At 71.4% G+C, this 56,502-nt stretch carries 49 protein-coding genes (1 of these 49 only partly in view); 21 read left to right on the plus strand and 28 right to left on the minus strand.

The window, feature by feature from the left end; all coding sequences use genetic code 11:
* A partial coding sequence (locus Q392_RS12495; protein ID WP_038207453.1) for a transposase occupies window positions 1-256 on the plus strand: 256 nt, incomplete at its 5' end.
* Between the two features lie 35 nt (window positions 257-291).
* On the opposite strand, the gene Q392_RS12500 is transcribed toward Q392_RS12495, so the two are convergent.
* The 13 genes from Q392_RS12500 to gspG all read right to left on the minus strand — a co-directional run bounded on the left by Q392_RS12500 (window position 292) and on the right by gspG (window position 11,995).
* On the minus strand, window positions 292-621 hold the full coding sequence (locus Q392_RS12500) for a hypothetical protein (protein ID WP_157007970.1): 330 nt from the start codon (window positions 619-621) through the stop codon (window positions 292-294).
* 100 nt (window positions 622-721) lie between these two features.
* Complete coding sequence (gspF, locus tag Q392_RS12505) at window positions 722-1,957, minus strand: type II secretion system inner membrane protein GspF (RefSeq protein WP_038207459.1); 1,236 nt, start codon at window positions 1,955-1,957, stop codon at window positions 722-724.
* Between the two features lie 27 nt (window positions 1,958-1,984).
* A complete protein-coding gene (locus Q392_RS12510; protein WP_157007972.1) occupies window positions 1,985-2,419 on the minus strand; it encodes a hypothetical protein in 435 nt (144 codons plus the stop codon).
* Between the two features lie 103 nt (window positions 2,420-2,522).
* Window positions 2,523-3,956 (minus strand): type II secretion system ATPase GspE, encoded by a 1,434-nt coding sequence (gene gspE, locus Q392_RS12515; RefSeq protein WP_038207465.1) that lies wholly within the window; start codon window positions 3,954-3,956, stop codon window positions 2,523-2,525.
* Window positions 3,957-4,017: 61 nt separating this feature from the next.
* Entirely contained in the window at window positions 4,018-6,357 is a 2,340-nt protein-coding gene (gspD, locus tag Q392_RS12520) for a type II secretion system secretin GspD (RefSeq protein WP_038207468.1), read from the minus strand.
* Window positions 6,358-6,360: 3 nt separating this feature from the next.
* Window positions 6,361-7,170 (minus strand): type II secretion system protein N, encoded by an 810-nt coding sequence (gene gspN, locus Q392_RS12525; RefSeq protein ID WP_038207471.1) that lies wholly within the window; start codon window positions 7,168-7,170, stop codon window positions 6,361-6,363.
* Between the two features lie 5 nt (window positions 7,171-7,175).
* Window positions 7,176-7,718 carry a type II secretion system protein GspM gene (gene gspM / locus Q392_RS12530; protein ID WP_038207473.1) on the minus strand — a complete coding sequence of 181 codons (543 nt, stop codon included), beginning with the start codon at window positions 7,716-7,718 and terminating at the stop codon, window positions 7,176-7,178.
* The gene (gene gspL, locus Q392_RS12535; protein ID WP_038207475.1) at window positions 7,715-8,923 is read right to left on the minus strand and encodes a type II secretion system protein GspL; all 1,209 of its coding nucleotides are present in this window, start codon (window positions 8,921-8,923) and stop codon (window positions 7,715-7,717) included. The genes gspM and gspL overlap by 4 nt, the downstream gene beginning before the upstream one ends.
* A 140-nt stretch (window positions 8,924-9,063) precedes the next feature.
* Entirely contained in the window at window positions 9,064-10,083 is a 1,020-nt protein-coding gene (gene gspK / locus Q392_RS12540) for a type II secretion system minor pseudopilin GspK (RefSeq protein ID WP_399683819.1), read from the minus strand.
* On the minus strand, window positions 10,080-10,748 hold the full coding sequence (locus Q392_RS12545) for a PulJ/GspJ family protein (protein ID WP_038207477.1): 669 nt from the start codon (window positions 10,746-10,748) through the stop codon (window positions 10,080-10,082). Before Q392_RS12545 ends, gspK begins: the two co-directional genes overlap by 4 nt.
* Window positions 10,748-11,104 carry a type II secretion system minor pseudopilin GspI gene (gene gspI / locus Q392_RS12550; protein ID WP_038207726.1) on the minus strand — a complete coding sequence of 119 codons (357 nt, stop codon included), beginning with the start codon at window positions 11,102-11,104 and terminating at the stop codon, window positions 10,748-10,750. The genes Q392_RS12545 and gspI overlap by 1 nt, the downstream gene beginning before the upstream one ends.
* Window positions 11,105-11,109: 5 nt before the next feature.
* On the minus strand, window positions 11,110-11,589 hold the full coding sequence (locus Q392_RS12555; RefSeq protein WP_038207483.1) for a prepilin-type N-terminal cleavage/methylation domain-containing protein: 480 nt from the start codon (window positions 11,587-11,589) through the stop codon (window positions 11,110-11,112).
* On the minus strand, window positions 11,564-11,995 hold the full coding sequence (gene gspG / locus Q392_RS12560; protein ID WP_038207485.1) for a type II secretion system major pseudopilin GspG: 432 nt from the start codon (window positions 11,993-11,995) through the stop codon (window positions 11,564-11,566). Before gspG ends, Q392_RS12555 begins: the two co-directional genes overlap by 26 nt.
* Window positions 11,996-12,046: 51 nt before the next feature.
* On the opposite strand from gspG, the gene Q392_RS12565 reads away from it, so the two are divergent.
* Window positions 12,047-12,544, plus strand: a complete 498-nt coding sequence (locus tag Q392_RS12565) for a type II secretion system protein N (protein WP_051953383.1) — start codon at window positions 12,047-12,049, stop codon at window positions 12,542-12,544.
* A 12-nt stretch (window positions 12,545-12,556) separates the two neighbouring features.
* Here Q392_RS12565 and ilvA read toward each other — a convergent pair whose 3' ends face one another.
* Entirely contained in the window at window positions 12,557-14,113 is a 1,557-nt protein-coding gene (gene ilvA / locus Q392_RS12570) for a threonine ammonia-lyase, biosynthetic (RefSeq protein WP_038207487.1), read from the minus strand.
* A gap of 72 nt (window positions 14,114-14,185) precedes the next feature.
* On the opposite strand from ilvA, the gene Q392_RS12575 reads away from it, so the two are divergent.
* Window positions 14,186-15,322 carry a site-specific integrase gene (locus tag Q392_RS12575; protein WP_038207732.1) on the plus strand — a complete coding sequence of 379 codons (1,137 nt, stop codon included), beginning with the start codon at window positions 14,186-14,188 and terminating at the stop codon, window positions 15,320-15,322.
* 71 nt (window positions 15,323-15,393) lie between these two features.
* Here Q392_RS12575 and Q392_RS12580 read toward each other — a convergent pair whose 3' ends face one another.
* Window positions 15,394-16,701 carry a porin gene (locus tag Q392_RS12580; protein WP_245610707.1) on the minus strand — a complete coding sequence of 436 codons (1,308 nt, stop codon included), beginning with the start codon at window positions 16,699-16,701 and terminating at the stop codon, window positions 15,394-15,396.
* Window positions 16,702-16,929: 228 nt separating this feature from the next.
* Between Q392_RS12580 and Q392_RS12585 the strand changes: the two genes are divergently transcribed.
* Entirely contained in the window at window positions 16,930-17,379 is a 450-nt protein-coding gene (locus tag Q392_RS12585) for an OsmC family protein (protein ID WP_038207489.1), read from the plus strand.
* 11 nt (window positions 17,380-17,390) lie between these two features.
* On the opposite strand, the gene coq7 is transcribed toward Q392_RS12585, so the two are convergent.
* Window positions 17,391-18,020 carry a 2-polyprenyl-3-methyl-6-methoxy-1,4-benzoquinone monooxygenase gene (gene coq7, locus Q392_RS12590; RefSeq protein WP_038207490.1) on the minus strand — a complete coding sequence of 210 codons (630 nt, stop codon included), beginning with the start codon at window positions 18,018-18,020 and terminating at the stop codon, window positions 17,391-17,393.
* Between the two features lie 273 nt (window positions 18,021-18,293).
* Here coq7 and Q392_RS12595 point away from each other — a divergent pair, with 273 nt between their 5' ends.
* From Q392_RS12595 to Q392_RS12625, 7 genes are all read left to right on the plus strand, one after another.
* Complete coding sequence (locus tag Q392_RS12595) at window positions 18,294-19,544, plus strand: porin (protein ID WP_038207491.1); 1,251 nt, start codon at window positions 18,294-18,296, stop codon at window positions 19,542-19,544.
* Window positions 19,545-19,739: 195 nt separating this feature from the next.
* Entirely contained in the window at window positions 19,740-20,720 is a 981-nt protein-coding gene (locus tag Q392_RS12600; protein ID WP_038207493.1) for an ABC transporter permease, read from the plus strand.
* A gap of 2 nt (window positions 20,721-20,722) precedes the next feature.
* Window positions 20,723-22,009 (plus strand): M20 aminoacylase family protein, encoded by a 1,287-nt coding sequence (locus tag Q392_RS12605; protein WP_038207497.1) that lies wholly within the window; start codon window positions 20,723-20,725, stop codon window positions 22,007-22,009.
* A gap of 39 nt (window positions 22,010-22,048) precedes the next feature.
* A complete protein-coding gene (locus Q392_RS12610) occupies window positions 22,049-23,635 on the plus strand; it encodes an ABC transporter substrate-binding protein (RefSeq protein ID WP_038207502.1) in 1,587 nt (528 codons plus the stop codon).
* A gap of 152 nt (window positions 23,636-23,787) precedes the next feature.
* Window positions 23,788-24,699 carry an ABC transporter permease gene (locus Q392_RS12615; RefSeq protein ID WP_038207504.1) on the plus strand — a complete coding sequence of 304 codons (912 nt, stop codon included), beginning with the start codon at window positions 23,788-23,790 and terminating at the stop codon, window positions 24,697-24,699.
* 16 nt (window positions 24,700-24,715) lie between these two features.
* The gene (locus Q392_RS12620; RefSeq protein ID WP_038207507.1) at window positions 24,716-25,687 is read left to right on the plus strand and encodes an ABC transporter ATP-binding protein; all 972 of its coding nucleotides are present in this window, start codon (window positions 24,716-24,718) and stop codon (window positions 25,685-25,687) included.
* A complete protein-coding gene (locus Q392_RS12625) occupies window positions 25,684-26,703 on the plus strand; it encodes an ABC transporter ATP-binding protein (protein WP_038207509.1) in 1,020 nt (339 codons plus the stop codon). Before Q392_RS12620 ends, Q392_RS12625 begins: the two co-directional genes overlap by 4 nt.
* 12 nt (window positions 26,704-26,715) lie before the next feature.
* Here Q392_RS12625 and Q392_RS12630 read toward each other — a convergent pair whose 3' ends face one another.
* Window positions 26,716-27,882 (minus strand): ABC transporter substrate-binding protein, encoded by a 1,167-nt coding sequence (locus Q392_RS12630; RefSeq protein ID WP_051953386.1) that lies wholly within the window; start codon window positions 27,880-27,882, stop codon window positions 26,716-26,718.
* A 150-nt stretch (window positions 27,883-28,032) separates the two neighbouring features.
* Window positions 28,033-29,508: a glucose-6-phosphate dehydrogenase gene (gene zwf / locus Q392_RS12635; protein WP_038207510.1), complete on the minus strand. Its 1,476-nt coding sequence runs from the start codon at window positions 29,506-29,508 to the stop codon at window positions 28,033-28,035.
* 168 nt (window positions 29,509-29,676) lie between these two features.
* On the opposite strand from zwf, the gene Q392_RS12640 reads away from it, so the two are divergent.
* The 4 genes from Q392_RS12640 to Q392_RS12655 are packed head-to-tail and all read left to right on the plus strand — an operon-like array spanning window position 29,677 to window position 34,671.
* A complete protein-coding gene (locus tag Q392_RS12640; RefSeq protein WP_051953408.1) occupies window positions 29,677-30,699 on the plus strand; it encodes an ABC transporter substrate-binding protein in 1,023 nt (340 codons plus the stop codon).
* A gap of 6 nt (window positions 30,700-30,705) precedes the next feature.
* On the plus strand, window positions 30,706-32,919 hold the full coding sequence (locus tag Q392_RS12645; RefSeq protein ID WP_038207512.1) for an ABC transporter permease: 2,214 nt from the start codon (window positions 30,706-30,708) through the stop codon (window positions 32,917-32,919).
* A 23-nt stretch (window positions 32,920-32,942) separates the two neighbouring features.
* Entirely contained in the window at window positions 32,943-33,992 is a 1,050-nt protein-coding gene (locus Q392_RS12650) for an ABC transporter ATP-binding protein (protein WP_038207513.1), read from the plus strand.
* A gap of 34 nt (window positions 33,993-34,026) precedes the next feature.
* Window positions 34,027-34,671: an HAD family hydrolase gene (locus tag Q392_RS12655; protein ID WP_038207514.1), complete on the plus strand. Its 645-nt coding sequence runs from the start codon at window positions 34,027-34,029 to the stop codon at window positions 34,669-34,671.
* A gap of 16 nt (window positions 34,672-34,687) precedes the next feature.
* On the opposite strand, the gene Q392_RS12660 is transcribed toward Q392_RS12655, so the two are convergent.
* The 7 genes from Q392_RS12660 to Q392_RS12690 form a co-directional block, all read right to left on the minus strand.
* Complete coding sequence (locus tag Q392_RS12660; RefSeq protein ID WP_038207517.1) at window positions 34,688-35,359, minus strand: lipocalin family protein; 672 nt, start codon at window positions 35,357-35,359, stop codon at window positions 34,688-34,690.
* A 109-nt stretch (window positions 35,360-35,468) separates the two neighbouring features.
* A complete protein-coding gene (locus Q392_RS33415) occupies window positions 35,469-37,799 on the minus strand; it encodes a transglycosylase domain-containing protein (protein WP_051953388.1) in 2,331 nt (776 codons plus the stop codon).
* Window positions 37,800-37,841: 42 nt separating this feature from the next.
* On the minus strand, window positions 37,842-39,524 hold the full coding sequence (locus Q392_RS33420; protein WP_051953390.1) for a PepSY-associated TM helix domain-containing protein: 1,683 nt from the start codon (window positions 39,522-39,524) through the stop codon (window positions 37,842-37,844).
* Between the two features lie 23 nt (window positions 39,525-39,547).
* Window positions 39,548-39,841 (minus strand): hypothetical protein, encoded by a 294-nt coding sequence (locus Q392_RS12675; protein ID WP_038207520.1) that lies wholly within the window; start codon window positions 39,839-39,841, stop codon window positions 39,548-39,550.
* Complete coding sequence (locus Q392_RS12680; RefSeq protein WP_038207523.1) at window positions 39,838-40,113, minus strand: hypothetical protein; 276 nt, start codon at window positions 40,111-40,113, stop codon at window positions 39,838-39,840. The genes Q392_RS12675 and Q392_RS12680 overlap by 4 nt, the downstream gene beginning before the upstream one ends.
* Before the next feature lie 10 nt (window positions 40,114-40,123).
* Window positions 40,124-42,643, minus strand: a complete 2,520-nt coding sequence (locus tag Q392_RS12685) for a TonB-dependent receptor (protein WP_038207529.1) — start codon at window positions 42,641-42,643, stop codon at window positions 40,124-40,126.
* A 139-nt stretch (window positions 42,644-42,782) separates the two neighbouring features.
* Window positions 42,783-44,975, minus strand: a complete 2,193-nt coding sequence (locus tag Q392_RS12690) for a TonB-dependent receptor (protein ID WP_038207535.1) — start codon at window positions 44,973-44,975, stop codon at window positions 42,783-42,785.
* A gap of 265 nt (window positions 44,976-45,240) precedes the next feature.
* On the opposite strand from Q392_RS12690, the gene Q392_RS12695 reads away from it, so the two are divergent.
* Together Q392_RS12695 and Q392_RS12700 are read left to right on the plus strand one after the other, a co-directional pair.
* Window positions 45,241-46,275: an alpha/beta hydrolase gene (locus tag Q392_RS12695; protein ID WP_051953392.1), complete on the plus strand. Its 1,035-nt coding sequence runs from the start codon at window positions 45,241-45,243 to the stop codon at window positions 46,273-46,275.
* Between the two features lie 86 nt (window positions 46,276-46,361).
* Window positions 46,362-46,583, plus strand: a complete 222-nt coding sequence (locus tag Q392_RS12700; RefSeq protein ID WP_038207540.1) for a hypothetical protein — start codon at window positions 46,362-46,364, stop codon at window positions 46,581-46,583.
* A 15-nt stretch (window positions 46,584-46,598) separates the two neighbouring features.
* On the opposite strand, the gene Q392_RS12705 is transcribed toward Q392_RS12700, so the two are convergent.
* The gene (locus Q392_RS12705; RefSeq protein ID WP_038207545.1) at window positions 46,599-52,583 is read right to left on the minus strand and encodes an alpha-2-macroglobulin family protein; all 5,985 of its coding nucleotides are present in this window, start codon (window positions 52,581-52,583) and stop codon (window positions 46,599-46,601) included.
* Window positions 52,584-52,746: 163 nt separating this feature from the next.
* On the opposite strand from Q392_RS12705, the gene opgC reads away from it, so the two are divergent.
* From opgC to Q392_RS12720, 3 genes are all read left to right on the plus strand, one after another.
* The gene (opgC, locus tag Q392_RS12710; RefSeq protein WP_038207551.1) at window positions 52,747-53,895 is read left to right on the plus strand and encodes an OpgC domain-containing protein; all 1,149 of its coding nucleotides are present in this window, start codon (window positions 52,747-52,749) and stop codon (window positions 53,893-53,895) included.
* Window positions 53,896-53,968: 73 nt separating this feature from the next.
* The gene (locus Q392_RS12715; protein ID WP_038207557.1) at window positions 53,969-54,586 is read left to right on the plus strand and encodes a ParA family protein; all 618 of its coding nucleotides are present in this window, start codon (window positions 53,969-53,971) and stop codon (window positions 54,584-54,586) included.
* A 62-nt stretch (window positions 54,587-54,648) separates the two neighbouring features.
* The gene (locus Q392_RS12720; RefSeq protein WP_038207751.1) at window positions 54,649-55,119 is read left to right on the plus strand and encodes a MaoC family dehydratase; all 471 of its coding nucleotides are present in this window, start codon (window positions 54,649-54,651) and stop codon (window positions 55,117-55,119) included.
* Here the strand turns inward: Q392_RS12720 and Q392_RS12725 are convergent.
* Both Q392_RS12725 and Q392_RS12730 read right to left on the minus strand, forming a co-directional pair.
* A complete protein-coding gene (locus tag Q392_RS12725) occupies window positions 55,110-55,586 on the minus strand; it encodes a tRNA (cytidine(34)-2'-O)-methyltransferase (protein ID WP_038207562.1) in 477 nt (158 codons plus the stop codon). The two genes, Q392_RS12720 and Q392_RS12725, sit on opposite strands and share 10 nt — an antisense overlap.
* A 17-nt stretch (window positions 55,587-55,603) precedes the next feature.
* Window positions 55,604-56,323, minus strand: a complete 720-nt coding sequence (locus Q392_RS12730; RefSeq protein WP_038207566.1) for a ComF family protein — start codon at window positions 56,321-56,323, stop codon at window positions 55,604-55,606.
* A gap of 81 nt (window positions 56,324-56,404) precedes the next feature.
* On the opposite strand from Q392_RS12730, the gene Q392_RS12735 reads away from it, so the two are divergent.
* Window positions 56,405-56,502: the 5' end (the start) of a methyltransferase domain-containing protein gene (locus Q392_RS12735; protein WP_038207569.1), read on the plus strand. 811 nt of this gene lie beyond the right edge of the window; the window shows 98 of its 909 coding nt (coding positions 1-98); its start codon is at window positions 56,405-56,407; its stop codon lies beyond the right edge, outside the window.

Here is a 56,502-nt window from a genome sequence, read left to right on the forward strand (position 1 = left end):
CTTCATGACCTTCCCGCGAGCGCACTGGGCGCAGATCTACAGCACCAACCCGCTGGAGCGGCTGAACGCGGAGATCAAGCGACGCACCAACGTCGTGGGCATCTTCCCCAACGATGCGTCCATCGTGCGCCTGGTCGGCGCCATGATGCTGGAGCAGAACGACGAGTGGTCGCTCAACCGGCGCTACATGCAACTTGAAGGCCTGCAGACCCTGAGCGACACTGCGCCCACTCGGCTGTCCGCTGTGGCTCGCTGAGTACCGTGCATCTCAGCCTCGTCCGGGCTGTGGACTTACACCACGAATTGGGACACGACCTCGAACAAGGCATCGCGCGTTGTGAACGGGCCCAGTTGGAGGTCCGTTTTTACGTTCAAACCGCAAGAATGGAAGTCCCAGGCTGTGGGTTCTCTCTCAAGGTTGAACTCGAGGTAGCCCTTGCCCCAGTCTGCGAACGCGTTGTAGATCACTGGACCGGCCGCTAGGGGGGCCATCCTGTCGCCGCGAACCCACGACACGCACACCTGTTCGTCGCCCACCGCGGCGCCGTGCCAGGCGCCTGCGCAGATGACGGCCATTGCCGCGAGCGCGGCTCTCCGCCGCTGTCTTGGACGGTTCTTCATCGACTTCTCCCTGAATGCTTATGGTTCTACTTGCAACCATATCGCACGAAGAAATCGACTGGTAAGCGTCCGCGCTCCTCTCTCCTCCTTTGAGGAGGAGCTATTTCACGAACTGGTTGAGCTGGATGATCGGCAGCAGCACCGCCAGCACGATCATCATCACGATGGCGCCCATCGCCACGATCAGCAGCGGCTCCAGGATGGTCGCCAGGTGCATGGCGCGGCGCTGCACCTCGGCGCCGAGTTGCTGCGCGGCGCGCTGCAGCATCGCGGGCAACTGGCCGGTCTGCTCGCCCAGCCGCGCGAACATGGCGACGATGCCGGGGAAGCGCTTCTTCTGCGTCAGCGCCGAGGCCAGCGGCGCGCCCTCGCGCACCAGCACCAGCGCATCCATCGCGTCGGCGCGCATGGCGCGGTTGCCCAGCGTCTCGGCCGCCGCCTGCAGCGCGCGCAGGATGGGCACGCCGGCGCCCGTCAGCATGGCCAGCGTGCCGGCGAAGCGGGCCGCGTTGTAGCCGCGCGCCAGGCGGCCGACCAGCGGCAGCCTGAGCCAGGCGGCATCGAACTTCTCGCGCACGGCGGGCCGCAGCAGCATCACCCGCACGGCCACCACCACGGTGGCCAGCGCGCCCAGCATCAGCCAGCCGTGGTGGCGCACCACGTCGCTGATGGCGAGCATGATGGTGGTCAGCAGCGGCAGGGCGCGCTTGGTGCCGGCGAACACCGCGGCCACCTGCGGCACCACGTAGCTCACCAGGAAGATCACGATGACGATGGCGATCACGGTGACGATGGCCGGGTACATCGTCGCGCCGATCAGCTTCTGCCGCAGCGCCTGGCGCTGCTCCAGGTCGTCGGCCAGGCGTTCGAGCACCAGGCCGAGGTGGCCGCCCTGCTCGCCGGCGCCGATCACGGCGGTGTAGATGGGCGAGAACTCGCGCGGGTGCCGGCCCAGCGCGCGCGCGAAGCCGGAGCCGGCGTTGACCTCGGCGCGCAGTGCCGCCACCAGCCGGCGCTGCGGCTCGTTCTCGGCCTCGTCGGTCAGGGCCGTCAGGGCGCGCTCCAGCGGCAGGCCCGAGCCGACCAGGCCCGCGAGCTGGCGCGTCCAGACGGCGAGGGTGGTCGAATCGAACACGCGGCGCTGGCCCAGGCGGGCGAGCCAGCCGCCCTGCGGGACGCCGTCCTCGCCCTCGGCCTGCCCGACCAGGTCGACGGCGAGCGGGATCAGCGCCTGCGCGCGCAGCAGGCTGCGGGCGCTGCGGGCGGTGTCGGCCTCCAGCACGCCGGTGCGCGAGCGTCCTTCCTGGTCGATGGCTTCGAAGGCGTAGGCGGGCATGGTGTCGGGCGAAGGGGGATGCGGCGCTCAGCGCCGCAGGATGCCGCTGACCTCGACGTCCTCGCGCTCGAAGCTGCGGGTGCTGCGCATGCGCAGCGAGGCGTGGCCGAGGGCCAGGCTGGTGAGCAGCCGGCCTTCGTAGGGGCCGTCCAGCCGCGCGTCGCGGCAGGCCTGCAGGCTGAGCTGCACGGTGGCGTGCGCGCCGTTGCGGAAGTCGCTCGCGCTGCCGGCCAGCAGGCAGCGGGCGTCGGCCAGGCGGCCGGCCACGGCGCCGTCGGGGCCGATGGACAGCTCCACGCCCGAGGCGCTGCGGCGGGCGACATGGAAGCCGCTGGCGTCGAGCAGGAAGAACTCCAGCGTGCCCTGCCAGTGGCCGTGGTAGTCGGCGTAGCCCTGGGCATGCACGCCGCCGGCCAGGCACAGGGCGGCCATCGCGAGGGTGCTGCGGGTGCAGGCGGGCATGGCGGTGATTGTGGCCGGGCGGGCCTGCGGCGCGAAGCTCATTCGGCGACCCTCCGTCCTGCGGACGGCGGGGGCGGGCGCCTTCGCAGCGGCCGGGCGGCGCTCATTCGCGTGTCACGCGCAGCAACTCGGCGCGCGAGGTGACGCCGGCGGCCACCAGCCGCTCGCCGTCCTGCCGCATCGACTGCAGGCCGCCGCGCTCGGCGGCGGCGAGCAGCTCGCTCTCGGCCGCGCGGCCGTGCACCAGCGCGCGCACGGCGTCGTCGGCCACCAGCATCTCGAAGATGCCGGTGCGGCCCTGGTAGCCGGTGTGACCGCAGGCCTCGCAGCCGACCGGCTCGCGGCCGGAGGGGCCGTCCACCGCGCAGGCGGTGCACAGCCGGCGCACCAGCCGCTGGGCCAGCACGCCCAGCAGCGAACTGGACAGCAGGAAGGGCTCCACGCCCATGTCCGTGAGGCGGGTGACGGCGCTCACCGCGTCGTTGGTGTGCAGCGTGGCCAGCACCAGGTGGCCGGTGAGCGAGGCCTGGATGGCGATCTGCGCCGTCTCGTAGTCGCGGATCTCGCCGATCATGATGACGTCCGGGTCCTGCCGCAGGATCGCGCGCAGGGCCTTGGCGAAGGTCAGCTCGATGCGGGCGTTGACTTGCGTCTGGCCGATGCCGGGCAGCTCGTACTCGATCGGGTCCTCCACCGTCATGATGTTGCTGCGGCTGGCGTCGAGTTCGCCGAGCGCCGCGTAGAGGGTGGTGGTCTTGCCCGAGCCGGTCGGCCCCGTCACGAGGATGATGCCGTGCGGCTGCGTGATCAGCCCGCGGAAGCGCGCGAGCTGCGCGCCCTGCATGCCCACCGCCTCCAGCGTGAGCCGGCTCTCGGACTTGTCCAGGAGACGCAGCACCGCGCGCTCGCCGTGCGCCGAGGGCAGGGTGGACACGCGCACGTCCACCGCCCGCGTGCCGATGCGCAGCGAGATGCGGCCGTCCTGCGGCAGGCGCTTCTCGGCGATGTCCAGGTCGGCCATGATCTTCAGCCGCGAGATCAGCGCCGCGTGCAGCGCGCGGTTGGGCTGCACCACCTCGCGCAGCGTGCCGTCGATGCGGAAGCGCACCGAGGAGTGGCGCTCGTAGGGCTCGATGTGGATGTCGCTGGCGCCGTCGCGCGCGGCCTGCGTCAGCAGCGCGTTGAGCATGCGGATGATGGGCGCGTCGCCGGCCGACTCCAGCAGGTCCTCGACCGCCGGCAACTCCTGCATCATGCGCGTGAGGTCGGCGTCGCTCTGCACCTCGCTGACCACCGCGGCGGCGCTGGATTCGCCCTGCGCGTAGGCCGCGCTGATGCGCTGCGCGAGCTGGTCGGCCGGCAGCGTCTGGAAGCCGGCGACGGCGTGCTTGCGCAGCACCTCGCCCACGGCGCTGCGCGAGGCGCCCACCGGCATCCACAGCGTGCAGGCGCCGTCGTCGCCGCACTCCAGCAGCAGTTGCTGGCTGCGTGCGAAGGCGTAGGGCAGCGGGTAGCGGGCAGCAGCCGGCGAGGTCATTGGATGCCTCCGCGCTGGCGCGCTGCGGCGCGAGCCCCCTTCGGAACGGCCGGGCGGGGGCTCATGGCATGCGCTGTTGCGTGGCCGGATCGGCGGTGGGCGGCGGCGCGCCGCGCATCGGGTCCCAGTCGCTCGGCGGCGCCGGGCGCGCGGCCGGCGGCAGCGGCGGCGGGATCAGGCGCGTGCCCTCGACGCGGCGCGAGGGGTCGCCCTCCCGGGCGCCCAGCTCGGGCAGCGGCGGCAGGACCGCCGACGAACGCACGGCGTTGAGCATCGGGTTGTCGGTGGCCGGCTGGCTGGCCTGCTGCAGGGCGCGCAGCTGCTCGTAGCGGTCGGCGGTGACGGCGTCGCCCGAGAGCTGGTCGCGCACGATGGTGGGCCGCAGGAACACCATCAGGTTGGTCTTGCGGCGGCTGCGCACCTCGCTCTTGAACAGGTTGCCCAGCACCGGCACGTCGCCCAGGCCGGGCACCTTCTCCTGGTTGGCGGAATACTCGTCCGACAGCAGGCCGCCCAGCACGATGATGCTGCCGTCGTCCACCAGCACGCTGGACTCGATGGCGCGCTTGGTGGTGGTGGGTCCGTTGGGCGCGTTCTCGGTGCCCGCCAGCACGGCCGAGACCTCCTGGAAGATCGTCATCTTCACCGTGCCCGTCTCGCTGATCTGCGGGCGCACGCGCAGCGTCAGGCCGACGTCCTTGCGCTCGATGGTCTGGAAGGGATTGACCTGCGTGGTCGCGCTGCCGGTGTTGGTGAACTGGCCGGTGACGAAGGGCACGTTCTGGCCGACGACGATCTTGGCCTCCTCGTTGTCCAGCGTCAGCAGGTTGGGGGTCGAGAGCACGTTGCCCTCGCCGTTGGCCGAGAGGAAGCGCGCCACCAGCCCCAGCACGTACTGCCCGCCGATGCGGTGGCCGATGCCGAAGTTGAAGCCCGACGAGGGCCGCGTCGTCGGATTCCCGGTCGCCAGGCCCACCGCCAGGTCGATGATGTTGGCGCCGGCCAGGCTGGAGTTGGTGCCGATCACGCCGACGTTGCGGTCGCCGCTGTTGCCCAGCGCGCTTTGCCACTGCACGCCGAACTCGGCCGCCCGCTCGGCGTTGACCTCCACGATCAGGCTCTCGATCAGCACCTGCGCGCGGCGGCTGTCGAGCCGGTCGATGACGGCGCGGATCTGCCGGTACTGCGGCTCCGGCGCGGTGATGATCAGCGAGTTGGTCGACGGGTCGGCCTGGATCTGCCCGCCGGTGGAGGGCTGGTTGGCGTTGTTCACCGGCGCCGTGGCGGCGCTGCTGGCGCCCATGCCGTTGCTGCCTTGCGCGCCCAGTTGCGCCATCGTGTTGAGCATGGGCGCCGCCGGGTTGGCGGCGCCGCCGCCGCCCGCGGCCACGGGCTGGCCGGTGGCCGAGATCTGCCCGCTGGCGATGGCCGCGCGCAGCGTGGTCGCCAGCCGCACCGCGTCGGCGTTCTTCAGGTAGACCACGTAGATGTTGCCGGCGGCGCCGTTGCCGGTGTCCATCGGCGGGCGGTCCAGCTTGTCGACCAGCGTGCGGATGAGCTGCACCCGCGCCGGGTTGGCGGCGCGCACGATGATCGCGTTGCTGCGCGGGTCGGCCAGCAGCGCGGTGCGGAAGGACGTGTCGGCCCCGCCGCCCGCGGCGGCCGGCACGGCGCCCGCCGGGCCGGTGCCGCTGCCGCCGTCCACCAGCCGCTGCACCAGCGGCAGCATGTCGGTGGCGACGGAGTGGCGCAGCGGGATGACCTCGATGTCCGAGGCGTTGGGCACGTCCAGCGCGGCGACGATGCGCGCCAGCCGCCGCAGGTTGCCGGCGTAGTCGGTGATGACCAGCGAGTTGTTGCCGGGGTTGACGTTGATCGTGTTGTTGGGCGGGATCAGCGGACGCAGCACCGGCAGCAGGTTGGCCGCGGACTCGTGGTGCAGGCGGAACACCTGCGTGACGATCTGGTTGTCGCCCGCGCCGCCGGACGCGCCCACGGAGGTGGCGACGGTGCCCGTCTGCAGCTTGGCCTCGGCCTCCGGCACCACCTTGTAGAGGCCATCGGCCTGCACGATGGCGAAGCCCTGCAGCCGCAGCGCCGCCGAGAACTGGTCGAACGCGGCGGCCGGCGGCACCGGCCGCTCGGTGTGCAGGTTCATCGTGCCCTTCACTCGCGGGTCCACCACCACGTCGCGGCCGGTGATCACGGCCATGGTGCGGGCCACCGCCTCGATCTCGGCGTTGGTGAAGTTCAGCGTGATCGGTTCGCCGCGGCGCACCGGCTGTTCTGCTGCCTGGCCGGCCTGCGCCAGCGCGACGGCGGGGAAGGCCGCCAGCAGCGCCAGGTGGATCGATGCGGCCAGCACGGCCGGCCGCAGGCGGTCAAGGGAAGGAAGGGTCATGGGTCAGCCCAGGGAAATGATGGATCGGGCGCCTTCCCGGCGGCCGATGATGTTCAGCAGGTTCGACAGCGCGTCCTCGCTGCCGGGGGCGGCCGCGGCTTCGCCGCTGAAGCGCATGGCGCGGCCCGTCCAGCGGCCGCTGCCGGCCAGTTGCAGGCTGCCCTCGGTGGTGGTCAGCAGCAGGCTGGCGGCGGGGCCGCCCTCCAGCGCCACGCGGTAGCTGCCCATCGGGCGCAGCGTCGACAGGCTGGAGGAGATGTCCACCGCGTCGACCGTCGCCGCGCCGTCGAAGTCCAGCCGGCCGTCGCGCCAGCGCAGCGAGAAGCCGCGCGTGCGCAGGTCCAGCGTGCCTTCCGGGCGCAGCGTGTTCCAGGGCGCGCCCAGGCCGGACAGCATGGCGGCCGGCCAGCGCGACGGCGCGTCCTGCCAGGCCAGGCGCCAGCCGGCGCCGGCTGCGCCGGCCACCTGGGCGCGGAAGCCCAGGCCCTGCGGCGTGCAGCAGGGCAGGTCGAGCCGGCCGCGCACGCCGTCCAGCGCCGGGCGCAGCCGCCAGGCCAGCCGGCCCGGCAGCGAGACCGGGTCGGCACCGCCGGCGCCGCTGGCCAGCACCACCCCGGCGCTGCCGTTCCACACGGTGCCGCGCGCCTGCACCAGGCGCAGGTGCCCGCCGCTCCAGCCTTCCAGTGCGCCGGCCAGCCAGCGCGCCGGCGCCCAGACGGCCAGCGCCGCCAGCACGCCCAGCAGGCCGCCCAGCAGCGCCCAGCGCCAGCCGGCGGCGTGCGAGACGGGGAGCAGCGCGTCGCGGCGGGCCATGTGCTTCAGCGGTTGGGCAGGTTCATGACCAGCGTGCCGTCCCAGCGCACGGCGGCGGGCGTGCCGGGCGCCTTGGCGGCGGCAGCGTCGGCGCCGGTCGCCGCGCTGCGCGTGAGATGCACCTCGCGCGGCACGGCGCGGGCGTTGCTGCGCGCCTGCGCCAGCCAGTCGGCCAGCGCCTCGGCCGGCACGCCGCGCAGCACGATGCCCACCGCCTCGCCGCCGCCGGCCGCCTGCACCCGCGCGTCGGCGCCCAGGCTGTCGCGCACCGACGCTTCCAGGGCACGCAGGGCGTCGTCGCGGCCGGCCTTGGGCTGGGCCTGCAGGGCGCGGGCCTGGGCCTGCAGCGCCGCCATCTGCTGCCACTGGGCGTCCAGCCGCGCATGGGCCTGCGGTGCGGCCGCGAGCGTGCGCAGCGCCGGCGCCAGGGCGACCCACCACAGCAGGGCCAGCACGACCAGCGCGGCGGCGCCGGCCACCAGCCGCTGCTCGCGCGGCGCCAGGGCGGCCCACCAGGTCCGCCAGTGCCGGCTTGCCTGCGGCGTCATCGGGCGGCCTCCGCCTGCACCAGCAGCAGGCCCCCTTCGCTGCGCGCGTGGTAGCCGCGGCTGGCGAGGGCGCCGGCCAGGGTGTTCTGCGCGCTCGGGGGCAGGTCGAGGCCGCGCAGGCGCAACTGGCCGCCGGCATAGTCGATGGCGGTGGGCAGGCTGCCTGCCGGCAGGCTGGCGGCCAGAGCGGCCAGCATGGGTTCCAGGTCGCCCGCCGTCAGGCCGCCGGTGGCCTGCTGCAGGGCGGCGACCTCGCGCGCCATCTGCGCCGGCGCGTCGATCACCAGCTTCACCGAGGGGAAGGTCTGCACCAGCACCTGATCGACCGCGCGGCGCTTGGCTTCCAGGGCGTGGCGTTCCTTCCAGGCCCAGGCGTTGACGCCGACCAGTTGCGCTGCCACCAGCAGGCCCGCGCCCCAGCGGGCGGCACGCCAGCGTGGCGCGCGCCACAGCGCATCGGCCGTGGCGGCCAGTTGCTTGCCGGCCCGCGCGCGGCCCGTCATGGCGAACTCGAACTGCGCCAGATCCCAGGGCAGTTCCGTCGCTTCCAGCCAGCGCTGCGGCGCGGGCAGCAGGCGCACCGGGCGGCCCATCAGCGCCTCGGCCAGTTCCGCCACCGCCGGTTCGGCGCCGGCCTCGGCATCGGGCGGCAGCGGGCCGGCCAGCGCGACGGCGGCGCCGTCCAGCGGCAGGCTGAGCACGCCGTTGCCGTCGCACACCGTCAGGTGCGCATGGCCGGGCTCGCCGGTGGCGAAGAGCAGCGGCGGCGCGTCGGCGGGGCGCGGCGCGAACTCGGGCACCAGCCGGCCGATGCGGCGCCCGGCACCTTCCAGCGCCTGCACCACCGCGCGCAGCCAGGCGCGCTGGCAGATGGCGACCCAGGCCGGCTCGCCGGCGCGGGCGCCGGGCTCCAGGGCGAAGTGCAGTTGCTCGGGCTCGTCCAGCAAGCGGTCTTCCAGCAGGCCGGCCAGCACGCTGCGCAGCCGGGCGGCGCTGGCCAGGCTGCCCGGCGGCAGCGTCACGCGATGCCAGGACAGCGCCGCTGCCGGCACGATCACCGTCGCCTCGCCCTGGCCCGGCAGCAGGGCCGGCGGGGCGCTGCCCTGCTGGCGCAGCCGCTGGCGGTCTGCCGACCATTCCGCCCACGCGAAGTCGGCGCCGGGCAGTGCCGTGGGCGGCGGAGGCTGGACCAGGATCAAGGCCATCGGTGCGGGGCGGGGGATTGCAGTGGTCGGGGAAGGGCGGGCGGCACGGGTCGCTTTGCTCTGGATTTGATAGCTGGCCGCATCCGCCGGCTGGGCGGGGAGGCCATTTTTATTCAACTTTGCTACAAGCGCTTACAGGGTCAGGGGCCGGTGAGTTCGTCCGTGGTGCCTGCACCACGCTGGCGCCACACCACGCTCAGCGCCAGGCCGTTGCGCAGGAGCAGCGAGCGCTCCTCGACCCAGGTGCGGTCCAGCCGCAGCCGGCCCAGCACCTCGAAGTACTGCGTCGCCACGCCGTGCAGGCCCTCGGTGAACTGCGCGTCGCTGGACTGGATGAGTTCGTTCGCCTCGGCGAGCGTCCTGAAGAAGCGGCGCTGGCGCTGCTCCACCAGGCGGCGCGCGCCGGCCAGGTCCAGCTTCGGCACGCTGGCGAACAGCGCCTCGGCGCTGGCGGTGTTGATGTTCAGCTTCGCACCGGTGGTGGGCAGCACGGTGACGTGAGGCGCGATGGCCGCGACGCTGGCGGCCGGCAGGCCGAGCCAGACCAGTTCCTGCACGCGCTGGGGCATCAGCGGCGCGTCCTCGCCGCCGGCGGGGGGCTGGGCCTCCGCGCCCGCGGGCGTGGCGGTGCGCGGGCTGGCCCGCAGCAGCCCGGCCACCAGCGTATCGACCTGCGAGGGCGGCAGCCCCAGCAGCTCGAACAGCTTGCGGAAGGCCGCCACCGCCTGGGGCACGGCGCGGCCGCCGTCCACCAGGTTGCGCACGTTGAGCCTGGACTGCGCGTCCACGATGCGGCCCGACAGGAAGGCGTCCGGCAGGCCTTCCAGCGCGTCGCTGCCGATGTTCTTGTCGGCCGCGAGGAAGCTGGTGAGCTTGGCCTCGGCCAGCGGCACGGCCCAGGGCTCGGCCAGGTGGTCGGCGCCGCCGGTGCGGCCGTCCTCGCGCAGGATCAGGCGCGACCAGTCGAGCGCGCCCACCAGCACCCAGGCCGATTGCAGGCGCGCCCGCTCTGCGGCCTCGATCTCGGTGCTGCGCCACTGCTGCCACAGGGCGGCGGCGGAGAAGGTGGCGACCAGGGTCACGGTCAGCATCGCCAGCAGCAGGGCGGCGCCGCGCTGGTGCCGGGACAGGGCAGAAGAGGGCCGGTGCATGCGCTTCATCCCTGCTTCGGCGCAGCGTAGGTGGGCCGCACCCAGTCGCGCTGCACCGCGCTGCTCAGGCCGGCGCCGGGTGGCAGCGCCAGCAGCAGGCGCACGCCGTCGGGCAGCGGGTTGTTCAGGCCCAGGGACTCGGCAGGCACGGCCGCGCTCCAACTGCCGCCGCGGAAGTACGCCAACTGCCAGCCGGCCAGCGGCAGCAGCGGGGTGGCGGCCGCGTCGACCTCGCGCGCGCCGTCCTGCGCCCAGGCGGCGGCCCGTTGCCAGGCCTGCTGCCATTGGTCGCGCGCGGCCAGCGGCGGCGACTGCCAGCGCATCCAGCGCAGGCCCCCGGCGCCCGGGCGCGCGGTCCAGGCCACCACCAGCGCGGCCGGCCGCCCGGCGCCGTCGCTGCCGCGGCGGGTGAGGCGCAGCACCTGGCCGTTCCAGTCCATGGCGGGCAGGTCGCCGTACGGCGTGGCGGCGTCCAGGTCGGCGTTCCACTGCGCCAGGGAGGTCTGCAGCACCAGCACCGCGTCGTCGCGCTCGCGGTGGCCGGCCTGCGCACGGGCCATCGCCTCCAGCCCGCGCCAGCTCACCAGCGCCAGCAGCGCCATCACGGCCAGCGCGACCAGCAGCTCGACCAGGGTGAAGCCGGCGGCGCGCGCGCGAAGGCCGGGGCGCGGCATCAGAACCGCCCCACCACGGTCGACAACCGCAGCACCGGCCACTGGTCGGCGTCGCGCACCTGCACGTCCACGCGGCGGAAGTTGGGGTTGAGCGTGGAGGTGGTGGTGACGGCCACCGTGAAGACCGTGCCGGCCTGCGTGCAGGCCAGCATGCTGTCGCCCACGGCCGGCATCTGCGACGCCAGCCGCACCTTCGCCAGTTCGTTCTCGGCGCACAGCTGCGCCAGCACCATGTCGGACTGCCGCTGCGCGTTGCGGCCGAGCGCATTGACGGCCTGCGTGCCGGCGGCCAGCGCGATCGCGACGATGGCCAGCGCCACCATCACCTCGATCAGCGTGAAGCCGTTGCGGCGCATCGTCGTCACGGCAGGTTCGTGACGGCGAAGGGCCGCAGGCCGTCGGTCGCCACCCGCAGGCGGCGCGCCGGCGGCCCCTCGGTGCTCAGCAGCACCTGCTGTGCGGCGATGATCGGCTCCGGACCCAGTTGCAGCACCGGCACCGCGACGCCGGCGGCATCGAGCGGCAGGGCGCCGACGCCGGCGTGCATCCAGTGGCTGGGCAGGGCCCCGGGGGGCAGGCCGTCGAAGGCGAAGCCTTCCTCGGTGACGCGCCAGCGCACCGTGGCGCCGCTGGCGCGCGACTGCGCGCGGGCCGCTTCCAGCAGCGCGGCCAGGCGCTCGGCTTCGCGGTCCAGGGCGGCCTGCCCGCTGTCGCGCAGCGACAGGCTCACGCCTGCGATGGCGAAGGCCATGATGGCCACCACCACCAGGAATTCGATGAGGGTGAAGCCCCGCGGGGGGCGCGTGGCGCTGTGGCTATTGCCAGCTACCGATGTCGGCATCGTTGCCTTCGCCGCCGGGCTGGCCGTCGGCGCCGAGGGAAAGCACGTCGATCTCGCCCTGCACGCCCGGATTCATGTACTGGTAGGGGCGGCCCCACGGGTCGTTGGGCAGCTTGTCGACGTACGGCTTCCAGTTCGGCGGAACGGGGTTGGCGGTCGGCCGCGCCACCAGCGCCTGCAGCCCCTGCTCGGCCGTGGGGTAGCGCTGGTTGTCCAGGCGGTACATCTTCAGCGCGTTCATCAGGTTGTGGACGTCGGTGCGCGCGGCGGTCACGCGGGCGTCGTCGGCGCGGCCGATGACGTTGGGCACGATCAGCGCCGCCAGCACGCCGATGATGACCAGCACCACCATCAGTTCGATCAGCGTGAAGCCGCGTTGCAGTGTGGGAACCGGACGTTGGCGCATCGCAGGAAGGGAGAGGGGGATCGGGGAAGCGGCGGATCATAATCCGCACCCATGACACAAGCGCACGCCCCGACCCGCTGGCCGGCTGCCGCCACCACCGTGCTGGTATGGGCGGCCGCTGCGGCGAGCCTCGTGTTCTGGGGCCTGCGGCTGGCATCGCCGGCCGATGGCGACCGCCCGCCTGCGGTGTCGGCTACGCCGGCGATGAGCATCGACACCCAGGCCGTGGCGCGGGCCCTCGGCGCGCAGCCGGCGGTGGCGCAGGCCGTCCGCGTGCCCGATGCCGCCAGCCGCTTCGCGCTGCTGGGCGTGGTGGCCGATGCCAACGGCCGCGGCGCCGCGCTGATCGCCGTCGATGGCAAGCCGCCGCGCCCCTTCCGGGCGGGCGCCGCGCTGGCGCAGGGCTACGTGCTGCAGGGTGTGGATGCGCACGGCGTGCGCGTCGGCGCCGGCGTGGATGCGCCCGCGGCCTTCACGCTGCAGGTGCCGGCGCGGCCCGGCGCCGTCAATGGCCCGCCGCGCCCGGCGCCGGCCATGCCGGCGGGCTGAGCCGGTTCTCTCTCAGGCCTGCAGGAACAGCCGGTACGCCGGGTTGCCCGTCTCGTCCACGTAGGGGTAGCCGAGCGCCTCCAGGAAGGCCGTGAAGGCGTCGTTGTCCGCCTCGGGCACCTGCAGCCCGACCAGGATGCGCCCGTAGTCGGCGCCCTGGTTGCGGTAGTGGAACAGGCTGATGTTCCAGCTCGGCCGCATCAGGCTCAGGAACTTCAGCAGCGCGCCCGGCCGCTCCGGGAACACGAACTGCAGCAGCCGCTCGTCGTGCGCCAGGCCCGAGCGGCCGCCGACCATGTAGCGCACGTGCTCCTTGGCCAGTTCGTCGTGCGTGAGGTCCAGCGCACCGAAGCCGTGGGCGCGGAAGGTGTCGGCGATGGCCGCCGACTCGCCGCGGGCGGCGGTGGTCAGGCCGACGAACACGTGCGCCACCTTGGCATCGCTGATGCGGTAGTTGAACTCCGTCACGTTGCGCGAGGCGCCGGGCAGCTCGCCCACCAGTTCGCAGAAGCGCCGGAAGCTGCCGCGCTCCTCCGGGATGGTGACGGCGAAGAGGGCCTCGCGCTCCTCGCCCACCTCGGCCCGCTCGGCCACGAAGCGCAGGCGGTCGAAGTTCATGTTGGCGCCGCACAGGATCGCGGCATAGCGCTCGCCCCGTGCGCCGCGAGCCTCGGCGTACTGCTTGATCGCCGCCACCGCCATCGCGCCCGAGGGCTCGACGATGCTGCGCGTGTCGATGAAGATGTCCTTGATCGCGGCGCACACGGCGTCGGTGTCGACGACGACGAACTCGTCCACCAGTTCGCGCGCGATGCGGAAGGTCTCCTCACCCACCAGCTTCACGGCCGTGCCGTCGGCGAAGAGGCCGACGTCCGGCAGGTTCACCCGCTCGCCGCCGGCCACCGACTGCCTCATCGCGTCCGAGTCGTTCATCTGCACGCCGATGACGCGGATCTCCGGCCGCACCGCCTTGATGTAGTTGGCCACGCCCGAGATCAGCCCGCCGCCCCCGATGGCGACGAACACCGCGTCGAGCGGGCCCTGGTGCTGGCGCAGGATCTCCATCGCGATCGTGCCCTGGCCGGCGATGACCTCCGGATCGTCGAAGGGATGGACGAAGGTCAGGCCCTCCGTGCGCTGCAGCTCGAGGGCGTGCTGGTAGGCGTCGGAATAGCTGTCGCCGTGCAGGTGCACCTCGCCGCCGAGCGCGCGCACGGCGTCGATCTTGACCTGCGGCGTGGTCACCGGCATCACGATCACGGCGCGCGTGTCGAGCCGGCGCGCACCCAGCGCCACGCCCTGCGCGTGGTTGCCGGCCGAGGCGCAGATCACCCCGCGCTGCAGCTGCTCGGGCGACAGGTGCGCCATCTTGTTGTAGGCCCCGCGCAGCTTGAAGCTGAACACCGGCTGCTGGTCCTCGCGCTTGAGCAGGACGGTGTTGCCGATGCGCGCGCTGAGCGCACGCGCCGGTTCGAGCGCTGACTCGACCGCCACGTCGTAGACGCGGGCGGTGAGGATTTTCTTGAGATAGTCGGCGGGCGTCAGAGCCGGCTCCTGGCGGGAGGGCATGGCGGAGGGGGAAGCGTCTTGAGAGGAGCCAGTGATGATAAATCGGCACACGATTTGCTGTCGGCATGCGGCGTGGACACTTTTGTCATCGCCATGCTGACGAGAGTGACCGCAGCCAACGATCCGGCTTTTTCCGAGCGAGCACATCCAGGGAGCGTCGGGCTCCCGGGCGAGCTGACAAGCAGCGAAGCGTCGTCAGACCTTTGTGTCAGAGACCTCGCTTTCCAGTTGCTCGATGCCGAGCGTGCGCGAGTGGCTCGCGGCGAAATCGCCCGGGGCAGTTGGCAGGTGATGGACAACCGGCTGAGAGCGCACATCCTGCCTTTGCTGGGCGATCTGCCGGCGCACCGCGTCGACGCCGCGGCGGGGCAGCGCCTGATCGACCGGCTGGGTGATCAGGGCCTGTCGAGCACGACCCTCTCGCAATACGTGGTGCTGCTGCGCAAGGTTCTCATGCACGGCGTGCTCACCGGCGTGTTGCACGAGTTGCCGCGCTTGCCCAAGGTCAAGGTCCGCAGCCGGCCGCGCGGCAGCTTCAGCGTAGCGGAATATCGGCAGCTCGCTTCCGCGGCGCGGGCGTTGCGCGGACAAGCGCATCCGATACTGGGCACTCTGGACGCCGGCGACAGGTTCTGGATCGCCCGCGACCTGTTGTACATGCCGGACGAGATGTCGTGGCTGATCCGCTGGATGGTCAACACCTTCGTGCGGCCCAGCGACGTCAAGCTCGTCCGACACAAGCATGTCGACGTCGTGCGCGGGCGTCAGCTTTACCTGCGCCTGCGGCTGCCGGAAACGAAGCGGCACGGCCAGCCCGTGGTGAGCCTGCGGCCGGCCGTGCACGTCTATGAGGCGTTGCTCCGGCAGCGGCGCAGCGAAGGCCTGGCTGCGCCCGATGACTACCTGTTCCTGCCGCGCGTCAAGGACCGCAATCAGGCGCTGGCGGTGCTGAACTTCTTTTTCAAATGGGTGCCGCAGCAAACCGGTCTGGAGACGGGGCCGCTGGGGCAGACGCGCACCCTCTACTGCCTGCGCCACACCGCCATCACGCTGCGCCTGCTGTACGGCCAGGGCATCGACATGCTCACCCTGGCGCGCAACGCGCGCACCAGCGTCAACATGATCGAGCGCTTCTACGCCTCGACCCTGAGCGGTGAGATGAACGTGGATCTGCTGCAAAGCCGGCGCGGGAGGAAGAGTGGTCCTTGAATGAAAAAGCCACCCCGCTGTCGCGAGGTGGCCTTGGCCTCCGATCCTGATCTGGCATCAGCCAGCGGGAATCAGAAAGCGTGGCGGATGCCCAGGTCGTAGCCGATGGAGGTCTTCGGGCGATAGTCGCCGCTGATCCAGTTGCCGCGCGCGATGCCGCCCACGGAATAGTCAGCCCCATTCTTGTTCTTGATGTAGGCCACGGTGCCGTACAGAGCCGTGCGCTTGGACAGGTTGTGCACGTAGCCCACGGCGATCTGATCAGCCTTGGGGTTGCCCTGGTTGCCGAAGGCCTGTGCCCAGTAGTCTTTCAGGCTCGGCAGCGGCGCCAGACCGTAGTAATGCACCGAAGGCTTGAGCGTCACGCGGCCGTAGGACGCCTTGATGACGCCAGCGCCCACCGGTGCGGTCAGGCCGATGTGATAGCCGTTCAGACGGCCGTTGGTGACAGCCAGCGATTCGAACGGCGACACGTTCGTGTACTCGCCGTCGGATTTGACGCGGGCGTATTCGCCGACCAGCTTGAGCACGCCGAAGTCGTAGGATGCGCCGACGTTGAAGGTCTTTACGGTGCGGTCGAAACCATCGTAGTAGTCGGACTCGACGTTCTGTTCACCATAGGCCACGGCCACATCCAGCGGGCCGTTGGCGTAGCCGAAGCGGCCTCCCCAATAGCGGCCCGAGCGCGTGTCGCCGTTGGCGGGCGTGAACGTGCCGTCGCTGTACTTGGCCTTCTCGTGGAAGGCATACATCACGTTGCCGTAGAAGCCGCCCAAGTTCCGGGGCAGGAAGTAGCCGACCGAGTTGGAAGCGCGGACGTTGTCGGACTCAAAAGCCCAATCGGAACCGACCAAGTTGCTTGCCGTCAGTGGAGCGGCGCCGGCGGCCTTCTGGATGAGGTTGGTGCCCACGCCCACGGTGCCGAACGGATCGAAAACGGAGTTGTTGGAGAACGTCGGCTTGTAGTCGCGGCCCAGGCGGATTTCACCGAAGGCGCCCGACAGGCTGACGGTGGCGCGGCGGTTGAAGTTCAGTGCGTACGACGCGTCATCGTTGCGGATCGACGATTCCAGCCAGAAGCTGGCCGCCAGACCCCCACCCAGGTCTTCCACGCCACGAAAGCCGAGACGGGCGGACGATTCGTTGCCGACGGTCATGCCGGTCCAGCTCTTCTTGGCGGAATCCGCCTGGAAGATGTAGGCAAGGGGATCGGTCGCCAGGACGAAGGGGTCGGTGACCAGTTGGCTCTTGTTCGAGTAGCTGCTGATGCCGGCGTCCACCACGCCGAACAGCGTCACCGACGATTGCGCCGAGGCAACACCGGCAGCAGCCAGGGCAGCCAGAGCAGCTAGACCGGCCGTTGTGATCCACGGCGCCAAGAAAAAAGCCCCGAGTCTTGCGACTCGGGGCCAAATCCACCAATTGAGAGGGTGGAGGAGACAACCGGTGCGCACCTGGGTGCGCGTTGAAATAAAGTATAGCGAGGTCTTGCTGCGATGCAACAAGGCAATGGTGATTTACCCCACAACCTTTGCGCGAAGTCGACGGCTTTGTGATTTTTGACCGTCACCCGCGTATCTGAACTCGAGAAAGAAAGAGCGATTGCAATGGAGTGCACCGTCAGTTGGACCGGCGCCACAGGAACCCGATCGGCCATGGGTTTCGTCGCTGAAACGGGAAGTGGGCATGTGCTCACAATGGATGGCGCTCCCGACGCGGCCCGGCCCGAGAACGGAGGGCAGAACCTTGCTCCCCGCCCGATGGAGACCGTGCTCGCCGGCACGGGCGGCTGCACCGCCTACGACGTGGTCATGATCCTCAAGCGGGGGCGGCACCAGGTCGAGCGCTGCAGCGTCAAGCTCACCAGCGAGCGGGCCGACAAGGATCCCAAAGTCTTCACCAAGATCCATATGCACTTCACGGTGGCGGGCAAGGGCATTCCTGCGGCGGCGGTCGAGCGCGCGATCGCCCTGAGCCATGACACCTACTGCTCCGCCAGCATCATGCTGGGCAAGACGGCGGAGATCACCACGAGCTTCGACCTGATCGACCTCTGAGCGCCATGTGCTCAGATGCGGTGCGCCACCGTCGTCATGACACGGGCCGCCAGCCGCATCAGCGCCTTTGCCGGGCCGGGCAGCAGCGCGGCGCCTGATTGCTCGGCCCACTCGGCGTGCCGGGCCTCGTCCGCCTTCATCTGCTCCACCACGGCACGAGAGGCCGTATCGCCCTCGGGCAGGCGGCTCAGGTGGCCGTCCAGGTGGGCTTCGACCTGCCGCTCCGTTTCTGCCACGAAGCCCAGGCTCCAGGGATCGCCCAGACGACCGGCCAGCAACCCCAGGCCGAAGGCGCCGGCATACCAGAAGGGATTGAGCCGCGACCGGTGCGTGCCGAGCGCCTCGATGCGCGCCTGGGTCCAGGCGAGGTGATCCGTCTCTTCCTCGGCGGCTTGAAGCAGCTTTTTTTGCAATACGGGATCTCGCGTGGAGGCGGCCTGGGCGGTGTAGAGCGCCTGGGCGCAGATTTCTCCGACATGGTTGACCCGCATCAGCGCGCCGGCTTCGCGCCGCTGCGCATCGGTCAAGGGGCTGGCCGGTCCACCTTGAGGCATGGCGCGATGGGCATGAGGGGTGGCGAACAGAGTTCGCAATGCGGAATCGGCGGCAGCCAGCAGTGGATCGACGGGCGAGAGGGACATGCCCGCATTTGAGCGCAATCCAAGCGCCGGTTCTTTGGCGCAGGGAAAACAGGCCGGGCGAAGGGGCTGCGGTGCTGTTGCAGTGCTACAACGAAACGGACGGGCACTTCCGGATTTCTGCCAATTTGCTTTGCCCTTGTGCGGCGCCTCTGGTGCAATAGCAACAACTTCCCAAAAGGAGGTTGGCCCGGGGCCCGGTGGGAGCACAAGAAGTGCCAGCACGGTGAACCCTTCGCACCGGCGCCCTATGTCTTAACCTTGGAGAAACTTGCAATGAAAAAATCCCTCGTTGCTCTGGCTGCCCTGGCTGCTGCCGGTGTTGCCTCGGCGCAATCGTCGGTGACGCTGTTCGGTATCGTGGACGCCTCGATCAGCAGCGTGTCGAACAAGAGCGAGCTGGTGACCGATCCGTTCACCCTGCTGACCAACCCGTACGCCTACCTGTACCTGCCGGGCTCGCTGAAGACCAGCCGGACCGGCCTGAACAACAGCGCCTACAACTCCAGCCGCCTGGGCTTCCGTGGCGTCGAAGATCTGGGCGGCGGTCTGTCGGCCAGCTTCTGGCTGGAAGCGCCCATCACCAACGATGATGGCGCCACCGGTGTCACCACCTTCGCTCGTCGCTCCACCGTGAGCCTGTCGGGTGGCTTCGGTGAAATCCGCCTGGGCGTCGACTACAAGCCGACGTTCTGGAACTACACGGTCTTCGATCCGTTCGGCACCGTGGGCGCCGGCACCGCTCTGATCCAGCGTGCCACGCCTGCGCTCGAGAACTCCAACGTTCGCGCCAGCAACTCCATCGGCTACTTCCTGCCCAAGAACCTGGGTGGCTTCTATGGCCAGGTGATGTACTCGTTCCACGAGCAACTGAAGGCTGACAACAACCTGCAAGACGCTCTGAACCCGAACAGCCGTGGTGGCCGTTACTGGGGTGGCCGCTTCGGCTATGCCAACGGTCCTCTGGACGTTGCTGTGGCCTACGGCGAGCAGAACAACGAGTCGGACTGGCTGACGGGCTACGACAACACGGCCAAGAACTTCAACGTCGGTGCCAGCTATGACTTCGGCGTCGTGAAGCTGTTCGGCCAGTACGCCCGCGTGAAGAACAAGGACGAGTACTCGGCGAACGAGCCCTGGTTCAATCCGTCGACCAAGATGGACGGCTACCTGCTGGGTGTGACGGTTCCCGTCGGCGCCGGTCAGATCCGCGCTTCCTACGGCCGCGTGAAGTTCAAGACCGATCGCGATCCGCTCGTGGCGCTGCTGGATCCGTACTACCAGTACGCCGATCCGAAGGCTGACCAGCTGGCTGTGGGCTATGTCCACAACCTGTCCAAGCGCACGGCTCTGTACGCGACGGTTGCCTACATCAAGAACAAGAACGGCGCGAACTTCAGCGCTGGTTCGGGCAACATCACCGCTCCGTTCGCGTCGACCTACACCGACACGGTGTTCGGCTCGTCGGGCGCCTATCGTCCGAAGACCTCCATCGGCTACGACCTGGGCATCCGCCACGCCTTCTGATCCCCCGCTGGCTCACGCCAGCAGGGATCGAAAGCCAAGGCCACTCCGCGAAAGCGGAGTGGCTTTTTCTTTTGGCGCATGCGATGGCCTTGTGTCCGAGTTTTTTCGTGCCCTCATTAGGTGCAAACCCCGTGCGCCGCCAGGCTCGGGCACGCGCCTTGCTCTGCTAGCATCCTTTGAAACTCGCTCCACTGAATGCTCGCTTTCGTATTGCGCCGCCTGATCCAGGCCGTGATCGTGATGGTCGCGGTGGCTTTCATCGCATTCCTGCTGTTCCAGTACGTTGGCGACCCGGTGGTGTTCCTGCTGGGGCAGGATGCCAAGCCCGAGCAGATCCGTGAATTGCGTGTGGCGCTGGGGCTGGACCAGCCCTTCTTCGTGCAGTTCTGGCATTTCCTGCTGAACGCGGCCCAGGGTGAGTTCGGCCTGAGCCTGCGCCAGGGCGCGAAGGTGTCGAGCCTTCTGGCTTCGCGTTTCCCCGCCACCTTCGAGCTGGCTCTGGTGGCAGCTGCGCTGGCGCTGCTGATCGGCATCCCGATGGGGGTCTACACGGCGCTGCGGCGCGGCAGCTTCATGAGCCAGGTGTTCATGACGCTGTCGCTGCTGGGCGTGTCGCTGCCGACCTTTCTCATCGGCATCCTGCTGATCCTGGTGTTCGCGGTGCAACTGGGCTGGTTTCCCAGCTTCGGCCGGGGCGATGTGGTGCAGGTCGGCTGGTGGCGCACCGGCCTGCTGAGCCTGAACGGCTGGCACCACCTCGTGCTGCCGGCGGTGACGCTGGCGATCTTCCAGCTCACGCTGATCATGCGCCTGGTGCGCGCCGAGATGCTGGAGGTGCTGCGCACCGACTACATCAAGTTCGCGCGGGCGCGCGGCCTGTCGAACCGGGCCATCCACTTCGGCCACGCGCTGAAGAACACGCTGGTGCCGGTGATGACCATCACCGGCCTGCAACTGGGCGGCCTGATCGCCTTCGCCATCATCACCGAGACGGTGTTCCAGTGGCCCGGCATGGGCCTGCTGTTCATCCAGGCCGTGACCTTCGCCGACATCCCCGTGATGGCCGCCTACCTGTGCCTGATCGCGCTGATCTTCGTGGTCATCAACCTGGTGGTCGATCTGCTCTATTTCGCGGTCGATCCGCGCCTGCGCGTGGGCAAGGCGGGAGGGCACTGAAGATGAGCGAGCTGCGCTACCAGGCCGGCGGCCGTGCGTTCGCGCACATCGCCCGCTTCCACCCCGAATTGACGGCGTTGCGGCGCGACCTGCACGCGCATCCGGAACTCGGTTTCGAGGAGGTGTACACCGCGGCGCGCGTGAAGGAATCGCTGCGCGCCTGCGGCGTGGACGAGATCCACACCGGCATCGGCAAGACGGGCGTTGTCGGCGTGATCCGCGGCCGCACCACCGCCAGCGGGCGCGTGATCGGCCTGCGCGCCGACATGGACGCGCTGCCGATGAAGGAGGACAACGCCGGGCTGCCCTGGTGCTCCGCCCGGCCGGGCCTCATGCACGGCTGCGGCCACGACGGCCACACGACCATGCTGGTCGGCGCCGCGCGTTACCTGGCCGAGACGCGCCGCTTCGACGGCACGGCGGTGCTGATCTTCCAGCCGGGGGAGGAGGGCTTCGCCGGCGCGCGCGTGATGATCGAGGACGGCCTGTTCGAGCGCTTTCCCGTCGACGCGGTCTATGCGATGCACAACTGGCCGGCGATGCCGGCCGGCACGGTGGGCATCAACCGCGGCGCGATGATGGCCGCGGCCGACCGCGTCACCATCGACATCGCGGGCAAGGGCGGCCACGGCGCCCATGCGTACCAGACGGTGGACCCGGTGCTCGTCGCAGCGCACATCATCACGGCGGCGCAGAGCATCGTCTCGCGCAATGTGCGGCCCATCGACGCGGCCGTCATCAGCCTGTGCGCCATGGAAGCCGGCGACCTGGACGCCTTCAGCGTCATCCCCGGCTCGGCGCGGCTGGTGGGCACCGTGCGCACCTTCAACGTGCGGGTGCAGAACCTGGTCGAGCAGCGCCTGCGCGACCTGTGCGCCTCGGTGGCCGCCGCCTTCGGCGCCACGGCCGAGCTGAAGTACGAGCGCATCTACCCGGCCACCATCAACACCGCGCCCGAGGCCATGTTCGCCGGCGACGTGGCGGCCTCGATCGTCGGCCCGCACAACGTGGACCGGCAACTGGAACCCAGCATGGGCGCGGAGGACTTCTCCTTCATGCTGCAGAAGAAGGCCGGCGCCTACCTGCGCATCGGCCAGGACGTGCGCGAGGGCGCCTACCTGCACAACGCGCGCTACGACTTCAACGACGAGATCCTGCCACTGGGCGCCGCCTTGCACGCGGGCCTGGTCGAGCAGGGCATGCCGCTGGCTGACGAGGGCAGCCAGCCACCCGATGCGGCCGCCACCCGCGGCCGGCAGCCCGAGCCCGCCGCGACCGCGGCCACCTGAGTCCGTGAACTGCACGGCAACCACCCGAGGAGTGCTTCCATGAGCTTCAAGAAAAAAGTGGCCGCAGCGGCCGTCCTGTCCGCCCTGGCGACGGCGAGCCTGCTCGCGAGCGCGCAGACCATCCGCATCGCCAACCAGGGCGACGCGCTGTCGATGGACCCGCATTCGCTCAACGAGTCGCTGCAGTTGTCCACCACCGCCAACGTCTACGAGACGCTGACCGGCCGCAACAAGGACCTGAGCCTGGCCCCGCTGTTGGCCACGAGCTGGAAGCAGGCCTCGCCCAGCGTGTGGCGCTTCGAGCTGCGCAAGGGCGTCAAATTCCACGACGGCACGCCCTTCACCGCCGACGACGTGCTCTTCAGCCTGGCGCGTGCCGCGGGCGACGGCTCCGACATGAAGAGCAACACCAACGACATCAAGGAAGTGCGCAAGGTCGACGACTTCACCGTCGACATCGAGACCAAGGCGCCCTTCCCGGTGCTGCCAGATGTGCTCTCGACTGTGATGATCATGAGCAAGAAGTGGTGCATCGAGAACAAGGCCGAGAAGCCGGTGGACCGCCGCAAGGGCATCGAGAACACCGCCTCCTTCAAGGCCAACGGCACCGGTCCCTTCAAGCTGCGCGAGCGCCAGCCCGACGTGCGCACCACCTTCGTGCGCAACAACGACTACTGGGGCAAGATCGAGGGCAACGTGCAGGAGGTGGTCTTCACCCCCATCGCCAACCCGGCCACGCGCGTCGCGGCGCTCATCTCCGGCCAGGTGGACGTGATGGAGCCGATCCCGGTGCAGGACATCCCGCGCGTCAACGCCAGCCCGAACGCGCGCGCCGTGGTCGGCCCCGAACTGCGCACCATCTTCCTGGGCATGGACCAGAAGCGCGACGAGCTGCTGTACTCCAGCGTCAAGGGCAAGAACCCCTTCAAGGACAAGCGCGTGCGCCAGGCCTTCTACCAGGCCATCGACATCAACGCGATCCAGAAGACGGTGATGCGCGGCGCCTCGCGGCCCACGGCCCTGATGGTCGGCCCCGGCATCAACGGCTGGACCGAGGCCCAGGACAAGCGCCTGCCCTTCGATCCCGACGGCGCCAAGAAGCTGCTGGCCGATGCCGGCTACCCGAGCGGCTTCGAGGTCACGATGAACTGCCCGAACGACCGCTACGTCAACGACGCGCAGGTCTGCCAGGCGGTGGCGGCCAACCTGGCGCGCATCGGCGTCAAGATCAACCTGCAGGCCGAGACCAAGGGCACCTACTTCCCGAAGATCCTGCGCCGTGACACCAGCTTCTACCTGCTCGGCTGGACGCCCTCGACCTATGACGCGCACAACGCGATGAATGCGCTGATGCGCTGCCCCGACGACAAGACGGGCGACGGCCAGTTCAACCTGGGCTCGTACTGCAACCCGAAGTTCGACGAGCTGACGGTGAAGGTGCAGTCCGAGACCGACAAGGCCAAGCGCGACGCGATGATCAAGGAGGCCTTCCAGATCCACACCGACGACGTGGGCCACCTGCCGCTGCACCAGCAGTCGCTGGCCTGGGGCGTGAGCAAGAAGGTCACGCTGGTGCAGATGGCCGACAACTACATGCCCTACAAGTGGATGAGCATCAAGCCATGAATTGAACCACCCCCAGTCTTCGCGGACTTCGTTCCGCTACGCCAACCCCCTGCGGGGGCACCGCCTGCGGTCTGGCCAAGCCAGTCCCGCGGCGGTTCCCGCATGGCCTGCTCCGCGGCCTTCAGTGTGTTGGCGGCTCTTGTCGCACCCCGATGAAAACAACCCTCGCCCGCTGGTACGACAGCGACGTTGGCTACAGTTTCCGCACGTCGCCGGTGGCGATCGTGGCGGCGGTGATTGCCTTCGTGTGCATCTTCTGCTCGGTGTTTGCCGGCTGGGTGGCGCCGCACAACCCGTTCGACCTGGCCTCGCTGGACCTGATGGACGCGCGGCTGCCGCCGGCGTGGATGGAAGGCGGCAGCGCCAAGTACCTGCTGGGCACCGACGACCAGGGCCGCGACATCCTCTCGGCGCTGATCTACGGCGCGCGCATCTCGCTGGTGGTGGGCGTGGTGTCGGTGCTGCTGTCGGTCTTCGTGGGCGTGCTGCTGGGGCTGATGGCCGGCTTCTGGGGCGGCTGGCTCGATGCCTTCCTGATGCGCCTGTGCGACGTGATGCTGTCCTTCCCGGCCATCCTGGTGGCGCTGCTGATCGCCGGCGTGGGGCGGGCGCTGTTCCCCGACGCGCACGAGTCGCTGGCCTTCGGCGTGCTGATCTTCGCCATCGCGCTCACGGGCTGGGTGCAGTACGCGCGCACCGTGCGCGGCTCCACGCTGGTGGAGCGCAACAAGGAGTACGTGCAGGCCGCCCGCGTGATGGGCGTGCCGCCGCTGCGCATCATGCTGCGCCACGTGCTGCCCAACGTGCTGGGCCCGGTGCTGGTGCTGGCCACCATCCAGGTGGCCACCGCCATCATCACCGAGGCCACGCTGTCCTTCCTGGGCGTGGGCGTGCCGCCCACCTCGCCCTCGCTGGGCACGCTGATCAACAACGGCAATGCGGTGCTGTTCTCCGGCGAATGGTGGGTGCTGGTGTTCCCCGGCGCGATGCTGGTGCTGCTGGCCCTGTCGGTGAACCTGCTGGGCGACTGGCTGCGCGATGCGCTCAACCCGCGCCTGCGCTGAGGAAGGACGCCCGCCCATGAGCCTTCTTCAAGTCAGGAACCTGATCGTCGAGTTCCCCACGCGCCGCGGCACGCTGCGCGCGCTGGACGACATCTCCTTCGACATCGCGCCGGGCGAGATCCTGGGCGTGGTGGGCGAGTCCGGCGCCGGCAAGTCGCTCACCGGCGCGGCCATCATCGGCCTGCTGGAGCCGCCCGGGCGCGTGGCCGGCGGCGAGATCGTGCTGGAGGGCCGGCGCATCGACACCCTGGGCTACGAGCAGATGCGCCACATCCGCGGGCGGCGCATCGGCGCGATCTTCCAGGACCCGCTGACCTCGCTGAACCCGCTGTACACCGTGGGCCGGCAACTGGTCGAGACCATCCGCACGCACCTGCCGGTGGGCGAGGCCGAGGCGCGCCGGCGCGCCGTCTCGCTGCTGCAGGACACCGGCATCCCCGCCGCCGAGCAGCGCATCGACCACTACCCGCACCAGTTCTCCGGCGGCATGCGCCAGCGCGTGGTGATCGCGCTGGCCCTGGCGGCCGAGCCCAAGCTGATCGTGGCCGACGAGCCGACCACCGCGCTGGACGTGTCGATCCAGGCGCAGATCATCCAGCTTCTCAAGCGCCTGTGCCGCGAACGCGGCGCGGCGGTGATGCTCATCACCCACGACATGGGCGTGATCGCCGAGACCTGCGATCGCGTGGCCGTGATGTACGCCGGGCGCGTCGCCGAGATCGGGCCGGTGCGCGAGGTCATCCACCAGCCGGCGCATCCCTACACCGCGGGGCTCATGGCCTCCATCCCCGACATGGACAGCGACCGCGAGCGGCTCAACCAGATCGACGGCGCCATGCCGCGGCTGAACGCCATCCCCCAGGGCTGCGCCTACAACCCGCGCTGCCCGCGCGTGTTCGAGCGCTGCCGGCAGGCCCGCCCCGAGCTGCTGGCCGCCGGCGCGACGATGGCCGCCTGCTGGCTGCACGACACGCAGGTGCGGCCATGAATGCAGCAGTGAACACCGTGAACACCGCCCCGCTGGTCGTCGCCCACGACCTGGCCAAGACCTTCGACGTCTCGGCGCCCTGGCTCAACCGCGTGCTCGAGCGCAAGCCGCGCACCCTGCTGCACGCGGTGGACGGCGTGAGCTTCGAGATCGAGCGCGGCAGGACGCTGGCGCTGGTGGGCGAGTCCGGCTGCGGCAAGAGCACCGTGGCGCGCCTGCTGGTGGGCCTGTACGAGCCCACGCGCGGCGGCATGCGCTTCGACGGGCAGGACGCGCAGGCCGCCTACGTCTCGCGCGAGGGCCGGCAGCTGCGCCGGCGCATCCAGATGATCTTCCAGGACCCCTACGCCAGCCTGAACCCGCGCTGGCTGGTCGAGCAGATCATCGCCGAGCCGCTGCGCGAGCACGCCATCCTGCAGGACAAGGATGCCATCCGTGAGCGCGTGGGCGAGCTGCTGCGCTCGGTGGGCCTGTCGGCGCTGGACATGGCCAAGTACCCGCACCAGTTCTCCGGCGGCCAGCGCCAGCGCATCTCCATCGCCCGCGCGCTGGCCACCGCGCCCGAGTTCCTGGTGTGCGACGAGCCCACCTCGGCGCTGGACGTGAGCGTGCAGGCGCAGGTGCTCAACATCATGAAGGACCTGCAGCGCGAGCGGGGCCTGACGTACCTGTTCATCTCGCACAACCTGGCGGTGGTGCGCCACGTGAGCGACCAGGTGGGGGTGATGTACCTGGGCCGGCTGGTCGAGCTGGCCGACAAGGCCGAGCTGTTCGCGCGGCCGCGCCACCCCTACACGCGCATGCTGCTGGACGCCATCCCGCAGATGCACGCGGTGGGCCGCGCGCGCACGCCGGTGCAGGGCGAGGTGCCCAATCCGCTGAACCCGCCCACCGGCTGCGCCTTCCATCCGCGCTGCCCGCATGCCAATGCGCGGTGCTCGGCCGAGCGGCCGGTGCTCACTTCCATCGGCGGCGTGCGCGTGGCGTGCCACGCGGTCGAGGAGGGGCGGATCTGAACCTGGAACGGTTCAGGTCAGCAGCCGTCCGCCCGCGCCGATCACCGCCACGTCGACAAACTGGCTGCCTTCGCGGTTGCCGCGGCCGAAGCTGATCTTCATGCCGCCCAGTTCGTAGCCCTCGATGCTCTCCAGCGCCGCCATCAGCTGCGCGCGGCTGGCGCCGGGCCCGGCGCGGCGCAGGCCCTCGGCCAGCACGCGGGCGTTGACGTAACCCTCCAGGCTCGGCAGCGAGAAGGTCTGCTGGCCCGCGGCCAGCATGTCGGCCTGGTAGCGGCGCACGATCTCGTGGCGGGTGGCGAAGGGCGAGGGCACCACGATCGAGAAGCCCAGCCCGTGCGCCAGGTCGCCCATGGCCGAGAGCGAACCGGCCGTGATCGACAGCCCGTAGGCCGAGCTCTTGCCGCCGGCCGCGCGCAGCGCCTTCACGAAGGCCGGCGCGGTGCCCGCGAGCCCCACGATGACCACGTGCGGCCGCGCCTCGGCGATGCGCTTGGCGGCGGGTTCGACCTCCATGCTGATGGTGTTGGGCGTGGTCGCGATGATCGCCGGCTCCAGCTTGGCCTTGGCCAGCGCGGCGTTGAAGCCTGCCAGCAGCGACTGGCCCAGCGGATCGTTGGAGTGCACCAGGCCGATGCGCGTCTGGCCCAGGGTCACGGCCTGCGCGACCAGGCGGTCGATCTCCTGGTCGTAGTTGGCGCGCACCCAGAAGGTGTTGGGCGTGTTCTTCCTGCGCAGCGCCACGGTGCCGGTGTTGGGCCCGACCACCGGCAGGCCGGGCACCGCATCGCTGACCTCCGAGGCCTGGCGCGTGCCCAGCGGATGCAGGATGGCCAGCACGGCCGGGTCGGCGGCGAAGGCCAGGGCGTTGGCCTTGGCCACGTCGGGCTTGAACTGGTCGTCGGCCAGTTGCAGCTCGACCCTGGCGCCGTGGATGCCGCCGGCCTTGTTGATCGCGGCGAAGCAGGCGCTGGAGCCCAGGAACAGGCCGGTGCCGTTGGCCTTTTCGACGCTGCTGTGGTCCAGCGTGACGCCGATGCGCACCGCGCGCGCCTGCGCCAGAGCCGGCAGGCCCAGGCCGGCCGATGCGCCGGCGGCGGCCAGCGTCAGGACGGTCCGGCGGCGCAGCGCGGGCGCAGCAGGGCGGGAAGGGGCGGACGACGACGAACGATCGGGCATGGCTGAACTCCGCAGACGGCGCCGTGGCGCGGCGCCTGGTTCACAAAGTTCAATGCTATGTCAAATCATACGAAAGTCACAATCGGACACATGTATGTGAAATAGTCCACCCGAAGGAGAGCCGCCGGCGCGGCCGTGCCCCTGCTGCCCTCACTGCTCCTCGCCCCAGGCGAAGCCGTCGCGGGCGATCATGGCGCTGGAGGCGCTCGGCCCCCAGGTGCCCGCGGCGTAGGGGCGCGGTCCGGCATCGGTCTGCCAGCTGTCCAGCAGCGGCTCGACCCAGCGCCAGGCTTCCTCCTGCTCGTCGCTGCGCACGAAGAGGTTCAGCCGTCCTTCGATCACGTCCAGCAGCAGCCGCTCGTAGGCGCCGACGCGCTCGGCGCCGAAGCGCTTGTCGAAATCCAGGTCGAGCTGCACCGGCGACAGCGGCAGCATGCCGCCGTGCACGCCGCGGTGCGTGCTCACGCGCTGGTTCTGCGCCTGCGCCAGCAGGTGCAGCTCCAGGCCGTCCTTGGGCTGCAGGTTGATCACCAGCTTGTTCGCGAAGCCCGCCGGTGCGTGGAAGATCGCGTGCGGCGCGGCGCGGAAGTTCACCTCGATGCGCGCGTCGCGCGAGGCCAGCCGCTTGCCGGTGCGGATGTAGAAGGGCACGCCGGCCCAGCGCCAGTTGGCGATCTCGGCGCGCAGCGCGACGAAGGTCTCGGTGCGGCTGACCGGGTCGATGCCGGGCTCGTGCAGGTAGCCCGGCACGCGCTCGCCATAGGCGGTGCCTGCCGTGTACTGCCCGCGCACGGCATGCAGGCCGATGCTCTCGGGCGTCCAGGCCTTGAGCGAGCGCAGCACCTTGAGCTTCTCGTCGCGCAGCGCGTCGGCATGGGCGTTGATGGGCGGCTCCATCGCCACCGCGCACAGCAGTTGCAGCGCATGGTTCTGCACCATGTCGCGCAGCGCGCCGGTCTGGTCGTAGAAGGCGCCGCGCTTCTCGACGCCCACCTCCTCGGCGATGGTGATCTGGATGTTGGCGATGTGCTCGCGCCGCCACAGCGGCTCGAACAGGGCATTGGCGAAGCGCAGCGCGAACAGGTTCTGCACCGAGGGCTTGCCCAGGTAGTGGTCGATGCGGAAGACCTGCTTCTCGGCCAGCACCTCGCGCACGGCCGCGTTGATCGCGTGGTTGGAGGCCAGGTCGTGGCCGAGCGGCTTTTCCAGCACCACGCGGGTGTTCGGCGTGTTCAGGCCGGCGGCCGCCAGTTGCTGCACGGCCTGCGTGAACAGCGAGGGCGCGGTGGCCAGGTACATCACCACGCTGTCGGCCTGGCGCGTGCGCAGCAGGGCGGCCAGGGCCGCGTAGTCGGCCGGCTGCGACAGGTCCATGCGCAGGTAGTGCAGCAACTCGGCGAACTTGCGGAACTCCTCCGGCGTCGGCCGCTTGGCGCCTTCCACCGCCTCGAAGCGGGACTGGATCAGTTCGCGGTACTGGTCGTCGGTGAGTTCGTCGCGCGCGACGCCGATGATGCGGCCGCCCGCGGGCAGGCTGCCGTGGCGGAAGGCCTGGAACAGGGCGGGCATGAGCTTGCGCCAGGCCAGATCGCCCGTACCGCCGAACAGAACGAGATCGAAACTCATCGAAACGCGACTTTCTTGAAGCTGTGCAGGCTGCCGCCCACGTTGCGAACGCCTTGAAACTTTAACGGTAGTTCCACCGATGCTCGATACGTGCTTGCGTGGCGTAAGCTCCCTGGCCGGCCTTGCGAGGCCGTTTTTTTGTTTTACCGTCAGGCAAGAGGCATGCCCATGAAGAACTCCACCAAGACCCTCCTGGCCGGCGCCGTGCTGGCCGCCGCATCGGCCAGCGCCAGCGCGCAGCAGGTCAACGTCATCTGCTCGGTCCAAGCCGACTGGTGCAACATGATCGCCACCGTCTATGCCCGCACGACGGGCGTGAAGATCAACCTGGCGCTCAAGGGCTCGGGCGAGGCGCTGGCCCAGCTCATCGCCGAGCGCGAGAACCCCAAGACGGACGTGTGGTTCGGCGGCACGGGCGACCCGCACCTGCAGGCGGCCGAGCAGGGCCTGACGCTGGAGTACAAGTCGCCCACGCTGTCGCAGCTCTACCCGTGGGCGCAGGACCAGGCGAAGCAGTCGGGCTACAAGACGGTGGGCATCTATTCCGGCCCGCTGGGCTTCGGCTACAACACCGAGCTGCTGGCCAAGAAGAAGCTGCCGGCGCCGAAGAGCTGGGCCGACCTGCTCAAGCCGGAGTACAAGGGCGACATCCAGGTGGCCAACCCGGCTTCCAGCGGCACCGCCTACACCATGATCGCCACGCTGGTGCAGCTCATGGGCGAGGACAAGGCCTTCGATTACCTCAAGGGCCTGCACAAGAACATCGCGGCCTACACCCGCTCCGGCACCGCGCCCATCAAGGCGGTGGCGCGCGGCGAGACGGCGGTGTCGATCAGCTTCATCCACGATGCACCGCAGGAGAAGATGCAGGGCTTCCCGGTCGAGACCGTCACGCCCTCCGAAGGCACCGGCGCCGAGATCGGCTCGATGAGCATCGTCAAGGGCGCGCGCAACATGGAGCAGGCCAAGAAGTTCTACGAGTGGGCGCTGACCCCGGCCGCGCAGGCCTTCGGCGCCGCCACCAAGCAGTACCAGCTGCCCTCGAACAAGAGCACGCCGGTGGACCCGAACGTGCCCGACTTCAAGAAGATCAAGCTGATCGACTACGACTACAAGAAGTACGGCGCCAGCGCCGAGCGCCGGCGCCTCATCGCGCGCTGGGAGAAGGAAGTCAACTCGCTGCCGAGATAAGCGGCGGTGAGGGCGCGCCGACCGAACGCCGCCGCCTGGCTGTGCATCGCCGCCGGGCTGCTGGGCTACCTGCTGCTGCCGTGGTACGCCATCCAGGACACGAGCTGGTGGCAGGCGCTGCCTGGCATCTTCTCCGAGGGTGAGGCGGCCAACGGGCTGCTGCAGGCCTCGCGCCAGGGGCGGCCCTGGCTCTACGCGGGCCTGGCGGGGCTGGGCCTTGCCGCCGTCGGCGCGCTGCTGCGGCCGGGCCGCGCGCAGGGCCGCTGGCTGCTGGCCGGCGGCGCGCTGGGCGCGCTGGGGCTGGCCGCCGCCGGCTTCACCATCGGCGCGCGCGGCTGGAGCATCGCCGCCTTCAACACGCTGTTCGGCGAGCTGTCGGTCAACCAGTTCGGCATCGGCGCCGGCGGCTTCGTCGCCGTCGCGGCGCTGATCCTGCTGGCGGCCTTCGGGCTGGCGCGGCTGGGCTTCTTCCGCGGCGACCTGTTCGTCTCCGGCGCGGTGGTGGGCTGCGCGGTGCTGCTGCTGCTGTTCATCGCCTGGCCGGTGGGCAAGGCGCTGGCCGGCGCCTTCTTCGACGAGGACGGCGGCTGGTCGCTGGCCGCCTTCGCCGAACGCATCTTCACCGCGCGCATCTGGGGGCTGGGCTGCATCGCCGGCGGCACGAGCTGCGGCGTGGCCTGGAACACGCTGCTGCTGGCGCTGCTCACCGCCGCCGGCACCACCTTCCTCGGCACGCTGATAGCGCTGATGGCCGAGCGCGGCAGCCGCCGTTGGCAGGGCCCGCTGAAGGTCATCGCGCTGCTGCCCATCATCACGCCGCCCTTCGTGGTCGGCCTGGGCCTGATCCTGCTGTTCGGCCGCGCCGGCGTGGTCAACCAGTTGCTGGAGGCCTGGTTCGGCATCCAGCCCACGCGCTGGTTCTACGGGCTGCCGGGCATCCTCACGGCGCAGCTCTTCGCCTTCACGCCCATCGCCTTCATGATCATGCGCGGCGTGGTGCAGGGCATCGCGCCGAGCCTGGAGGAGGCGGCGCTGATGCTGCGCGCCGACCGCTGGCGCACCTTCCGCACGGTGACGTTGCCGCTGATGAAGCCGGGGCTGGCCAACGCCTTCCTGGTCGGCTTCATCGAGAGCATTGCCGACTTCGGCAACCCGGTGGTGGTGGGCGGCCAGTATTCCGTGCTGTCCACCGACATCTTCTTCGCCATCGTCGGCGCGCAGTACGACCAGGGCCGCGCGGCCTCGCTGGCCTGGGTGCTGACGCTGTTCGCGCTGACGGTGTTCGCGCTGCAGCGCGGCCTGCTGGGCAAGCAGAACTACACCACCGTGAGCGGCAAGGGCGACGCCGGCATCCCGATGCCGCTGCCGGCGGGCGTGCGCAGCATGGTCTACGCGATCGCCTTTCCGTGGATCCTGTTCACGGTGGTGGTGTACCTCTTCGCCTTCACGGGCGGCTTCGTGCAGACCTGGGGGCGCGACTACACCCTCACGCTCAACCACTTCCGCACCGCCTTCTCGCTGGAGTGGGGGCAGTTCGGGCTGGTGTGGGCGGGCACGGCGTGGAACTCGCTGTGGACCACGCTCAAGCTGGCCGGCATCTCGGCGCCCATCACCGCGGCGCTGGGCCTGCTGATCGCCTGGCTGCTGGCGCGCAACGAGTTCAAGGGGCAGGGCGTCTTCGAGTTCGCGGCGCTGCTGGCCTTCGCCATCCCGGGCACGGTGCTGGGCGTGAGCTACATCCTGGCCTTCAACGTGCCGCCGCTGGAGCTGACGGGCACCGGGCTCATCATCGTGCTGTGCTTCATGTTCCGCAACCTGCCGGTGGGTGTGCGGGCGGGCACGGCGGCCTTCAAGCAGATCGACCGCTCGCTGGACGAGGCGTCGCTGATGCTGCGCGGCTCGACAGCGCAGACGCTGTTCAAGGTGGTGCTGCCGCTGCTCAAGCCGGCGCTGGTGGCGGCGCTGGTCTACAGCTTCGTGCGCGCGATGACGACGGTGAGCGCGGTGATCTTCCTCGTCACCGCCGAGAACGAGCTGGCCACCACCTACATCATCGGCCGCGTCGGCAACGGCGACTACGGCGTGGCGCTGGCCTACTGCACGGTGCTGATCGTGCTGATGTCGCTGGCCACCGCGCTGATCCAGGTGCTGGTGGGCGAGCGGCGGCTGGGGCGGCGCAAGGCCGGCACGGCGGCGGCCACCGTCGCCACGCCGGCGTGAGTCAAGAAAGAACGGGTCTGCACATGAGCAACGGCATCGAATTCCGCAACGTCACCAAGCGCTACGGCACCGACAGCAGCGCGCCGCTGGCCGTCAAGGGCATCAGCTTCGAGGTGCCTCAGGGCACGCTGGCCACCATCCTCGGCCCCTCGGGCTGCGGCAAGACCACCACGCTGCGCATGATCGCGGGCCTGGAGTCGCCCACCTCGGGCCAGATTCTCATGGGCGGGCGCGACGTGACCACGCTCGGCCCCGGCGAGCGCAACGTGTCGATGATGTTCCAGAGCTACGCGCTGTTCCCGCACATGGACGTGCGCGAGAACGTCGCCTACGGCCTGCGCATGAGCGGCATGAAGAAGGCCGACGCGCTGGCGCGCGCCACCGAGGCGCTGCGCGGCGTCGGCCTGGTCGGTTTCGACGAGCGACTGCCCAGCGAGCTGTCGGGCGGCCAGCAGCAGCGCGTGGCGCTGGCGCGCGCGCTGGTGCTGGAGCCGGCGGTGCTGCTGTTCGACGAGCCGCTGTCCAACCTCGACGCGCGGCTGCGCCGCGAGATGCGCGAGGAGATCCGCGCCATCCAGCAGCGCCTGAAGCTCACCGTGGCCTACGTCACGCACGACCAGAGTGAGGCGCTGGCGGTGAGCGACCAGATCATCGTGATGGACCACGGCGTGATCGCCCAGCGCGGCACGCCCGAGTCGCTCTACAACCGGCCCGAGAGCGAGTTCGTCGCCGGCTTCATGGGCGAGGCGCTGGTCTTCCCCGGCATGGCGCAGGCCGACGGCCACGTGACGCTGGGCCCGCTCACGCTGACGCCGCGCTATGCGGTGCCCACCGGCGTGGTCAAGGTCGCGGTGCGGCCCGAGGCGTGGCAGATCGGCGCGGCCATCGGCCTGCCGGCCACCTGCGCCAAGGCCTCGTACCTGGGCAACGGCTACGAGTACAGCTTCGACACTCCGCTCGGCCCGGTGTTCGTGGTCTCCGGCGACCTGATGCGCCCGCTGGCGCCCGGCGCGCAGACCGTGCTGGGCCTGGGGCAGCAGGGCGTATCGGTGGTGCCGCAGCCGGCCGGCTGAAGGGCCCCCGCGGGCCGGAGGACAATGCCGGCCCATGAATGTGGTGTTCGACCTGGGGGCGGTGCTCATCGGCTGGGAGCCCGCGCGGCTGGTGCAGGCGCACTTCCCGGAGCGCGCGGCGGACGAGGCTGCCGCCGCGGCGCTGGCCAAGGCGCTGTTCCATCACGAGGACTGGCTGGCCTTCGACAGCGGCCTGCGCAGCGCGGCGGAGGTCATCCAGCGCAGCGCGGCCCGGCTCGGCCTGCCGGTGGCGGCGCTGCGCGAGCTGATCGAGCCGCTGGGCGAGCGGCTGGCGCCCATCCCCGAGACGCTGGCGCTGCTGCGCGACCTGCGCGCGCGGCGCGAGGCGCAGGGCAGCCCCCGGCTGTTCTACCTCTCCAACATGCCGGCGCCGTACGCGCGGGCGCTGGAGCGGCGCTTCGACTTCTTCGGCTGGTTCGACGGCGGCGTGTTCTCGGGCGATGCCAAGCGGGCCAAGCCGCACGAGGAGATCTACCAGTTGCTGGCATGGCGCCACGGCCTGGCGCCGGCGCGCACGCTGTTCATCGACGATGCCGTCGCCAACGTGGAGATGGCGCGGGCGCTGGGCTGGCGCGCCATCCACTGCACCTCGCCGGCCGCGCTGCCGCGCGAGCTGATGCGGCAGCTCGAAGCGATGGAGGCCGGCGCGGCGCGCTGACCCCGGTGGCGCGGCCTCAGGCCGTCGCGGGCGAGGGCGCGGGGCGCACCACCCGGTCCACGTCGAAGCCCAGGGTGCGTGCGTACTCCAGTTCGGCGTCCAGCGCGGCCGCGTCCATCCGCGGGGCGCGCGAGAGCACCCACAGGCAGCGCCGGTCCGGCGTGCCGACCAGCGCCACTTCGTAGTCGCGGTCCAGCTTGAGGATCCAGTACTCGCCCCAGGCCAGTGGCAGCCAGCCCAGCCAGTCGGGCGCGAAGCACACCTGCAGCCGTCCGGCGCCCGGCAGTCCCGCCACCGGCACCGCGCGGGCCCGGCCCACGGCCTCGTCGACGCGGCCGTCCTCTCGCTCGCAGCGGTTGACGACCCGCAGCGAGCCGTCGGGCTGCGGCGTGTACTCGGCGGTGGCGCGGCCGGCGCAGTCGGCCTCGAAGCGGTTGGGCAGGCGCGCCTGCTCGTGCCACAGGCCCGCATAGCGCTTCAGGTCCACCGGCGCGACCACCTGCAGCGGTGCGCGCATCAGCGGCGCACCGTCCGCCGGGCCGGCCGGCCGGTGCTGCCTGCGCGCGGCGCGCAGCGCATACAGCGCCGCCACGCCGCCCGCGCAGAAGGCCGCCGCCAGCAGGCCGATGCGGTGGCTGGTGGCGTCGTCGTCATGGAAGGCGTCGGGGGGCAGGGTGCGGTCGGGCATGCGGGCTCCAGAGGGGAAGGGCGTGACGAAAAGCAGGCACCTTCACCCTATCGCGGCGGCCGGCGGCGCCGTGTCAGCCGCAGGCCACTGCGCGTGTGCGGCAGGCCCCTCAGCGCGCCGCCGGCGGCGGGCCGCCGCGCCCGGGCGCCACGCCGGCGCCGCGCACCTCCACTCGCACGCTGTCCAGCACGCGGCCCTGCGCGTCGGCCAGTTCGACGACGTGCCGCCCCGGCCAGGGCAGCCACTGCGCGCGCGGGCCGCGGGCGACGGTGCGGCCGCCGATGCGCCACTGCGCGCCGGCGCCGGCCGCATCGGCCTCGAAGCGCACGCGCTGGTGGCGCGGCGGGATGTCCGGGTCCAGCGCCAGCAGCGTGCCGTCCGCCGGCGCGGTGATGCGTGCGGGCGGCGGCTCGCCGGCCGGGCCGGCACCGGCGGCGATGCCCTCCAGCGCGAAGAGGGGCTGCTCGGTGCCGGCGATGAACCACTCGCCGCGCGCCGCCTCGATGGGCTGGCCGCTCCAGTCGCCGAAGCGCACCGCCGCCTGGCGCAGGCCCGGCGGCGGCGCCGGCGCCCGGCTGGGCTCGCGCGCGTGCAGGAAGCGCATCAGTTCGGCCCACACGGGCGCCGCGCCGCTGGTGCCGCTCACGTCCCACATCGGCGCGCCGCCGGCGTTGCCCACCCACACGCCGACCGTGTAGCGCTGGGACCAGCCCACGGCCCAGTTGTCGCGCATGTCCTTGCTGGTGCCGGTCTTCACCGCGCTCCAGAAGCGCGTGCCGAGCACGCTGTCGGGACCGAAGGTGCGCACGCGGGCGTTGGCGTCCGAGAGGATGTCGCCGACGATGAAGGCGGCGCGCGGGTCGAGCGCGGCGGCGAACGCCGGCGCCTCGCCGGCGGCCGGCGGCAGCACGCGCGTGGGGCTGAAGCGCCCCCCGTTGGCCAGCGTTCGGAAGGCGTTCGCCAGTTGCAGCAGCGTCACCTCGGCGCTGCCCAGCGCCAGGCTGTAGCCGTAGTAGTCGCCGCTTTGCGCCAGCGCGATGCCGGCCGCGCGCAACTGCCGCGCGAAGCCCTCGGGCGAGACCATCACCAGCGTGCGCACCGCAGGCACGTTGAGCGAGGCCGCCAGCGCGGTGCGCACCGACACCGGCCCCTTGAAACGACGGTCGTAGTTCTGCGGGATGTACAGGCCGCCGGGCGTGGCGATCTGGGCCGACGAGTCCTCCAGCAGCGAGGCGGCCGTGAGGCGCCGCTCGGCGATGGCCTGCGCGTACAGCAGCGGCTTGAGGGTGGAGCCGGGCTGGCGCGGCGCCAGCACCGCGTCGACCTCGCGGGCGGCGCTCAGCTCGCCCGAGGAGCCGACCCAGGCCAGCACCTCGCCGCTGGCGTTGTCGAGCACGACGAGCGCGCCGTCCTCCACGTTGCGGTCGCGCAGCTCGCGCAGGTGGCGCTGCAGCGTGGCCAGGGCGAAGCGCTGCAGCGGGGCGCGCAGGGTGGTGTGCAGTTCGGTCGGCACGGGGGCGCCGCCGGCGTTCGTCTCGCGGGCCGCGCGCAGCGCCTGCCGCGCCAGGTGCGGCGCGATGCCCTCGCTGGCCTCGAAGGCGCGGCGCTGCAGCGCCGCGGCGGTGAACATGTCGACCGCGGCGCAGTCGGAGAATGTGGCCCCCACGCTCGGCACTTCGTGTCCTCGCTGCCCCCCCAGGGGGCGCGGGCTTGCTTGGGGCGGCCCGGCGCTGCGCCCCGCCGGCTGCATGGCGCGCAGCACCTCGCAGGCGCGCTGCGCCACCCGCGCGGGCGAGGCGTTGGGCGCGCGCACCAGCGCGGCGGCCACCGCGGCCTCGCGCGCCTGCAGGCCGTGCGGCGCCTTGCCGAACAGCGTGCGCGAGAGCGCGTCGATGCCCACCAGCTCGCCGCGGAAGGGCACCAGGTTGAGGTACGCCTCCAGGATCTGGTCCTTGCGCCAGCCGCGCTCCAGCTGCGTGGCGGTGTAGGCCTGGTCGATCTTCTGCCCCAGGCTGCGGCCGCCGCCGGCGCGGCGCAGGTCCTCGTCGAGCAGGCCGGCCAGTTGCATGGTGATGGTGGAGGCGCCGCGCGTGCGCGTGTGCCACAGGTTGGCCCAGGCGGCGGCCGAGACGGCGCGCCAGTCCACGCCGCTGTGCTCCCAGAAGCGCTTGTCCTCGCTCATCACCAGCGCGGTGCGCAGTGCGGGCGAGACCTCGGCCAGCGGCACCCAGCGGCCGCGCCGCACGGTGGCGTCGGTGCGCAGGCGCTGCAGCGGCTCGCCGGCGCGGTCCAGCACCCGGATGTCGGAGGGTCGCCAGGCGGAGCGCACCTCGTCGAAGCGCTCCAGCGCGAAGGCGCCGGCCGCAGCGTGCGCCAGCAGCGCGGCGGCCAGCGCGCGGCGCAGAAAGGTCGAGACGAGGAGTGGCGGGACGGACAACATGGCGCGGGGAATGCCCGGACTGTAAGGCCCGGCCCGCGCCGTTCAGCGGGCCGCGCCTGTCGCGGGCTCCTGCGCGATCTCCGGCGCGCCGGAGGAGGTGGCCTCGGCGCCGCGCGCCGCCGACAGCGACCAGACGCTGTCCACCGGCCCCTGGCGCACCCGCCGCGCGGTGGCGCGCGCCATCCACGCCAGGCCCAGCGCGCCGGCCATCGCCACCGCGTCCACGCCCAGCGCCGCGGCGCTGCCGTGCGCCCAGGGGCCGATGCCGGGCAGCAGCCAGCCGGCCAGGGTGGTCAGCGGGATGGCGGCGGTGCACAGGGCCGCCGCCCACAGCAGCGCCGGCGCCGCACGCGCCGCGCCGCGCGCGAAGGCCCAGCCCACCGCGCCGAGGAACACCGCGTAGTACACGCCCATGTGCCAGGCCTGGAGGTCGTCCACCCGCCCGTGCAGCCACTTGCCCGCCGCCAGCGTGGCCGAGATGCCCGCCACGCAGCCGATGCACACGCCCACCGTCGCCGCGGCCATCAGGAAGGTGGAGCGCTTCTGCACCACCGGTGCGCCCCTGCCGCGGTCGGCCTTGCGGCGCGACTCCACCCACAGCAGGTTGCCGGAATAGAAGAGGAAGGCGCCCGCCAGCCCGAGCAGGAAGTACATCCACTGCACCGGCGTGCCGCCGAAGGTGGCGAAGTGCAGGCTGAAGAAGCTGACGATCGTGGCGTCGGCGGCGGTCTGGCGCCCCGGCAGGTACTCGGTGCTGCGCACCTGGCCGGTGTACGGGTCGAGCAGCGCGAAGCCGCCGTTGACGCTGCGCTGGATGGTGGTGGCGTCGCGCACCCACACGCGCACCGCGGCGCGCGGCGTGGTCGGCTGCACGTAGTCCAGCGCCACCGGCACCAGCGTGGGCGACAGCGCCTGCACCCGCGCCACCAGCTCGGCCGGCGGCAGCATGGTGCCCACGTCGCGCGGCGGGGGCGGTGGGCCCTTGGGCGGCGTGCGGCTCCACAGGCGCTCCCACTGGCCCTGGTAGAGCACCGTGTCCTGCACCGCGTAGATGCCGTCGTGGAAGGCGAACACCGCCGCCGACAGCGCCATGATCACGTGGAAGGGCAGGCTGACGATGCCGATCACGTTGTGCGCGTCCAGCCACATGCGCTTGAGGTTCTTCCCCAGGCGCAGCGCGAAGAAGTCCTTCACCAGCGTGGGCAGCAGCACGATCACGCCCGAGACCAGCGCCACGGCGTACAGCGCGCTGATCACGCCCATCACCCAGCGGCTGGGGTCGTTGTCGAAGGGCAGGCCGACCACGCGGTGCAGCACGTCGATGAACTCGGCCACGCGCGACTGTTTCGTCTCCTCGATCAGCGGCGCGCCGTCGGCCTGCAGCGTGGCGAGGTAGTGGCGGTCGTTCGAGCGGTCGTGGTCGTCGCCGCCCTGGGGCCGCTCGGTCCAGCCCATGCGCGCGGGCACGTGCTCGGTCTCCAGCAGGTGGATCTGGAAGCTCTTGGCCGCCGCCGGGTGCGCGGCCAGCGTGCGGGCGATGAGCTGCGGCGCCTCGTCCAGCGGCACCGCCGCCGCGCCGGGCGAGGGCGCGGCCACCCAGCGGGCGATCGGCTCCTTGAAGACGGTGAGCGCGCCGGCGTAGAAGGCGATGAACAGCGCCATGCCGGCGACGATGCCGGTCCAGGTGTGGACGGTCTTGTAGAGGCGGATGACGTCTGCGCGCATGTGGGGCCCTTTTCTTTTTTTTTCTAGATGAAACGCAGCGCGGCCCAGAGGCCGAACACCGCCGCGTTGGCCGCGCCCAGCCACAGCCAGGCGCGTGCGCCGCTGCCGAAGAGGAAGCACAGGCTCAGCACGCCGAACCACACCGGCGGCACCAGCCACATGGAGAGCTGGCCGCGCGTGGCCAGCGGCAGGGCCTGCGTGGCCAGGTCGAGCAGCCCGCTGACGGCCACCGCCAGGGTGAAGCCCAGCAGGGTGCCGGCGATGCTCTTGGACAGCCAGTCGCGGCGGATCGGCGGCGCCTTCACCTTGGTGTTCATTCCTTCACCTCGTGCAGGTTCCGCAGCGCGCCCAGGTACGGCAGCAGCACGAACAGCAGCATCGCCCAGGTACAGAACACGAACACCGCCGTCACCGGCCGCAGCGCCGCGAACAGGGCCGCCAGCCCGCCGGCCAGCAGCAGCGCGCCGGCGATGCGCGCCGGCCACGCGGGCCAGCGGCGCGCCAGCAGCCGCTGGTGCTCGGCGCCCAGGTACACGCTCAGGCAGCCCGCCAGTGCGAGCGCCAGGCCGAGGGCGAGGGCAGGGGGCATGGCTGCGTCCTCAGAAATCGACCGAGGCCGAGAGCAGGAAGGTGCGCGGCGCACCCAGGATCGCCAGGCCGTCGCGCCAGCTCGCGTCCCAGTAGGCGCGGTTGGTGGCGTTCTGCAGCGTGGCACGGAAGGTGACCGGGTAGCTGGCGAGTTGCGTCGCGTAGCGGGCGCCCAGGTCCAGGCGCGTCCAGGAGGGCGCGCGCTGCGTGTTGGCGGCGTTGATCCAGGCGGCGCTGTTGTAGATCACGGTCCCCGACAGCGTCAGGCCGGCCACGCCGGGCACGTCCCATTCGCCGCCCAGGTTGACCTTCCACTTGGGCGCGCCCGGCGGCGTGTTGCCCTGGTTCACGCCGCGGGCGGTGCGGGTCAGCTCGCCGTCGGTGAAGGCCACGCCGCCCAGCAGGCGCACGCCCTTCGTGACCTCGCCGAACACGCTCCATTCGACGCCGCGGTTGCGCTGCTCGCCCTGGCCGTCGACGTAGTACTGCGTGTCGCCGGTGTAGACGTTGATCGTGCTGGGCCTCTTGATCTGGTAGACGGCCAGGGTGTTGGTCCAGGTGCCCAGGTCCCACTTGACGCCCAGCTCCACCTGCTTGGTCTGCAGCGGCGGAATGACGTCGCCGTAGTTGGTGGCCCGGGTGTCGCTGACCAGCGAGCCGCTGGTCAGGCCCTCGATGTAGTTGCCGTACAGCGCCACGTTGGGCACCGGCTTGAACACCACGCCGAGCATGGGCGTGGTGCGCTTGGCGGCATAGCTGCTGTTGACGGCCACCAGGTTGCTCAGCGGGCTGTTGAGGTTGGCGGACAGCTGCGTGAAGCCCAGCAGCCCCACGCGCTGCTCGCGCAGGCCCAGCGTCAGCTTGAGCCGGTCGTCCAGGAAGGACATCGTGTCGGTGATGGCGTAGCTGTTCAGCGCGGTGCGCGAGCGCGGCAGCGGCAGGTAGTCGGAGCCGGTCAGCGGCACCCGCACCGGGTTGTAGATGTTGGACACGTAGGCTGGCGTGAGGCGGGTCGCGGAACTGCCGTTCTCGATGTCCATGTCCTGGCCGCCGATGTTCCAGTCGTGCCTGACCGGCCCCGTGTGGAAGTGGCCGCGCAGGCCGGCCTCCAGCGAGCGGGTGTCGTTGTAGCCGGTGCCCGGCGGCAGCGTCGTCGGGTTCGTGCAGACGCCGGGCCGCACGCCGCCGCAGAAGTTGCCCAGCGCGTCCACGTTGCGTGCGGCCGTCGAGAGGTAGCCGGTGTAGCGGTGGTGCCGCTGGCCGTAGCCCGCGTAGACCGTCAGGTTGTCGAGGATGTCCACCTCGCCGCGGAACATGCCGCCGCTGTCGGAGGCGTCCATGTAGGTGCCGGGAAAGAAGTTGGTGTTGGCCTTGGGCGCCTTGGGCACCACCGGCGTGCTGAACTGCGCGAAGATGCCGATGCCGTCGTTGGTGCGGAAGCGCTGGTCGTACAGGTCCAGCGAGAAGCGGGTGCGCTCGCCGCGGTAGTCCAGCCCCAGGCCCGCGACCCGCCGGCGGCTGCTCATGTAGTCGGTCGGGGTGTCGCCGCTCATGGTGGATGCGTTGAGGCGCACGCCCCACTGCTTGCGCTCGCCGAAGCGCCGGCCGATGTCCACCGCGCCGCCGAACTGCCGGTCGGTGGCGAGGCTGGCCGTCACGCGGGTGAGCGGGTCGTCCTCCGCCCGCTTGGGCACCACGTTGATCGTGCCGCCCACCGCGCCGGTGGGCGACTGCCCGTACAGCAGCGAGCCCGGCCCGCGCAGCACCTCCACGCGCTCGGCCAGCTCCACCGGGATGCGGCCGTAGGGCAGCACGCCGTACATGCCCGACATCGCGATGTCCTCGCCGTAGGCCAGGAAGCCGCGCAGCTGGTAGAACTCCAGGCCGTAGGCCGAGGGGCTGGCCTGGCGCACGGCCGGGTCGGCCACCAGCACTTCGGCGATGCTGCGCGCCTGCTGGTCCTCGATGGTCTTGGCCGTGTACGAGGTGATGCTGAACGGCGCGTCCATCACGTCCACGTTGCCCAGCACGCCCAGGCGCGCCCCCTTGCCGACCTGGCCGCCGGCGTACACCGGCGGCGCGCCGTACACGGAGTTGGCGGTCACCGTGGTGGCTTCCAGCGTCGGCCCGTCGGTGCCCGCGGCAGCGGCGGTCGCCGCCGTGGCGGCGGGCACGAGCCGGTAGCTGCCGTCGCCCACGGTTTCGGCGCGCAGGCCGCTGCCGGCCAGCAGCCGGGCGAGCGCCTCGTCGACCGGGAGCGAGCCCTGCACCGCCGGCGCCTGCACGCCGCGGGCCTGGTCGGCCGTGAAGGCGATGCGGGCGCCCGTCTGGCTCGACAGGGCGGCCAGGGCACTGTCCAGCGGCTGCGCCGACACGGCGATGGACAGCGCCCGCGGCTGGGCGTGCAGCGCCCCGGCCGCCAGCAGCGCGGCGCACAGGGCGGCCAGGCGCGGCGCCGGGCGGCGGGAACGGGTCGAAACGGGGCGTGCGGCGGGCACGCCGGTGCGCGGCGAGCGCAGGCGACTGGACATCAAGGTCTTCTCCTCTCGGGATGTGCAGGGCACCGGCTGTCTGGCTACGCCGCGCATTGCGCACGGCGGCACCCGTTGTAGATGAGAATAATTCTAATTTGAAAACATCCTCATGACATCCGCCCGGCCAGCGCCGCCGTCAGAACGACACCGTCGCCGACACCCTGAAGGTGCGCGGCGCGCCGGGCATCACGAAGCCGTCGCCGAAGGTGCCGATCCAGTAGTTCTTGTCAGCCACGTTCTCCACGCTGGCGTTGAAGCGCACCGGCGTGGCGGCGATCTGGGTGGCGTAGCTGGCCATCAGGTCCACGCGGTTCCAGGAGGGCAGGCGCAGCTTGTTGCCCGAGTCGGCCCACTGCTTGCTCGTGTAGATCAGTCGGCCGCCCACGGTCAGGCCCTGCACGGGCGTCTGCCAGTCCAGGCCGATGCGGGCGCGCCATTCGGGCACGCCGTAGGTGTCGCGGCCGGTGTTGAGCTGCTCCGACTTGATGTGGGTGATGCCGCCCAGCAGCGACACGGTGTCCGTCAGCTTGCCGAACAGGCTCCATTCCATGCCGCGCAGGCGCTGCTCGCCGCCGTCCACCAGGCGGTTGCCGGCCGCGGCGACGAAGGACGGGCGCTTGATCTGGAAGGCGCTGATGGTGTGCGTCAGCTCGCCGGTCTGCAGCTTCACGCCCAGCTCCGCCTGCTTGGTGACCTTGGGCGGCAGCGCCTCGCCGGCGTTGGCGTAGGTGGAGGGCACCACCTGGCCCGGCTCCAGGCCCTCGGTGTAGTTGCCGAACAGCGAGACGGTGTCGCCCCACGGGCGCACCACGGCGGCCACCATGGGCGAGAAGCGGCTCTCGCTGTAGTCGGAGTAGGGCATCTTCACGCTCTGGTGGCGCCCGCCCACGGTCAGCAGCACCCGCTCGTCCGCGATGCTCATGGTGTCGGCCACGGCCAGCGAGCGGAAGTCGTACTTGCTGGCGACGCGGGCCGATTCGTAGCCCGTCCACAGCGGCGCCGTCGGGAACACCGGCGTCACCGGGTTGTACAGGTTGGTGACGTAGCAGTAGTTGCAGGCCGTGTTGTTGGTGCCTTCCTTGATGCGCAGCACGTTGGCCGAGAACTGCAGGCGGTGCTTGACGGGGCCGGTGTCGAACTTGCCGATCACGCCCGCCTCGGCGGTGCGGCGCTCGGAGCGGGTGTCCACGTTGTAGATGGCGCCGCGGGTGGTGCCGTCCAGCCCGACGACGATGGCCCGCGTGCCGAACATCAGGCCCTGGCCGGTGGAGTTGGAGCCGCCCGCGGCCACGTAGCCCTGCCAGTTCTGCGTGAAGTCGAATTCGGCGCGGGCCAGCGCGCCGGTGTTGTGGTAGCGGCCGTGGGTGCCGCGGAACATGTTGGTGTCGCCGTCGGGCGGCGCCAGCAGCAGGCCCAGCGCGGGTGCCGCCCGCAGCGCCGTGCCTGTCGGCGATGCGGCCGCCGACACCGCCGGCGCTGCCGAGGTGAAGCTGAACATGCCCGGGCTGCCGTTGTCGATCGTGTTCACGCTGTCGTACAGGTCCAGCGAGAAGCGCGCGCGGTCGCCCAGGTAGTCCAGCCCGAGCGAGGCCATGCGGCGCTTCTGCTGCTCGTCCTGGGCGCCCATCTCGCCCTTGCCGTAGACGCCGTTGAAGCGGATGCCCAGGCGCTGCTCCTCGCCGAAGCGCTTGCCCAGGTCGGCATGCAGCTGGCCGTAGGAGTGCGAGCCGTAGGTCATCGTCAGCTCCGCCAGCGGCTTGACCAGCGCGCGCTTGGTCACCATGTTGACGGTGCCCGCCACGCTGGAGGCCGGCGGCATGCCCGAGAGCAGCACGTTCGGGCCGCGCAGCACCTCGACCCGCTCGAACAGCTCGATCGGCACCTGGTTGGCCGGGGCGATGCCGTACAGGCCGTTGGTGGCGATGTCGATCGCCGTCATGTCCAGCCCGCGCAGGTTGAAGTTCTGCAGCATGTGGCCCTTGTTGGTCGTGAAGACGACGGCCGAGTCGTTCTCCAGCACGTCCTGCAGCGTCAGCGCCGACCAGTCCTCCGCCAGTTCGCGCGTGTAGGCGTTCACGTGCACCGGCGCATCGACGATGGAGGTGGCGCCCAGGATGCCCAGGCGGGCGCCCTTGGCGGCCTTGCGGCCCGGCGCCAGCTTCGGCAGGTCCTCGCGCTCGTACCTGTCGCGCACGTAGACCTGTTCGAGCGTGCCGACCGCGGCGGGGTCCGCCGGCGCGGGCTCCGTCTGCGCCGCCGCGAAGGCGGGGATGGCCAGCAGCGCCAGGACGATGGGGTTGGGCCGGGGGCGGCGGTGGACGGATGGCATGGCTTCGGACTCCTCTTCGATGCGGATTCGGGGGCAACCGGGTTCGACGAGGAGGGCGCGCGGCGGCCACGGGGGCGCGGCGGGCGCACCCGTCCGGGCTTTCAGGGCCCGTTCTCCTCGGAGCAGTGGTTGTGGGGTGCTGGCTTGCGGCTACGCCGCGTGTTGCACGCGGCAGCACCCAATGGATGAGAATGATTCTAAATCATAAACAAATGTAAACAACGCCGGCTGCCGCCATCGGCCCTCTTTTCCTCCCTTCCGAGCCATGTCCGACCTGTCTTTCGAGCTTCTGTTGTCGCCTGCCTGCAACATCGTCCGCCGCCGCCTGCTGGGCGCTATCGCCGGGGCGGCCGTCCTGCCGGGCTGTGCCGGCGCACCGCCCGCCGCGCCGCAGCGCTTCGATCCGGCCCGCCGCATGGGCCCGACCGTGTGGGACGAGGGCGGCTCGCGCCACTACCGCTTCGAGCGCGTCGCAGCGGCTGCCGCCAGCGGCCGCCGCTACCGGCTGTGGCTGGCCTGGCCGCGCCGTGCGGCGCCGGCAGGCGGGCATCCGCTGGCCTGCCTGCTGGACGGCAACGCCGTGGCCGATACCCTGGGCGCCGCGCAGCTCGACGCGCTGGCCGAAGCCGGCGATGCGCCGGCGATCCTCGCGATCGGCCCCGACAGCGACCTGCGCTTCGACGTGGCCCAGCGCGCCTACGACTACACGCCGCCGGTGCGCGGCGACGGGCCGACCTGGGACGACGAAGCGCTGCAGCGGCGGGGCGGCGGCGCGGACGCGTTCCTCGACTTCATCGCCGGGCGGGCCCTGCCGGCTCTGGCGGCGCGCGCCCCGCTGGACGCGCGGCGCCACACCCTCTGGGGCCACTCCTACGGCGGCCTGTTCGTGCTGCATGCGCTGCTGCGCCGGCCGCTGCTGTTCTCGCGCTATGCGGCGGCCGACCCGTCGCTGTGGTGGCAGGAGGGCTTCATCCTGCGCGAGGCCGGCCAACCGGCGCCCCTGCCGGCCGGGCGCGAGACCGCGCTGCTGCTGATGCAGGGCGCCTCGGCGGACGAGCGCGGCCCCGCGCCGCCGCCGGCCGGCGCCGACGCGGCACGCGTCGAGCGCATGCGGCGGCAGCGCGCCTCGGTGCCGCCGGAAGCCGGCCGCATGCTGGTCGACAGGCTGGGCCGCCGGCCCGGCATGCGCGCCGAGTTCCGTGCCTTCCCGGGCGTGCCGCACGGTCCGATGCTGGCGGCCTCGCTGCCCGCCGCGCTGGCGCTGGCCGCCCGGGCGCCGGCCGGGATGCAAACGGGATGAACGCCTACCCGCGTTCGGGCGCGCCGTCCGGCGGGCGGCGCGCCGGCGCGGGCTAAGCTGCCACGCGTACCCGTATCAAAGGAGAGATGCAGATGATGAAGCTGACCGCGCTGCTGGCCGCCGGCACCGTCCTCGCGGGCTGCGTGGTGGCGCCCGAGCCGCCCCCGCCGCACCACCACCGTCCGCCGCCCGGCGCCTACGGCGACCGCGACCGGGACGGCGTGCCCAACCGCTACGACCGGGACCGCGACAACGACGGCGTGCCGAACCGCTACGACCGCCGGCCGGGCGATCCCTACCGGCGCTGACGGGCCGGCCCGCCCTCAGCGGGCGGGCTGCTCCACCCGGACGCGCGCGTTCGGCGCCTCGCCGAACATCTCCGGCGCGTACATCGCCTCGACGCGGCTGGGCGGCAGCGTGAAGTCGCCGGCGTTGTTCAGGCGCACCGTGTACTCCATCTTCACCGTGCCCTTGGGCAGGTACTCGTAGTAGCTGCGGAAGGCCTCGAAGCTGCGCTCCTCGAAGGCCGGCCAGCCGGCGCCGCTGCTCTGCTTCTCGCCCTGCGTGGCGATCTGCGAGTCGCGGCCCAGGCCGCTGCCCAGGATGGTCGCGCCGCCCGGGATCGGGTCGGTGATCACCACCCAGGTCATGTCGGCGCTGGCGTTGACTTCCAGCGTCACGCGCAGGATGTCGCCGCGCGTGTACTTGCCGCTGGCGGCCTGCTCGACCGGCGTGACCGTCTTCTTGATCGCGTAGCCGGCCGCGAAGGGTGCCTTCAACTGCACCGCCGCGAGCGACTGCACCGTGAGCCACGGCCGGCCGCTGCCCTGCTGGGTGACCAGCAGCGTGTCGCGGCCGGCGTTGCCCGTGGGCCAGGGCAGGAACATCGTGTTGTTGCGCAGCGTGCCGGGCGAGGCCGGCGCGCCGAACATGCTGCGCCGATGCATCGCGCCGCCGGCATCGCTCGCCTTCACGCGCTCGACCTGGCTCCAGTCCACCTGCGCCTTCGTCTCGCCGAGCTGGGCGGCGGTGAGGCCGGCGACCGGCTCGCTCTCGAAGGTCTTGCTGAACTTCTCCAGCGCCAGGCCGCCCCACAGGTTGGCGGTGGTGGTGTGCCATGCGCCGCGCTGCTGGCGGCCGATGAAGCCGCTGGCCAGGCGGCCCAGGTCGTCCTTCCAGCCCGGATCGTCCATCACCGCCAGCAGCAGCCGTGCGGTGTTGACGTCGCCGTTGGTCATCAGCCACCACCAGTAGTCGTCCTGCTCGGTGCTGAAGATCAGCTTCGTGCCCTGGTACGACAGGCGCGCCTTCAGCACGTTGTTCGCCTCCTCGATGCGCTGCGCGCGCTGCGGCACGTCCTTCACGCGCCTGAGCACGTTCAGCCAGTCGATCACCGCGCTGGTGGGCCACTGGTTGGGCGCGATGGTCAGGCTGGTGGTCATGCCGCCGGTGGCCTTGCCGTAGCGAGACAGCGCCTCCAGCGCGGCCAGCTTGCGCACGTCCAGGTCCTTGCGCGGGCTCCAGAAGCTGCGCTGGATGCGGCCCTCGACGAAGGCGATCAGGCCGCCTTCCATCGGCGCGCGCACGTCGTCGGGCAGGGCGAAGGCCGGGTCGATGGCCGCCGCCTCGTTTGTCGCCGCCAGCAGGTAGCTGGTGAGGATGTCGCTGCCGCGGTTGGCGTCGCCATCGCGCGGCGGGAAGTAGTTCGCCAGGCCGTCGCTGTCGAGGTAGCCCGGCATCTGCGCCACCACCGTCTGCCACAGCTTCGCGTCGCGCAGGCCGATGGACTTGCTGGCCTTCTGCTCCAGGCAGACGAAGGGGTAGTTGGCGAACCAGTCGCGCACGCCGGGCAGGCCCTCGGCCAGGCGCGGCTGCAGCGCGAGCTTGAGGCCGCCCCTCTTTTGCCCGCTCTCGGGCAGGGCGTCGGCGGGCGGGCCGACGTCGAGCGTGAACGGCCCGTCCACCTGTGCCAGCGTGGCCTGCTGCACCGTCAGCGGCACGGCGGGCACGATGCGTTGGCTGAGCTTGAGCGCATCGCTCGCGCCGCCGGCCTGGTCCTTCGCCTCGATCTCCCACAGGATCGCCTCGGCGCGCGTCTGGCCGAGCTGCGCCGGCGCCGTCACGTCCCAGGCCACCTCGCGCGCCTCGTTCGGCGGGATCTCCACCGTCTTCGGCTCCAGCGTCAGCAGCGTGGCGCGCGGCGCCACCTCCACCTTCATCGCCTTGGCCGTGGTGTTGCGCAGCGTGAGCTGGGCGCGGAACTGGTCGTCCTCGCGCACCAGCGGCGGCAGGCCGCTGATGATCTGCAGGTCCTGCGTGCTCTGGATGCGCGCCTCGCCGGTGCCGAACAGGCCCGTGCCCGCGTCGGCCACCGCGACGATGCGGAAGGTGGTGAGCGCGTCGTTCAGCGGCACCGTCACCTGCGCCTGGCCGTTGGCGTCGAGCACCACCTTCGGGTTCCACAGCAGCAGCGTGTCCAGCAGTTCGCGCGTGGCGCCTTTGCCGCCGCCGCCGCCGGCGGGCACGGCCTTCTTGCCGTAGTGGCGGCGGCCGACGATCTCCATCTGCGCGGTCGAGGTCGAGACGCCCCAGCTGCGCCGCTGCATCATGGCTTCGAGCAGGTTCCAGCTCGTGTTGGGCAGCAGTTCCAGCAGCGCCTGGTCGACCGCCGCCAGCGCCACCTCGGCGCCGGCGGCGGGCTTGCCGTCGGGCAGCCTGGCGCTGATGGTCACCAGCGCCTTGCCGCGCACGGTGTAGCTGGGCTGGTCGGTGGCGACCTTCACGTCGATCTGGTGCGCCTGCGTGCCGACGCGGATCTCGGCCATGCCGAAGCGGTAGGCCGGCTTGCTCAGGTCGACCATCGCGGTGGGCGCCACGTATTCCTTGCCCTCGACCCAGAAGGCCGTCCACCACTCGCGCGGCGCCTTCCAGCCCCAGGTGAAGAAGGAGTACCACGGCACCTCGCGCAGCCGCCCGCGCAGCGCCAGCACGCTGACATACGCGTTGGGGCCCCACTCGGGCTTGACCTCCAGGCTGACCGTCGGGTCCTGCCCATTGAGCTGCACCACGTGCGTCTCGACGATGCCCTCGCGCTCCACCGCCACCAGCGCGGTGGCATGGCGGAAGGGGCTGCGCACCTGGAACTTCGCCACCTCGCCGGGCTGGTAGCTCTTCTTCTCGGGCAGCACGTCGATGCGGTCGTGGTCCTCGCCGCCGAACCACAGCTCGCCCTGCTTGGTCACCCACACGGTGCTGGCGGCCTGGCTCTTGCGGCCGTCGCCGTCCGTGGCGGTGGCGACCAGCTCGACCTGGCCTGCCTCCTTGAGCTGCGATTCGCACAGCAGCAGGCCCCGCGCGTCGCTGCTGCCGCTGCACACCACGCCCAGCGGCCTGGTCTCGGTCTTGTTGTCGTAGGTGTAGAAGCCGCCCACCATGCGCTTGCGGCTGGTGGTGGTGATGCGCGCGACGGCGCTCACCTCCAGCTTCGCGCCGGCCTGCGGCTTGCCCGCGAGGTCCAGCGCCAGCGCCTGGAACTTCAGCTTGCGGTCCACCGAGATCCAGTTCTCGGTCTTCAGCCCGGCGACCACGGCGGCCGGCCACAGCGTCTGCACGCTGCGGATCGTCTGCACCTCGCCGTTGGGGTCGGAGTAGGTGGCCTCGATCAGCAGTTCGCGCGGCGTGGCCCGCACCTGCGGCACCTTGTCGATGGTGACACGGCCGGCGCCCTCGCGGTCCAGCGTGACGGGCAGCTTGTCGGCGATGACGCGGGTGTCCTGCGCGGCCTCGGGCTCCTCCTCGCCGGCGGCGGAGGCGGCGTCCTCGTCGCGGCGCGGCGGGGAGAAGCTGAAGCCGTCGTAGTCGGCCCAGTCCAGGTCCTTGCCGCGCACCATGGCCGACACGCGCACCGGCAGGTTGGCCGCCGCGCCGCCCGAGACGTAGTTCACCTGCACCTCGGTCGGCACGCTGCCCACCGCCACCAGCGGCTTCTTCTCGGCCGGGCCGACGCGGCCTTCCAGCACCGGCAGGCGGAATTCCTCGACGCGGAACTGGCCGGTCTGGAAGCTGCGTCCACCGCGGTCCTCGTCATCCTCGTCCCCGTTGCGCTTGCCGTTGCCGGCGGCGCGCAGCTCGATCTGGTAGACGCCCAGCTTGGCTGCGGGCGGGATGTGGAAGCTGTTCTCCGCGCTCAGGCCGCCAGTGGCCGTCTTGCGCCAGGCCAGCGGCTGCGTGAACTCCTGGCCGCTGCCCACGTGGGTGATGACCAGCGTGCCCGGCTGCGTGGCCGGCAGGCCGAAGCCCTGCGCCGTCTGCGTGCGGATCACGTGCTTCATCGACACCGTCTCGCCCGCGCGCAGCAGCGGGCGGTCGAGCACGGTGTGGGCCACCACGTCGGCCTCGGCCTCCTGGCTGGTGGGCGCGTTGAAGCGCCAGGGCTCGATGCCGCGCTGCCAGTCGCTCCACACGAAGGCGAGGTCTTCCACGCCCTTGTCGTCCTTGGCGCGGGCGCTGACGAAGTAGGCCGGCTCGTGGTAGTCGTCCTCGCCGGAGCAGTTGGGCGGCTGCGGCGGCACGCCCGCGAGCTGCGCCAGGCCGTTGGCGTCGGTGCGCGCCGTCGCCACCTCCTTGCCGCGGCAGTCCGAGACGCGCACGGCGGCGTTCGCCACCGGCTTGCCCTTGTCCAGCGTGGTCACCCAGGCCAGCGCGTTCTCGCGGCCCAGCTTGAAGTGCACCGCCAGGTTGGTCGCCAGCGCGGTGGTGCGCACGTACATCGTGCGGCCGGCGCCGTAGCGCTCGTCCAGCAGCGCGTCGCCCAGCTTGCCCGAGGCGATCTCCAGCACGTGGAAGCCGGGCGTGAGCGGGATGCCGACCACCTCGAAGGGGCGCGGGTCGCTGCCGGCCTTGGGCATGTCCAGCGTCTTCGCGCCGGGCTGGCTGCCCAGCAGCGAGACCATGCGCGTCTGCATGTATTCACGCTCGTTGCGGTCGATGACCGGCGGCAGCGGCACCTTGCTGTCCCGGCCGGCGGCGGCGCGCGACACCGTGTAGCCGTCGTAGCGCCGGACCTTGCGGAACCACGCGATGATCTCGGCGTCGGTCTGCGGGTTCAGGTCGCTCACCTTGCCGGGCGTGAGGGCGTGCACCTGCAGGGCGGGCTCCACGCGGCGCACCGTCACCGGCATCATCGCCACGCCATCGGGCTCGGCCAGGCGCTCGACCACGCCGAAGGGCGAGGCGGCGAACTTGGCCAGCGGCGGCATCGCGCCGGTGGCGGTCTGCAGCGGGAAGCTGCCGGGCTCGGCCAGCGTGCGGCCCGAGGCGTCCTCGAAGCCCGAGGGCAGCTCGATGGTGAAGGGCGTCTGTTCGGGGAAGGGTGGGGGCAACGTCACCGAATCGACCACCGCGTCCTCGCTCGCGTTCTCGTCCTCGAAGCGCGGCCTGACGGTCTGCCCGCCGCCCTTGGCGACGATCTTCGCCGCCAGCGCGCGCGTGACGGGCGCATTGAAGCGAAGCTGCATGGGCTTGAGCGGCAGGCAGGCGGCCTGCGCGTTCTCGCGCTCGCAGCTGAAGCTCGCCGCGAAGGGCTCGCGCACCTCGAAGGACAGGCGCCGCTCGACGTTGTTGGCGATGCCCGAGGGCGTCGCCACGCCCTTGCCGTAGACCAGTTGCACGCGGCCGCCCGGCGTGAGGGTGCGGTTGCACTGCAGCGTGAGGAAGCGCAGCGGCTCCTTCTTCGCGGCCTGCTCGTAGCCGCGGGCCTTGAGCAGGGCATCGCGCTGCTCGCCGGTGACCGGCTTCACGGGGATGCGCTCGCCCACCCCGTCGGCCGCGCACCACATGTTCGCCTGCACGCTCTCCGGCGTCGCCGGGCCGTTGAGCTGCAGCAGGAACATCTGCTCCTCGTCGATCTTCCCGTAGCTCGGCCAGTGGCTGCGCACGAAGGGGCCGCCGGTGTTGAAGCGGTAGCTGGCGGGGCCGGTCAGTTCCGCCCCGGACGCCGGCTTGAAGCCCGGCACCCGCGTGACCGTGCAGCGCACGCCCGGCGGCAGGTCGTTCTCGAAGTCGAAGACCCAGCGCTTGTCGGAGGTCCAGCGCCCGGTGCCCTTGCCGGCCTGCGCGTCGCTGCAGCTCACGGCGAGCGGGGCGGGCGCCTTCGGGTCGCCGAAGTTGACGGCCGCCTGGTCGAAGCTGGCCACCACCTGGCGTACGCGCGAGACCTCGCCCTGCGGCGTGAGGCTGGTGATCTGCAGCGCCAGCGCCGGGCCGGCGGCGAATCCCGCGACCGCCAGCGCCCAGGCCGGCAGCGTCATTCTTGTCGTTGTCTGGATGGGTCGGGTCACTTTCCTGGTGCCTCCTCTTGGACAGGGTCCGCAGGGTAGCCGATCCGCAAGGCGCTTCATCCGGCCTCCTAGAATCCGCTTTTCGTCGTGCCGGCCGCCGGGGGTGAAACGCCGACGCCCCCTGCTGTCACGCATGAAACGCCATTGGGAAATCGACGCGCTGCGCGGGCTGATGCTCGTGCTGATGACCGTCACCCACCTGCCGACCCGCTTCACCGACCCGCTGGGCCAGCCCTTCGGCTGGGTCTCGGCGGCCGAGGGCTTCGTGCTGCTGTCGGCCTTCATGACCGGGCTGGTCTACAGCCGCTACGCCCGCCGGGACGGCGTGGAGACGATGCGCCGCGCCTTCTGGCGCCGGGCCCTGAAGATCTATCTGTGCCACGCGGCGCTGCTGCTGTTCCTCTTCACCGCCATCGCCGCCGTCGGCCTGCGGGTGGAGCCGCCGGCGGTGCGCAACCTGCTCTCGTTCTACCTCGCCCAGCCGCGCGAGGGCTTCCTCTGGGGCCTGCTGCTGGTCTACGAGCCGGCGCTGCTGGACATCCTGCCCATGTACATCTTCTTCATGCTGATGAGCCCGTGGGTGCTGGCCTACGCGCTGCGCCACGGCTGGGCCGGCGTGCTGTTGGCCAGCGGCGCGCTCTGGGCGCTGGCGCAGTTCGGCCTGAGCGAGCGGCTGTACGGCCTGGCCGTGGCGTTCACGCACATCCCCGTGCCTTTCCACGAGATGGGCGCCTTCAATGCCTTCGCCTGGCAGTTCCTCTGGTTCGCCGGCCTGTGGCTGGGCGCGCAGCGCAGCGCGCCCGACGCGCCGCCGCTGCGCCTGGGCTGGCCGGTGGTGCTGCCGGCCGCGGCGGTCGCGCTGGCGGGCTTCGCCTGGCGGCACTTCGGCGCGCACGGCCAGGCCCCCTTCGGCGCCGACGTGCAGCTGAACCTGCTGGTCGACAAGTGGCAGCTCGGCCCGCTGCGCCTGCTGGACCTGATCGCCCTGGGCGTGCTGGCGGTGCGCTTCGGCCCGGCCCTGGCCCGGGCGCTGCCGCGCATGCGGTGGCTGGAGATGCTGGGCCGCGCCTCGCTGCCCGCCTTCTGCGCCCACCTGGTGGCGGTGCTGATCGTGCTGGCTTTCTGGGGCGACGCGCTGGACCGCCGCGGCTGGGTGCAGGACAGCCTGCTGCTGGCGGCGGTGCTGCTGTGGATGTTGGCGGTGGCGCGCGTCACCCAGGGGGCCGACGCGGCGCCGCCGGAGGAAAGCGTGCCGGACGCACCGGCCGCCGCCTCCCGCTGACCCCCGCCGGGCAGGGTGTCATGCCCTGCCTCTACCATCGCGCCTGTCGTTCACACCGTCTGGAGAACTGCGCATGCCGGTCGTTCTGGTCGCCAATCCGAAGGGAGGCGCGGGCAAGTCCACCCTCGCGACGAACATCGCGGGCTACTACGCGCGCCAGGGGCACGCGGTGATGCTGGGCGACACCGACCGGCAGCAGTCCTCGCGGCTGTGGCTGGGCCTGCGGCCGGCGCAGGCCGTGCCCATCCGCGGCTGGACGACGGACGGCGACGGCGCGCTGCTCAAGCCGCCGCCGGGCACCACCCACGCCGTGCTGGACTCGCCCGCCGGCCTGCACGGCAAGCGCCTGAAGGAGCTGCTGGCCCTGGCCGACCGCGTCATCGTGCCGCTGCAGCCCAGCCTGTTCGACATCTACGCCGCGCGCGACTTCCTCGACCGCCTGACGGAGCGCACCGCGGGCACGAAGACCCGCATCGGCCTGGTCGGCATGCGGGTGGACGGCCGCACGCTGGCGGCGCAACGCCTGCGCGAGTTCGAGGCGCAGCTGAGCGTGCCGGTGGTCGCCGAGCTGCGCGACACGCAGCTCTACGTGCAGCTGGCGGCGCGCGGGCTCACGCTGTTCGACATCGCGCCGGGCCGGGTGGAGCGCGACCTGGCGCAGTGGGCGCCGCTCACGGCCTGGCTGGATTGAGGGTTTCCCTGGAGCGGGGCTGTCCCGGCGCCGACATGCCGGGCGCCGCCGGGCGCGACAGAATCCGCCGCATGACCAAGAAGACCTTCCAGACCCTTCAGGACCTGGCCGCCTGCGTCGGCCAGGACGTCGCCACCAGCGACTGGCTCACCATCACCCAGGCCCAGGTGAACCAGTTCGCCGAGGCCACCGGCGACCACCAGTGGATCCACGTGGACGTCGAGCGCGCCAAGGCCGGCCCCTTCGGCGCGCCGATCGCGCACGGCTTCCTCACGCTGTCGCTGCTGCCGAAGATCTTCGAGGCCGGCGTGGAGGTGGTCGAGTCGCGCATGGGCGTGAACTACGGCCTGAACCGCGTGCGCTTCATGTCGCCGGTGCCGGTGGGCAGCCGGGTGCGCGGCCACATGAAGCTGCTGTCCAGCGAGCCGATCGATAACGGCGGCGTGCAGATGGTGTGGCAGACCACCATCGAGCTGGAGGGCGCCTCCAAGCCGGCCTGCGTCGCGGAATCGGTGGTGCGCCGCTACCCCTGAGCGGCGCCGCCGAAGCCGTTCTGGCGCCAGGCCTCGAACACCGTCACCGCCACCGCGTTCGACAGGTTGAGGCTGCGCTGCCCGGGGCGCATCGGCAGGCGCAGCAGCTGCGCCGGCGCAAAGCGCGCGCGCAGCGCGGGCGCCAGGCCGCGCGTCTCGGCGCCGAAGACCAGCCAGTCGCCGGGCCGGAAGGTGGTGCCGTGCACGCTGCCGGTGCCGTGCGTGCTCAGGCCGAACAGGCGGTCGGGCGCGGGGTGGCAGGCGGCGAGGAAGGCGTCCCAGTCCGCGTGGCGGCGCACCTCGGCGTACTCGTGGTAGTCCAGCCCGGCGCGGCGCAGCAGCCGGTCGTCCATCGAGAAGCCCAGGGGCTCGATCAGGTGCAGGTCGCAGCCGGTGTTGGCCGCCAGGCGGATCACGTTGCCGGTGTTGGGGGGAATCTCCGGCTCCACCAGGACGATGTGGAACATCGGCAGAGCATAGCGAGTCAAGGCGGGGCGTGCGTGCGTGCCAGCACCAGCGCATCCACCTGCGCCGCACCGGCTTCGCGCAGCGCCTGCGCGGCGGCGGTCAGCGAGGCGCCGGTGGTCATCACGTCGTCCACCAGCAGTACGCGGCGGCCGCGCACGAGGCCGGCGCGCAGCGGCTCCACGGCGAAGGCGCCGTGCAGGTTGCGCAGGCGCTGCGCGCGCGTCAGGCCGCTTTGCGGCGGCGTGTCGCGCAGCCGCAGCAGCAGGGCGGCGTCGCAGCGCTCCGGGGCCAGCCGGCGCGCCAGCTCCAGCGCCTGGTTGAAGCCGCGCTCGCGCAGGCGCCGCGGGAACAGCGGCATGGGCAGCACCCGGTCGGCCTGCGACAGCAGCGCGTCGGCGCCGGGGACGGCCCGCATCAGCGCGCACAGGGGAGCGGCCCAGCCCGGCTCGCCCTGGAACTTGAAGTGCCCGATGCAGTCCGGCCACGGCCACACGTAGTCGCAGGCGGCCAGGCAGGTGTCGAGCGTGCCGGGATGCCGCAGGCAGCCGCCGCAGCGCGCCACGCCGGCGGGCACGCGCAGCGCGCAGCCGCGGCAGCGCGGCACGGCCGGCGCGAAGCGGGCCACGCAGGCCCCGCACAGCGGGCGCCCGGGCCAGGCGCGGCACAGGGCGCACTGGCTGGGCAGGGCATCGAGGCCGCGGCGCAGCAGCCCGCGCGCGGCGGAAGGAATGGACATGGCTTCCTATACTGGCGCGCCTTGGCCAGGCCGCACGCCCCGCAGCGGGGAGGACGCGGCCGCCTTCGTGCGTTATTGCCCATGCCTGCCGAATCCGACCGTCGCCCGCCGACCATCGACCCCGTGGCCGCGGCCCGATGGGCGCGGCTGGCGCCCGGGTCCGCATCGCCATGGCTGCA

It is taken from the genome of Xenophilus azovorans DSM 13620, assembly GCF_000745855.1.
GTDB classification, from domain to species: domain Bacteria; phylum Pseudomonadota; class Gammaproteobacteria; order Burkholderiales; family Burkholderiaceae_C; genus Xenophilus; species Xenophilus azovorans.

Bases quoted from the DNA above. Each gene is read 5' to 3' on its own strand.
- Q392_RS33420 (WP_051953390.1), bottom strand. From the start codon at position 39,524: ATGCGCGCAGACGTCATCCGCCTCTACAAGACCGTCCACACCTGGACC.
- Q392_RS12630 (WP_051953386.1), bottom strand. From the start codon at position 27,882: ATGCCCGATCGTTCGTCGTCGTCCGCCCCTTCCCGCCCTGCTGCGCCC.
- Q392_RS12690 (WP_038207535.1), bottom strand. From the start codon at position 44,975: ATGCCATCCGTCCACCGCCGCCCCCGGCCCAACCCCATCGTCCTGGCG.
- gspD (WP_038207468.1), bottom strand. From the start codon at position 6,357: ATGACCCTTCCTTCCCTTGACCGCCTGCGGCCGGCCGTGCTGGCCGCA.
- Q392_RS12555 (WP_038207483.1), bottom strand. From the start codon at position 11,589: ATGCCGACATCGGTAGCTGGCAATAGCCACAGCGCCACGCGCCCCCCG.
- Q392_RS12595 (WP_038207491.1), top strand. From the start codon at position 18,294: ATGAAAAAATCCCTCGTTGCTCTGGCTGCCCTGGCTGCTGCCGGTGTT.
- Q392_RS12585 (WP_038207489.1), top strand. From the start codon at position 16,930: ATGGAGTGCACCGTCAGTTGGACCGGCGCCACAGGAACCCGATCGGCC.
- Q392_RS12700 (WP_038207540.1), top strand. From the start codon at position 46,362: ATGCAGATGATGAAGCTGACCGCGCTGCTGGCCGCCGGCACCGTCCTC.
- Q392_RS12625 (WP_038207509.1), top strand. From the start codon at position 25,684: ATGAATGCAGCAGTGAACACCGTGAACACCGCCCCGCTGGTCGTCGCC.
- Q392_RS12730 (WP_038207566.1), bottom strand. From the start codon at position 56,323: ATGTCCATTCCTTCCGCCGCGCGCGGGCTGCTGCGCCGCGGCCTCGAT.
- Q392_RS12615 (WP_038207504.1), top strand. From the start codon at position 23,788: ATGAAAACAACCCTCGCCCGCTGGTACGACAGCGACGTTGGCTACAGT.
- Q392_RS12620 (WP_038207507.1), top strand. From the start codon at position 24,716: ATGAGCCTTCTTCAAGTCAGGAACCTGATCGTCGAGTTCCCCACGCGC.
- ilvA (WP_038207487.1), bottom strand. From the start codon at position 14,113: ATGCCCTCCCGCCAGGAGCCGGCTCTGACGCCCGCCGACTATCTCAAG.
- opgC (WP_038207551.1), top strand. From the start codon at position 52,747: ATGAAACGCCATTGGGAAATCGACGCGCTGCGCGGGCTGATGCTCGTG.
- Q392_RS12680 (WP_038207523.1), bottom strand. From the start codon at position 40,113: ATGCCCCCTGCCCTCGCCCTCGGCCTGGCGCTCGCACTGGCGGGCTGC.
- Q392_RS12660 (WP_038207517.1), bottom strand. From the start codon at position 35,359: ATGCCCGACCGCACCCTGCCCCCCGACGCCTTCCATGACGACGACGCC.
- Q392_RS33415 (WP_051953388.1), bottom strand. From the start codon at position 37,799: ATGTTGTCCGTCCCGCCACTCCTCGTCTCGACCTTTCTGCGCCGCGCG.
- Q392_RS12640 (WP_051953408.1), top strand. From the start codon at position 29,677: ATGAAGAACTCCACCAAGACCCTCCTGGCCGGCGCCGTGCTGGCCGCC.
- gspG (WP_038207485.1), bottom strand. From the start codon at position 11,995: ATGCGCCAACGTCCGGTTCCCACACTGCAACGCGGCTTCACGCTGATC.
- Q392_RS12695 (WP_051953392.1), top strand. From the start codon at position 45,241: ATGTCCGACCTGTCTTTCGAGCTTCTGTTGTCGCCTGCCTGCAACATC.
- gspF (WP_038207459.1), bottom strand. From the start codon at position 1,957: ATGCCCGCCTACGCCTTCGAAGCCATCGACCAGGAAGGACGCTCGCGC.
- Q392_RS12565 (WP_051953383.1), top strand. From the start codon at position 12,047: ATGACACAAGCGCACGCCCCGACCCGCTGGCCGGCTGCCGCCACCACC.
- gspN (WP_038207471.1), bottom strand. From the start codon at position 7,170: ATGGCCCGCCGCGACGCGCTGCTCCCCGTCTCGCACGCCGCCGGCTGG.
- Q392_RS12655 (WP_038207514.1), top strand. From the start codon at position 34,027: ATGAATGTGGTGTTCGACCTGGGGGCGGTGCTCATCGGCTGGGAGCCC.
- Q392_RS12545 (WP_038207477.1), bottom strand. From the start codon at position 10,748: ATGCCGCGCCCCGGCCTTCGCGCGCGCGCCGCCGGCTTCACCCTGGTC.
- Q392_RS12685 (WP_038207529.1), bottom strand. From the start codon at position 42,643: ATGTCCAGTCGCCTGCGCTCGCCGCGCACCGGCGTGCCCGCCGCACGC.
- gspL (WP_038207475.1), bottom strand. From the start codon at position 8,923: ATGGCCTTGATCCTGGTCCAGCCTCCGCCGCCCACGGCACTGCCCGGC.
- Q392_RS12600 (WP_038207493.1), top strand. From the start codon at position 19,740: ATGCTCGCTTTCGTATTGCGCCGCCTGATCCAGGCCGTGATCGTGATG.
- Q392_RS12725 (WP_038207562.1), bottom strand. From the start codon at position 55,586: ATGTTCCACATCGTCCTGGTGGAGCCGGAGATTCCCCCCAACACCGGC.
- zwf (WP_038207510.1), bottom strand. From the start codon at position 29,508: ATGAGTTTCGATCTCGTTCTGTTCGGCGGTACGGGCGATCTGGCCTGG.
- Q392_RS12500 (WP_157007970.1), bottom strand. From the start codon at position 621: ATGAAGAACCGTCCAAGACAGCGGCGGAGAGCCGCGCTCGCGGCAATG.
- coq7 (WP_038207490.1), bottom strand. From the start codon at position 18,020: ATGTCCCTCTCGCCCGTCGATCCACTGCTGGCTGCCGCCGATTCCGCA.
- Q392_RS12675 (WP_038207520.1), bottom strand. From the start codon at position 39,841: ATGAACACCAAGGTGAAGGCGCCGCCGATCCGCCGCGACTGGCTGTCC.
- Q392_RS12510 (WP_157007972.1), bottom strand. From the start codon at position 2,419: ATGCCCGCCTGCACCCGCAGCACCCTCGCGATGGCCGCCCTGTGCCTG.
- gspE (WP_038207465.1), bottom strand. From the start codon at position 3,956: ATGACCTCGCCGGCTGCTGCCCGCTACCCGCTGCCCTACGCCTTCGCA.
- gspM (WP_038207473.1), bottom strand. From the start codon at position 7,718: ATGACGCCGCAGGCAAGCCGGCACTGGCGGACCTGGTGGGCCGCCCTG.
- Q392_RS12715 (WP_038207557.1), top strand. From the start codon at position 53,969: ATGCCGGTCGTTCTGGTCGCCAATCCGAAGGGAGGCGCGGGCAAGTCC.
- Q392_RS12705 (WP_038207545.1), bottom strand. From the start codon at position 52,583: ATGACGCTGCCGGCCTGGGCGCTGGCGGTCGCGGGATTCGCCGCCGGC.
- Q392_RS12605 (WP_038207497.1), top strand. From the start codon at position 20,723: ATGAGCGAGCTGCGCTACCAGGCCGGCGGCCGTGCGTTCGCGCACATC.
- Q392_RS12650 (WP_038207513.1), top strand. From the start codon at position 32,943: ATGAGCAACGGCATCGAATTCCGCAACGTCACCAAGCGCTACGGCACC.
- gspI (WP_038207726.1), bottom strand. From the start codon at position 11,104: ATGCGCCGCAACGGCTTCACGCTGATCGAGGTGATGGTGGCGCTGGCC.
- Q392_RS12610 (WP_038207502.1), top strand. From the start codon at position 22,049: ATGAGCTTCAAGAAAAAAGTGGCCGCAGCGGCCGTCCTGTCCGCCCTG.
- gspK (WP_399683819.1), bottom strand. From the start codon at position 10,083: ATGAAGCGCATGCACCGGCCCTCTTCTGCCCTGTCCCGGCACCAGCGC.